Source organism: Altererythrobacter sp. B11 (assembly GCF_003569745.1).
Lineage (GTDB): Bacteria > Pseudomonadota > Alphaproteobacteria > Sphingomonadales > Sphingomonadaceae > Croceibacterium_C.
The window spans coordinates 1,661,662-1,715,430 of record NZ_AP018498.1; the positions used below are offsets into that span (position 1 = coordinate 1,661,662).

66 protein-coding genes and 1 pseudogene (2 of these 67 cut by a window edge) are annotated in these 53,769 nt (G+C 66.2%); 49 read left to right on the forward strand and 18 right to left on the reverse strand.

Annotation, left to right across the window (positions count from 1 at the left end; translation table 11 throughout):
* Positions 1-931, forward strand: the 3' end of a protein-coding gene (ligA, locus tag AEB_RS07975) for an NAD-dependent DNA ligase LigA (protein WP_119082712.1). The gene continues 1,244 nt to the left of window position 1, outside the view; 931 of the gene's 2,175 nt are visible here — the last part of the coding sequence; the start codon falls outside the window, past its left edge; the stop codon is at positions 929-931.
* Positions 932-1,026: 95 nt separating this feature from the next.
* Positions 1,027-1,983, forward strand: coding sequence for a hypothetical protein (locus AEB_RS07980; RefSeq protein WP_145985278.1), 957 nt, complete (start codon positions 1,027-1,029; stop codon positions 1,981-1,983).
* A gap of 72 nt (positions 1,984-2,055) precedes the next feature.
* Here AEB_RS07980 and AEB_RS07985 read toward each other — a convergent pair whose 3' ends face one another.
* The 5 genes and pseudogenes from AEB_RS07985 to AEB_RS08005 form a co-directional block, all read right to left on the reverse strand.
* Entirely contained in the window at positions 2,056-2,376 is a 321-nt protein-coding gene (locus tag AEB_RS07985; protein ID WP_119084532.1) for a YnfA family protein, read from the reverse strand.
* Positions 2,377-2,505: 129 nt separating this feature from the next.
* Positions 2,506-2,934: pseudogene (locus AEB_RS18395) on the reverse strand (DUF2459 domain-containing protein); the annotation flags it as partial.
* 128 nt (positions 2,935-3,062) lie between these two features.
* The gene (locus AEB_RS07995) at positions 3,063-3,968 is read right to left on the reverse strand and encodes a 50S ribosomal protein L11 methyltransferase (protein WP_119082714.1); all 906 of its coding nucleotides are present in this window, start codon (positions 3,966-3,968) and stop codon (positions 3,063-3,065) included.
* A complete protein-coding gene (gene bla, locus AEB_RS08000) occupies positions 3,965-4,900 on the reverse strand; it encodes a subclass B3 metallo-beta-lactamase (RefSeq protein WP_119082715.1) in 936 nt (311 codons plus the stop codon). Before bla ends, AEB_RS07995 begins: the two co-directional genes overlap by 4 nt.
* On the reverse strand, positions 4,890-5,615 hold the full coding sequence (locus tag AEB_RS08005; RefSeq protein ID WP_119082716.1) for an SDR family NAD(P)-dependent oxidoreductase: 726 nt from the start codon (positions 5,613-5,615) through the stop codon (positions 4,890-4,892). Before AEB_RS08005 ends, bla begins: the two co-directional genes overlap by 11 nt.
* Before the next feature lie 112 nt (positions 5,616-5,727).
* Between AEB_RS08005 and sdhC the strand changes: the two genes are divergently transcribed.
* Genes sdhC through sdhA form a run of 3 tightly spaced genes read left to right on the forward strand, consistent with a single transcriptional unit; the run spans position 5,728 to position 8,366 of the window.
* A complete protein-coding gene (gene sdhC / locus AEB_RS08010; protein WP_119082717.1) occupies positions 5,728-6,108 on the forward strand; it encodes a succinate dehydrogenase, cytochrome b556 subunit in 381 nt (126 codons plus the stop codon).
* 12 nt (positions 6,109-6,120) lie between these two features.
* Positions 6,121-6,507, forward strand: coding sequence for a succinate dehydrogenase, hydrophobic membrane anchor protein (sdhD, locus tag AEB_RS08015; protein ID WP_119082718.1), 387 nt, complete (start codon positions 6,121-6,123; stop codon positions 6,505-6,507).
* Positions 6,507-8,366 (forward strand): succinate dehydrogenase flavoprotein subunit, encoded by a 1,860-nt coding sequence (sdhA, locus tag AEB_RS08020; RefSeq protein WP_119082719.1) that lies wholly within the window; start codon positions 6,507-6,509, stop codon positions 8,364-8,366. The genes sdhD and sdhA overlap by 1 nt, the downstream gene beginning before the upstream one ends.
* 45 nt (positions 8,367-8,411) lie before the next feature.
* Here sdhA and AEB_RS08025 read toward each other — a convergent pair whose 3' ends face one another.
* The gene (locus AEB_RS08025; protein WP_119084533.1) at positions 8,412-9,053 is read right to left on the reverse strand and encodes a peptidylprolyl isomerase; all 642 of its coding nucleotides are present in this window, start codon (positions 9,051-9,053) and stop codon (positions 8,412-8,414) included.
* Positions 9,054-9,315: 262 nt separating this feature from the next.
* Between AEB_RS08025 and AEB_RS08030 the strand changes: the two genes are divergently transcribed.
* Positions 9,316-9,756 (forward strand): YidH family protein, encoded by a 441-nt coding sequence (locus AEB_RS08030; protein WP_119082720.1) that lies wholly within the window; start codon positions 9,316-9,318, stop codon positions 9,754-9,756.
* A gap of 6 nt (positions 9,757-9,762) precedes the next feature.
* Here the strand turns inward: AEB_RS08030 and AEB_RS08035 are convergent, their stop codons facing one another.
* Positions 9,763-10,935: an alpha-hydroxy acid oxidase gene (locus AEB_RS08035; RefSeq protein WP_119082721.1), complete on the reverse strand. Its 1,173-nt coding sequence runs from the start codon at positions 10,933-10,935 to the stop codon at positions 9,763-9,765.
* Positions 10,936-11,108: 173 nt separating this feature from the next.
* On the opposite strand from AEB_RS08035, the gene AEB_RS08040 reads away from it, so the two are divergent.
* Both AEB_RS08040 and AEB_RS08045 read left to right on the forward strand, forming a co-directional pair.
* Complete coding sequence (locus AEB_RS08040) at positions 11,109-11,441, forward strand: BlaI/MecI/CopY family transcriptional regulator (RefSeq protein WP_231958980.1); 333 nt, start codon at positions 11,109-11,111, stop codon at positions 11,439-11,441.
* Positions 11,438-13,249, forward strand: coding sequence for a M56 family metallopeptidase (locus tag AEB_RS08045; protein ID WP_119082723.1), 1,812 nt, complete (start codon positions 11,438-11,440; stop codon positions 13,247-13,249). Before AEB_RS08040 ends, AEB_RS08045 begins: the two co-directional genes overlap by 4 nt.
* 88 nt (positions 13,250-13,337) lie before the next feature.
* Here the strand turns inward: AEB_RS08045 and ypfJ are convergent, their stop codons facing one another.
* Positions 13,338-14,207, reverse strand: a complete 870-nt coding sequence (gene ypfJ / locus AEB_RS08050; RefSeq protein ID WP_119082724.1) for a KPN_02809 family neutral zinc metallopeptidase — start codon at positions 14,205-14,207, stop codon at positions 13,338-13,340.
* 111 nt (positions 14,208-14,318) lie between these two features.
* Between ypfJ and AEB_RS08055 the strand changes: the two genes are divergently transcribed.
* From AEB_RS08055 to AEB_RS08070, 4 genes are all read left to right on the forward strand, one after another.
* Entirely contained in the window at positions 14,319-15,077 is a 759-nt protein-coding gene (locus AEB_RS08055; protein ID WP_119082725.1) for a 3-hydroxybutyrate dehydrogenase, read from the forward strand.
* A 125-nt stretch (positions 15,078-15,202) separates the two neighbouring features.
* Positions 15,203-16,654 (forward strand): IMP dehydrogenase, encoded by a 1,452-nt coding sequence (gene guaB / locus AEB_RS08060; protein WP_119082726.1) that lies wholly within the window; start codon positions 15,203-15,205, stop codon positions 16,652-16,654.
* 48 nt (positions 16,655-16,702) lie between these two features.
* Positions 16,703-17,887 carry an RsmB/NOP family class I SAM-dependent RNA methyltransferase gene (locus AEB_RS08065; protein ID WP_119082727.1) on the forward strand — a complete coding sequence of 395 codons (1,185 nt, stop codon included), beginning with the start codon at positions 16,703-16,705 and terminating at the stop codon, positions 17,885-17,887.
* A gap of 62 nt (positions 17,888-17,949) precedes the next feature.
* Positions 17,950-18,456, forward strand: a complete 507-nt coding sequence (locus tag AEB_RS08070) for a tetratricopeptide repeat protein (RefSeq protein WP_172593029.1) — start codon at positions 17,950-17,952, stop codon at positions 18,454-18,456.
* Positions 18,457-18,489: 33 nt separating this feature from the next.
* Here AEB_RS08070 and AEB_RS08075 read toward each other — a convergent pair whose 3' ends face one another.
* On the reverse strand, positions 18,490-18,972 hold the full coding sequence (locus AEB_RS08075; protein WP_119082728.1) for an RNA pyrophosphohydrolase: 483 nt from the start codon (positions 18,970-18,972) through the stop codon (positions 18,490-18,492).
* A gap of 163 nt (positions 18,973-19,135) precedes the next feature.
* Between AEB_RS08075 and AEB_RS08080 the strand changes: the two genes are divergently transcribed.
* From AEB_RS08080 to AEB_RS08090, 3 genes are all read left to right on the forward strand, one after another.
* Positions 19,136-21,154 (forward strand): 2-oxoacid:acceptor oxidoreductase subunit alpha, encoded by a 2,019-nt coding sequence (locus AEB_RS08080; protein WP_119082729.1) that lies wholly within the window; start codon positions 19,136-19,138, stop codon positions 21,152-21,154.
* Complete coding sequence (locus tag AEB_RS08085) at positions 21,151-22,197, forward strand: 2-oxoacid:ferredoxin oxidoreductase subunit beta (RefSeq protein ID WP_119082730.1); 1,047 nt, start codon at positions 21,151-21,153, stop codon at positions 22,195-22,197. The genes AEB_RS08080 and AEB_RS08085 overlap by 4 nt, the downstream gene beginning before the upstream one ends.
* Positions 22,198-22,447: 250 nt before the next feature.
* The gene (locus tag AEB_RS08090; protein WP_119082731.1) at positions 22,448-23,248 is read left to right on the forward strand and encodes a LysR family transcriptional regulator; all 801 of its coding nucleotides are present in this window, start codon (positions 22,448-22,450) and stop codon (positions 23,246-23,248) included.
* Between the two features lie 32 nt (positions 23,249-23,280).
* Here AEB_RS08090 and AEB_RS08095 read toward each other — a convergent pair whose 3' ends face one another.
* From AEB_RS08095 to infA, 3 genes are all read right to left on the reverse strand, one after another.
* Positions 23,281-23,502, reverse strand: a complete 222-nt coding sequence (locus AEB_RS08095) for a hypothetical protein (RefSeq protein WP_119082732.1) — start codon at positions 23,500-23,502, stop codon at positions 23,281-23,283.
* 188 nt (positions 23,503-23,690) lie between these two features.
* Positions 23,691-23,855 (reverse strand): hypothetical protein, encoded by a 165-nt coding sequence (locus AEB_RS18155; protein ID WP_172593030.1) that lies wholly within the window; start codon positions 23,853-23,855, stop codon positions 23,691-23,693.
* 47 nt (positions 23,856-23,902) lie between these two features.
* Complete coding sequence (gene infA, locus AEB_RS08100; RefSeq protein WP_119082733.1) at positions 23,903-24,169, reverse strand: translation initiation factor IF-1; 267 nt, start codon at positions 24,167-24,169, stop codon at positions 23,903-23,905.
* Between the two features lie 577 nt (positions 24,170-24,746).
* Between infA and rpsL the strand changes: the two genes are divergently transcribed.
* The 34 genes from rpsL to AEB_RS08270 all read left to right on the forward strand — a co-directional run bounded on the left by rpsL (position 24,747) and on the right by AEB_RS08270 (position 48,279).
* Positions 24,747-25,118: a 30S ribosomal protein S12 gene (rpsL, locus tag AEB_RS08105; protein WP_119082734.1), complete on the forward strand. Its 372-nt coding sequence runs from the start codon at positions 24,747-24,749 to the stop codon at positions 25,116-25,118.
* 157 nt (positions 25,119-25,275) lie between these two features.
* Complete coding sequence (gene rpsG, locus AEB_RS08110) at positions 25,276-25,746, forward strand: 30S ribosomal protein S7 (protein WP_119082735.1); 471 nt, start codon at positions 25,276-25,278, stop codon at positions 25,744-25,746.
* A gap of 120 nt (positions 25,747-25,866) precedes the next feature.
* On the forward strand, positions 25,867-27,960 hold the full coding sequence (fusA, locus tag AEB_RS08115) for an elongation factor G (RefSeq protein ID WP_119082736.1): 2,094 nt from the start codon (positions 25,867-25,869) through the stop codon (positions 27,958-27,960).
* Between the two features lie 95 nt (positions 27,961-28,055).
* Positions 28,056-29,231 carry an elongation factor Tu gene (tuf, locus tag AEB_RS08120; RefSeq protein ID WP_119082737.1) on the forward strand — a complete coding sequence of 392 codons (1,176 nt, stop codon included), beginning with the start codon at positions 28,056-28,058 and terminating at the stop codon, positions 29,229-29,231.
* A gap of 165 nt (positions 29,232-29,396) precedes the next feature.
* Positions 29,397-29,708 (forward strand): 30S ribosomal protein S10, encoded by a 312-nt coding sequence (gene rpsJ, locus AEB_RS08125; protein WP_010234663.1) that lies wholly within the window; start codon positions 29,397-29,399, stop codon positions 29,706-29,708.
* Between the two features lie 263 nt (positions 29,709-29,971).
* Complete coding sequence (gene rplC / locus AEB_RS08130; RefSeq protein ID WP_119082738.1) at positions 29,972-30,775, forward strand: 50S ribosomal protein L3; 804 nt, start codon at positions 29,972-29,974, stop codon at positions 30,773-30,775.
* A 3-nt stretch (positions 30,776-30,778) separates the two neighbouring features.
* Complete coding sequence (gene rplD / locus AEB_RS08135) at positions 30,779-31,402, forward strand: 50S ribosomal protein L4 (protein WP_119082739.1); 624 nt, start codon at positions 30,779-30,781, stop codon at positions 31,400-31,402.
* Entirely contained in the window at positions 31,395-31,706 is a 312-nt protein-coding gene (locus tag AEB_RS08140; RefSeq protein WP_119082740.1) for a 50S ribosomal protein L23, read from the forward strand. Before rplD ends, AEB_RS08140 begins: the two co-directional genes overlap by 8 nt.
* A 4-nt stretch (positions 31,707-31,710) precedes the next feature.
* Positions 31,711-32,547, forward strand: coding sequence for a 50S ribosomal protein L2 (rplB, locus tag AEB_RS08145; RefSeq protein ID WP_119082741.1), 837 nt, complete (start codon positions 31,711-31,713; stop codon positions 32,545-32,547).
* Between the two features lie 5 nt (positions 32,548-32,552).
* On the forward strand, positions 32,553-32,828 hold the full coding sequence (rpsS, locus tag AEB_RS08150; protein WP_119082742.1) for a 30S ribosomal protein S19: 276 nt from the start codon (positions 32,553-32,555) through the stop codon (positions 32,826-32,828).
* Entirely contained in the window at positions 32,828-33,205 is a 378-nt protein-coding gene (gene rplV, locus AEB_RS08155; RefSeq protein WP_119082743.1) for a 50S ribosomal protein L22, read from the forward strand. Before rpsS ends, rplV begins: the two co-directional genes overlap by 1 nt.
* Before the next feature lie 3 nt (positions 33,206-33,208).
* Positions 33,209-33,904 carry a 30S ribosomal protein S3 gene (rpsC, locus tag AEB_RS08160; RefSeq protein WP_119082744.1) on the forward strand — a complete coding sequence of 232 codons (696 nt, stop codon included), beginning with the start codon at positions 33,209-33,211 and terminating at the stop codon, positions 33,902-33,904.
* A gap of 15 nt (positions 33,905-33,919) precedes the next feature.
* On the forward strand, positions 33,920-34,354 hold the full coding sequence (gene rplP / locus AEB_RS08165) for a 50S ribosomal protein L16 (protein ID WP_119082745.1): 435 nt from the start codon (positions 33,920-33,922) through the stop codon (positions 34,352-34,354).
* Positions 34,354-34,581: a 50S ribosomal protein L29 gene (rpmC, locus tag AEB_RS08170; protein WP_442858054.1), complete on the forward strand. Its 228-nt coding sequence runs from the start codon at positions 34,354-34,356 to the stop codon at positions 34,579-34,581. The genes rplP and rpmC overlap by 1 nt, the downstream gene beginning before the upstream one ends.
* An 11-nt stretch (positions 34,582-34,592) precedes the next feature.
* Positions 34,593-34,883, forward strand: coding sequence for a 30S ribosomal protein S17 (rpsQ, locus tag AEB_RS08175; protein WP_119082747.1), 291 nt, complete (start codon positions 34,593-34,595; stop codon positions 34,881-34,883).
* Positions 34,884-34,968: 85 nt separating this feature from the next.
* Positions 34,969-35,337 (forward strand): 50S ribosomal protein L14, encoded by a 369-nt coding sequence (gene rplN / locus AEB_RS08180; protein WP_119082748.1) that lies wholly within the window; start codon positions 34,969-34,971, stop codon positions 35,335-35,337.
* A complete protein-coding gene (rplX, locus tag AEB_RS08185) occupies positions 35,337-35,657 on the forward strand; it encodes a 50S ribosomal protein L24 (RefSeq protein WP_119082749.1) in 321 nt (106 codons plus the stop codon). The genes rplN and rplX overlap by 1 nt, the downstream gene beginning before the upstream one ends.
* The gene (gene rplE, locus AEB_RS08190) at positions 35,650-36,231 is read left to right on the forward strand and encodes a 50S ribosomal protein L5 (protein ID WP_119082750.1); all 582 of its coding nucleotides are present in this window, start codon (positions 35,650-35,652) and stop codon (positions 36,229-36,231) included. Before rplX ends, rplE begins: the two co-directional genes overlap by 8 nt.
* Positions 36,232-36,273: 42 nt before the next feature.
* Positions 36,274-36,579, forward strand: coding sequence for a 30S ribosomal protein S14 (gene rpsN / locus AEB_RS08195; RefSeq protein WP_119082751.1), 306 nt, complete (start codon positions 36,274-36,276; stop codon positions 36,577-36,579).
* A 10-nt stretch (positions 36,580-36,589) separates the two neighbouring features.
* Positions 36,590-36,985 carry a 30S ribosomal protein S8 gene (rpsH, locus tag AEB_RS08200; RefSeq protein WP_119082752.1) on the forward strand — a complete coding sequence of 132 codons (396 nt, stop codon included), beginning with the start codon at positions 36,590-36,592 and terminating at the stop codon, positions 36,983-36,985.
* Entirely contained in the window at positions 36,985-37,518 is a 534-nt protein-coding gene (rplF, locus tag AEB_RS08205; protein WP_119082753.1) for a 50S ribosomal protein L6, read from the forward strand. The genes rpsH and rplF overlap by 1 nt, the downstream gene beginning before the upstream one ends.
* A 1-nt stretch (position 37,519) precedes the next feature.
* Positions 37,520-37,867: a 50S ribosomal protein L18 gene (gene rplR / locus AEB_RS08210; protein WP_119082754.1), complete on the forward strand. Its 348-nt coding sequence runs from the start codon at positions 37,520-37,522 to the stop codon at positions 37,865-37,867.
* Positions 37,868-37,869: 2 nt separating this feature from the next.
* On the forward strand, positions 37,870-38,613 hold the full coding sequence (gene rpsE, locus AEB_RS08215) for a 30S ribosomal protein S5 (RefSeq protein ID WP_442858055.1): 744 nt from the start codon (positions 37,870-37,872) through the stop codon (positions 38,611-38,613).
* A 6-nt stretch (positions 38,614-38,619) separates the two neighbouring features.
* Positions 38,620-38,799 (forward strand): 50S ribosomal protein L30, encoded by a 180-nt coding sequence (rpmD, locus tag AEB_RS08220; RefSeq protein WP_119082756.1) that lies wholly within the window; start codon positions 38,620-38,622, stop codon positions 38,797-38,799.
* Between the two features lie 188 nt (positions 38,800-38,987).
* Positions 38,988-39,479, forward strand: a complete 492-nt coding sequence (gene rplO, locus AEB_RS08225; RefSeq protein WP_119082757.1) for a 50S ribosomal protein L15 — start codon at positions 38,988-38,990, stop codon at positions 39,477-39,479.
* A 113-nt stretch (positions 39,480-39,592) separates the two neighbouring features.
* A complete protein-coding gene (gene secY / locus AEB_RS08230; protein WP_119082758.1) occupies positions 39,593-40,957 on the forward strand; it encodes a preprotein translocase subunit SecY in 1,365 nt (454 codons plus the stop codon).
* A 31-nt stretch (positions 40,958-40,988) separates the two neighbouring features.
* On the forward strand, positions 40,989-41,639 hold the full coding sequence (locus tag AEB_RS08235; RefSeq protein ID WP_119082759.1) for an adenylate kinase: 651 nt from the start codon (positions 40,989-40,991) through the stop codon (positions 41,637-41,639).
* A 374-nt stretch (positions 41,640-42,013) separates the two neighbouring features.
* A complete protein-coding gene (gene rpsM, locus AEB_RS08240) occupies positions 42,014-42,382 on the forward strand; it encodes a 30S ribosomal protein S13 (protein WP_119082760.1) in 369 nt (122 codons plus the stop codon).
* A gap of 55 nt (positions 42,383-42,437) precedes the next feature.
* Complete coding sequence (gene rpsK, locus AEB_RS08245; protein WP_119082761.1) at positions 42,438-42,827, forward strand: 30S ribosomal protein S11; 390 nt, start codon at positions 42,438-42,440, stop codon at positions 42,825-42,827.
* Between the two features lie 104 nt (positions 42,828-42,931).
* A complete protein-coding gene (locus AEB_RS08250; protein WP_119082762.1) occupies positions 42,932-43,987 on the forward strand; it encodes a DNA-directed RNA polymerase subunit alpha in 1,056 nt (351 codons plus the stop codon).
* A 116-nt stretch (positions 43,988-44,103) separates the two neighbouring features.
* Positions 44,104-44,523: a 50S ribosomal protein L17 gene (gene rplQ, locus AEB_RS08255; RefSeq protein WP_119082763.1), complete on the forward strand. Its 420-nt coding sequence runs from the start codon at positions 44,104-44,106 to the stop codon at positions 44,521-44,523.
* 86 nt (positions 44,524-44,609) lie between these two features.
* On the forward strand, positions 44,610-46,754 hold the full coding sequence (locus AEB_RS08260; protein ID WP_119082764.1) for a prolyl oligopeptidase family serine peptidase: 2,145 nt from the start codon (positions 44,610-44,612) through the stop codon (positions 46,752-46,754).
* A 124-nt stretch (positions 46,755-46,878) separates the two neighbouring features.
* On the forward strand, positions 46,879-47,439 hold the full coding sequence (locus AEB_RS08265; RefSeq protein WP_119082765.1) for a hypothetical protein: 561 nt from the start codon (positions 46,879-46,881) through the stop codon (positions 47,437-47,439).
* A gap of 102 nt (positions 47,440-47,541) precedes the next feature.
* Positions 47,542-48,279 carry a hypothetical protein gene (locus tag AEB_RS08270; protein WP_145985279.1) on the forward strand — a complete coding sequence of 246 codons (738 nt, stop codon included), beginning with the start codon at positions 47,542-47,544 and terminating at the stop codon, positions 48,277-48,279.
* A 1-nt stretch (position 48,280) separates the two neighbouring features.
* Here AEB_RS08270 and AEB_RS08275 read toward each other — a convergent pair whose 3' ends face one another.
* The 6 genes from AEB_RS08275 to AEB_RS08300 form a co-directional block, all read right to left on the reverse strand.
* On the reverse strand, positions 48,281-48,904 hold the full coding sequence (locus AEB_RS08275; protein WP_119082767.1) for a trimeric intracellular cation channel family protein: 624 nt from the start codon (positions 48,902-48,904) through the stop codon (positions 48,281-48,283).
* A gap of 44 nt (positions 48,905-48,948) precedes the next feature.
* Positions 48,949-49,374 (reverse strand): VOC family protein, encoded by a 426-nt coding sequence (locus AEB_RS08280; protein WP_119082768.1) that lies wholly within the window; start codon positions 49,372-49,374, stop codon positions 48,949-48,951.
* The gene (locus tag AEB_RS08285) at positions 49,371-50,186 is read right to left on the reverse strand and encodes a hypothetical protein (RefSeq protein WP_119082769.1); all 816 of its coding nucleotides are present in this window, start codon (positions 50,184-50,186) and stop codon (positions 49,371-49,373) included. The genes AEB_RS08280 and AEB_RS08285 overlap by 4 nt, the downstream gene beginning before the upstream one ends.
* 13 nt (positions 50,187-50,199) lie before the next feature.
* The gene (lpdA, locus tag AEB_RS08290; protein ID WP_119082770.1) at positions 50,200-51,606 is read right to left on the reverse strand and encodes a dihydrolipoyl dehydrogenase; all 1,407 of its coding nucleotides are present in this window, start codon (positions 51,604-51,606) and stop codon (positions 50,200-50,202) included.
* Positions 51,607-51,720: 114 nt separating this feature from the next.
* Positions 51,721-52,974, reverse strand: coding sequence for a 2-oxoglutarate dehydrogenase complex dihydrolipoyllysine-residue succinyltransferase (gene odhB, locus AEB_RS08295; RefSeq protein ID WP_119082771.1), 1,254 nt, complete (start codon positions 52,972-52,974; stop codon positions 51,721-51,723).
* Positions 52,975-52,985: 11 nt separating this feature from the next.
* Positions 52,986-53,769: the end of a 2-oxoglutarate dehydrogenase E1 component gene (locus tag AEB_RS08300; RefSeq protein ID WP_119082772.1), read on the reverse strand. The gene runs 2,060 nt beyond the window's last position; the window shows 784 of its 2,844 coding nt (coding positions 2,061-2,844); its start codon lies off the right edge, out of view — the gene reads right to left on this strand; it ends in the stop codon at positions 52,986-52,988.

A 53,769-nucleotide genomic window follows, 5' to 3' on the forward strand; every position in this document is an offset into this window, starting at 1 on the left:
TCTCACGCGCGAGGCCGATCGCCCGCCCTATGTGTTCCCCGACCACTGCCCCGAATGCGGCAGCGAGGCGGTGGCCGAGGAAGGGGAGGTGGATGTCCGCTGCACCGGCGGGCTGATCTGTCCGGCCCAACGCACCGAGCGGCTCAAGCATTTCGTGAGCCGCGGCGCGCTCGATATTGAAGGACTGGGCGAAAAAACGATCGACCAGTTCTTCGCGCTCGGCTGGCTGGAGAGCCCCGCGGACATCTTCCGCCTGAAGGACCGCCGCGACGACATTCTGGCCCTTGAGGGGTGGCAGGACAAGTCTGTGGACAATCTATTGGCAGCGATCGAGGCCAAGCGTACGCCCGATGCCGCCCGCCTGCTGTTCGGCCTCGGCATCCGCCATGTCGGCGCGGTGACCGCGCGCGATCTGCTCAAGGGGCTGGTGGACATCCACCTGCTTCCCGCAAAGGCGGCCGAGATCCACCGCTATCGCGAAGAGAACCCGCGCGGCGAGGAGGAGAGCGAAGGCAAGTTCAACACGCGCACGGTGGAAGCGATCAAGGCCATCCTGCAGGTGCGGACGGATGGGATCGGCACCGCCGTCGGCAATGCGCTGGCCGATTTCTTCCACGAAGAGCACAATCGCCGCGTGTGGGACGATCTGATGGGGCTGCTCGATCCGCCGCCCTATGAGGTGGAGACGCGGGCCAGCGCGGTCTCGGGCAAGACGGTGGTCTTCACCGGCAAGCTGGAGACGATGAGCCGCGACGAAGCCAAGGCCCAGGCGGAGGCGCTGGGCGCCAAGGCAGCGGGCACGGTCAGTGCTAAGACCGATCTGGTGGTGGCCGGGCCGGGCGCGGGCAGCAAGCTCGGCAAGGCGGCCGAACTGGGTATCGAGGTGATCGACGAGGCAGCCTGGGCGGAGATCGTGAAGGCGGCGGGCTAGGCCGGCGCCCTATCCTTTGCCCTCGTGCGGATGAACGGTCGACAGGCGCGGACACCGACACTATCGGCCAATCATCGCCATGGTTGGGGGCTAGTATGCGTAAGGGTTTGTTTGCCGCGGGTCTGGCGGCCTGCGTGATGTTGGGTGGAGCGACGGCCGCACAGGCGCAGTTTGGCGGCCTGGGAAAGATCCTGAAGGAAGTCGGCGCACCGGCGATCCCCAATATATTCGAGGGCCAGGCGCCGATTTCGACGAGCATCAAGGATGCGACCTACGGCGATCCGACACGCGACGATTTCGTACCGCCCGCAGCGCAGCAACTGACCGCGCTCGAGCGCACGGACAAGGGCGGTTTCCGCCTGCAGCCCGGCTACTACGTCATGGAAGCGCAGAGCTATTGCCTGCACGCCGGCACGCACGGGCCGACGGGCGGCGATGGCTATCTGTATGCGCCGGTGAAGGGCTCCGCGCGCGATGCCGTGATTGCGATCCTGCAGAATTCGAACAATCACCCGGAGATCGAACAGCACGATATCCAGCTGTTGCTGTGGGCGATCGTGGCGCGGGCGAAGTTCGAGGATCTCGACCACAGGCTGCAACTCACCGCCGCGCAATTGCTCACGTCGCGCCAGCTCGCTTCGCTCAACCGCAATGCGCTGTCTGTTCTGACGAGCTCGCAATTGTCGAGCATCACCGGCGGGCTGCCCGGCCCGCTGCGGACGGTCGTCGAGGCCGAGTCCAAGATGCGCGGCCTGCTGACTGCGCCGGGCGGCGTGGATTATTCCCAGATCGAGCAGATCGCGGTGTTGACCGGTGCAGCTCCGATCGGGCCGGGAAGCATGGATGTGCCCACCGAGCGCTGGAGCCTGCACCCCGATGGCTATTGGATTCGCTACCTGCCGAGCGGCTATTCGCACACGACGGTGAACGTCTATGTCGCGCCGGAGAGCCCAGCGGTGGGCAAGGTGTATGATCCGGCACAGGCGATCGCCGTACCCGGCAACACCGCGCGGCAGCGGCTGGCCCAGTCGGGCAGGATCTACGCTAGCTAGGCACCCGCCGGCGTAGCTCGGCATTTAGGTAATCGACGAAGCGGCCTCGGCGGAGATCGTGGAAGCCGCGGGTTAGCTGCGCGGCCCCCACAGGATCAGTGCGGCCCCGCACAGGCATATTGCCGCGCCCGCCACATCCCAGCGATCAGGGCGGGCGCCTTCGACGAGCCACAGCCACAGCAGCGACGAGGCGATATAGATCCCGCCATATGCGGCGTAGGCGCGCCCCGCATTCGTCGCGTCGATCAGGGTCAGGAGCCAGGCGAACAGGCATAGCGACGCGAGCCCGGGAAGCACGAGCAGAGCCGACCGATCGAGCCGCAGCCAGGCCCAGAAGGCAGAGCAGCCGGCGATTTCCGCGGCTGCCGCTCCGATATAGATCAAGAATGCCATCTCGTTGCTCCCCGCTTGCCGTTCCGCGTCAGCCTGCCGCACCGGCACCCACTTCATCACCCCGCCGGCAAAGGGCGTCCACCAGCCGGTGCGCGCACCCGCCTGCGCGAGCATGTTGCTGGTCCACTGGTTGCAGGTGTTGCCGGGCGTGTAGCGGCCTGCGGCGTCGTAGAACACGTCCTGCGGGCCGTAGCCGCGATGGATCACGCGCGGGCGGGGCGGCACGGAGCCTTCGATGGCGGCCACGAGCCGGCGGTATTGCGCCGGGGTGAGGCGCAGCGGGCGGGCCGAGGCGGAGGGGGCAGGGCGCACGTAATGGGCGACATGCAGCACCCCTTTGCCGCCGAGGCCGGCGATCCTGAGCACCGTGCCGGGCGAGAGATCCCACCAGCTGGGCGTGTTGAGAAACACCTCATGCTCGCCCCAGCTGACCGCGACATGGGTGTAGGGTCGCAACGGATCGGCGAGATCGGCGGCGGGAAAATCGCTGCGCCAGTCCTTCTCCGGCGTGACGAGCGGCAGGATCAGCCCGGTGTGGATGCCATTGGTTTCGACCATGATCTCCACCCCGGAGGCGGGTTCCTCCCACCCGGCATTGCGGGGGATCGCGCTGCCGATCCAGCCGGCGAGGGCGAACAGCGCAATACACAGCGCGAGCCCCGCCAGGGCGAGGCCGAGCGCGCGGATCAGCCGACGGGCCGCCGGCGCAGCCACAGTATCGACCAGTCACCATTCACCAGCCGCGCCGCGAGGCGGAAGCCGGCCGTGCGATAGGCGCCGCGCACCGCCGCCTCCTGCGTTTCGAGCAGGCCGGCGAGCAGCAGCGATCCGCCCGGGAGCACCGCCGCTGCGAAATCGCCCGCCAGCGCCACCAGCGGCCCGGCAAGGATATTGGCAATCAGCAGATCATAGGGCGCGCCCGCCTGCAGCACCGGGTGATCCATTCCTTCGGCTGCCAGCATGGTCAGCTGCCCCGCACGATGCCCAAGGGGGATGCCGTTCATCGCCGCATTGCCTTCCACCACCGATCGGCACACCGGATCGATGTCACTTGCCGTGGCGTGGGCAGAGGGCCAGAGATGCATCGCGGCAAAGGCCAGCAGGCCGGTGCCGGTGCCGATATCGGCCAGATTGCGCACCACCACGCCCCGCCGGCGCATTGCGTCCAGCACGGCAAGGCAGCCCGCGGTGGTGGCGTGCTGGCCGGTGCCGAAGGCCTGGCTGGCGGGGATCGTGAAATCGACCACGCCGGGTCCATCCTCGGCGGGGAAATCGGGCGTATGGATGTGGAATCGGCCGGCGCGGATCGGCGTCACCAGCTTCTGGCTTTCCGTCACCCAATCCGTTTCGGGCAGCTTCTCCGCCACCAGTTCCGGCGCCCCTTGCGCGAACAGCGCCGCGACGGCCGCCTTGTCCACCTTGGTCGGGCGGCGCGGCAGATAGGCCACCAGTTGCCAGTCGTCCGGCCTGTCCTCCGCCAGTTCGGAGCCGGTGAGCACGATGTCCGCATCCCAGTCCTCCTGCGCCTCATGCGCGGCGAGGGCCGATTGCACCGCCGGCTTGGGCGCCAGCGCCGTCAGCTTCCAGCTCACCGCGCGGCTTCCTCCGCCAGGCGGGCATCCAGCCGCTTGCCGATGCTTTCGGCATAGGCGCGGCAGGAAGGTTCGCCGAAGGGCGAGCCGAAGGCCAGCCGCTTGCGCATGCCGCTGGCCGAAGGGTGCGGCGTCAGCACGATGGTGCAGCTGAGCTGGCTGAGATGCTGCAGGCCCAGGCGATAGAGCGCGACGTAATCGGGATGATCGCTGAAGCGATAGCTGTCGCTGCTGATCGGCGAGAGGCTGTCGGCATAGACCATGGTGGCGCAGGTGTTGCCCGCGCAGGATCGCCACTGCCAACTAACCGCGCCCGGCGTGTGGCCGGGGGTGAACACGGGCACGAAGGTGAGCGAGCCCAGCTTCACCGGCTTGCCGTCTTCCAGGATGCCATCCACCCGTGCGGGCGCGAAGGAATCGAGAATGCCGTTCTGCGGGTCGAGCTCCGATGGCTCGCCGCTCGCCATCACCGGCGCCGCCGCGGGGGAGGCGAGCAGTTTTGCACCGGTGCGGCGCTGCAATTCCGCAATGCCCCCCACATGGTCGAAATGCTCGTGGCTGGTCAGCAGCAGCTTCACGTCGGACAGCTTGAAACCGAGTTTCTCGATATTGGCCGCGACCACATCGGCGCCCACCCGCGTGCCGCTGTCGATCAGGACATTGCCCTGATCCCCGATCACCAGAATGGCCGTGATGCCGCAGGTGCCGACGTAATAGCTGTTGCCATAGATGCGGAAGGGCGGGCCGGGCTTGTCCCAATCGTCCTGATCCTCGCAAGCGGCCGCCCATTGCTGCTGTTCGGCCCCGTCCCAGCCGGAATCGGCGGGCGTGTCGGGCACCACGGGCGCCGCCGTGGGCTGCGCCTGAGTGGCCGTAGGGAGGAGGGCGGCGGCGGCCACCGCAGCGGCGATGAGGGCGATTCTAGCGGACATAGCTGGCGCCATTGGCATCGATTGTCGCGCCCGTCATGCTCGGCGGCGCGTCCAGTGCGCAGAATGCGGCGATTTGCGCGATCTCGCCCGGCTCGCCCACGCGGCCCAGCGGAATGTCCGCCAGCAGGCCGGGGCCGCCCCGGCTGGCGAGATAATCGCCCGCCATGGCCGTATCCACGAAGCCCGGCGCGATGGCGTAGGACAGGATGCCCTGCCCGGCATAGGCGCGGGCTATCGTCTTGTGCATCGCCAGCATCCCGCCCTTCGCCGCGGCATAATGCCAATGGTCGGGCGAATCCCCGCGATGGCCGGCGCGGCTCGCCACATGGACGATCCGCCCGCGCAGCCCATCGCCCCCCGGCTCCCGCTCCAGCCAGTGGCGCACGGCGAAGCGGCTGAGCTGGGCGGCGGAGGTGAGATTGATGCGCAGCGTATCCTCCCACGCATCCAGCCAGGCGATATCCGACGAATCGAGCGGCGTCGCGCTGAACAGGCCGGCGTTGTTCACCAGCACGTCGATCCGGCCGCCGGCTTGCTCCAGCGCCTGCTGCCACAGCAATTGGGGGGAGGGTGGATCGGAGAGGTCGGCTCCGATCATGCCGGGCTCATGCGCGGTGCTGCCATGGGTCAGCACGGTGGCGCCGCGGCTGCGCAGCAGGTCCGCAATGGCCTTGCCGATGCCGCGGCTCGATCCGGTAATAAGGATAGTGGTCATGCCGTGTTCCTAGACTTTCACGGGGCAGGGGGAAAGGGAAGCACCGCGATCCTTGTCAGAAGCGGCACAATCGCTAAGGGAGCAGGACATTCGCATTCTTCGGGATAACGCCATGGCAAACCGCCCGCTTTCACCGCATCTGCAGATCTGGAAATGGGGACCGCACATGCTCGTCTCCATCCTCCACCGCGTGACCGGCGACGGCATGGCCTTCGTCGCCCTGCCGGTGCTGCTGTGGTGGCTCGGCTCGCTGGCGGCGGGGCCTGAAGCCTATGCGACCTTCGCCTGGGCCGCCACCACGCCGATCGGCTATCTGGTGCTGGTCGGCATTTCCTGGGCCTTCTTCAACCATATGAGCTCGGGCATCCGTCACTTCGTGATGGATATCGGCGCCGGCTTCGAACTGACCACGAACAAGGCGTGGTCGATTGGTTCGACCGCCATCGGCGTGGTGCTCACCGTGGCCTTCTGGGCCGCGATCCTGCTTTCCTGAGGACATATCGCAATGGGCAATGGAACCTCGATCGGTCGTGTGCGCGGGCTCGGCACCGCGCATGAAGGCACGCACAGCTGGCTGCTGCAGCGCTTCACCGCTGTCGGCAATCTGCTGCTGGTGGGCTTCTTCGCGATTTCCCTGATCCTGCTGCCGGATTTCTCCTACGCCACGGTGCGGGGATGGATTTCCTCGCCCGTACCCGCCACGGCGATGGCGCTGCTGGTGATTTCCGTGTTCTGGCATGCGCGCATGGGCCTGAACGAACTGATCGGCGACTATGTTCATGAGGCGGGCAACAAGCTGGCCGCGGTGCTGGCGCTCAATCTCGCGGCCTTCGGCGGGGCGGCCTTCGGCCTGTTCTCGATCGCACGCCTGGCCCTGGGGGGAGCCGCCTGATGGCCAATCCCGCACCCACGACGCCGGACACCACGCCCGGATCGCGCACCGGCACGCAGCCGGCCTATCAGATCATCGACCACACCTATGACGTGGTGGTCGTCGGCGCGGGCGGTTCCGGCCTGCGCGCCACCATGGGCAGCGCCGAAGCCGGACTGAAGACGGCCTGCATCACCAAGGTCTTCCCCACGCGCAGCCACACCGTGGCGGCGCAGGGCGGCATTGCCGCCAGCCTGGGCAACAACACGCCCGATCACTGGCAATGGCACATGTACGACACGGTGAAGGGGTCGGACTGGCTGGGGGACCAGGACGCCATCGAATACATGGTGCGCGAGGCGCCGCATGCGGTGTACGAACTGGAGCACGCCGGCGTGCCCTTCAGCCGCAATGCCGATGGCACGATCTACCAGCGGCCCTTCGGCGGGCACATGCAGAACATGGGCGAAGGCCCGCCGGTGCAGCGCACCTGCGCCGCGGCGGACCGCACCGGCCACGCCATGCTTCACGCGCTCTACCAGCAGAGCCTGAAGTATGATGCCGATTTCTTCATCGAATATTTCGCCATCGATCTGATCATGAGCGGCGGCAAATGCGTGGGCGTGATCGCCATCTGCCTGGATGACGGTTCGATCCACCGCTTCCGCTCGCAGGCCGTGGTGCTGGCGACCGGTGGCTATGGCCGCTGCTATTTCACCGCCACCTCCGCGCACACCTGCACCGGCGATGGCGGCGGCATGGTGCTGCGCGCCGGCCTGCCGCTGCAGGACATGGAATTCGTGCAGTTCCACCCCACCGGCATCTATGGCGCCGGCGTGCTCATCACCGAAGGCGCGCGCGGCGAGGGCGGCTATCTCACCAATTCGGAAGGCGAGCGGTTCATGGAACGCTACGCCCCCTCGGCCAAGGATCTGGCCAGCCGTGACGTGGTCAGCCGCAGCATGGCGCTGGAAATCCGCGAAGGGCGCGGCGTGGGGCCGAACAAGGACCACATCTACCTGCACCTCGATCATATCGATCCCAAGGTGCTGGCGGAGCGGCTGCCCGGCATCACCGAAAGCGGCAAGATCTTTGCCGGGGTTGACCTGACGCGCCAGCCCCTGCCGGTGGTCCCCACGGTGCATTACAACATGGGCGGCATTCCCACCAATTATCACGGCGAAGTCGTGACCATCGGTGCGGACGGCAATCCGGAAACCGTGGTGCCCGGCCTGTTTGCGGTGGGCGAGGCGGCCTGCGTTTCGGTGCATGGCGCCAACCGCCTCGGCTCCAACTCGCTGATCGACCTCGTGGTGTTCGGTCGCGCGACCGGCCACCGGCTGAAGGAGCTGGTGAAGCCCAATGCCGCGCAGGACGAGCTGCCGAAGGACAGCGCCGATCTGGCGCTCACCCGGCTCGATCACTTCCGCAACGCCAGGGGCGGTTCCTCCACCGCCAAGATCCGCACCGACATGCAGCGCGCCATGTCCGCCCACGCCGCCGTGTTCCGCACGGACGAACTGATGGCGGAAGGCAAGCAGCAGCTCGGCCAGATCTACCGCGCGATGGAGGATATCTCCGTCACCGACCGGTCGCTGATCTGGAACTCCGACCTCATCGAGACGCTGGAGCTGGACAATCTGATCGCCCAGGCCACTGTGACGATGCATTCCGCGCATAACCGCAAGGAATCGCGCGGTGCCCATGCGCATGAGGATTATCCCGAGCGCGATGATGCCAACTGGATGAAGCACACCGCGGTGTGGTTCGAAGGCTGGGGCGGCAAGGGCGGCGGCGTGCGGATCGATTACCGCCCGGTGCATGATTTCACCCTCACCAGCGACGCCGAATACATCAAGCCGAAGAAGCGCGTTTACTAATCCACGCCGCGTCCTCCGGCGCCTCGCGGTGCCGGGGGGCGGCTCCTATTCCCCGCCTGCCGCATCCACGCGGTGCGCGCGGATGATCTTCACCGGCTGCGCCAGTATCTGGCCCCTCATCCAGCCTTCGCCTTTCTCCGGATCCACCGGGGAATCGAAAATCGTGCGGACCACCTCCATCCCGTCGGTCACCCGGCCGAACACCGCGTAGCCGAGGCGGAAATTCTCGTCCTCCGACTTCGGATCGGCGTCGAGGCCGGGCTGCGGGCTTACCATGATCGAGAAATCGCCCGTTGCCGTGCCGGGCTCGTTGCGGGCCATCGAGAGTGCACCCACGACATCATGGGTGAGGCCCGTCTCGCTGGTCGGCTCATGCGCGATCGGCGCCATGATCCGCTTCGGATCGTTCTGCGTGCCCCCCTGGAGGAGCCCGTTGGGCTGCTCGCCCCAGTCCAGCCGCATGGCGCGGTAGAAGACGGTGCCGTCGAAGCGGTGGTTGTCCACATAGCGCAGGAAATTGCCCGCGGTGATCGGCGCCCGCTCCACCTCCAGCGCCATGGTGATGTCCCCCTGCTCGGTTTCGAACACCACATCCACCGTGCGCGGCGCGGGCTCTGCCGGCGCATCCTGGGCGAAGGCGGCGGCGGGAAGGATCAGGGCGAGGGGGAGAGCGAATCGTTTCAGCATGGCCGCAGAGTGGAAGGAAGCCGCCCGCAGGGCCAGCCCGATTTGCCGCCCGCGCCCCACTCGGTTCGTCGCAGCTGGAGAACGCTTGGAACGCCGTGGAACAGGGTTCTTTGGCAGAAAAGCGGGCCTGGCACACGAGCCCCCGAAGCGGGAGGCGGGGCGGGATAGAGAGCGCAGCCGGGCATGGCTCGCGCATGGCCGACCGGCGGCGGAGTAGGAAATCCGCCGCGGCACTAGCCCGGCCTTTGTGCGTTAGGCGGGCATGGCACAACAGGGCGAGACGGCGGCGGCGCATGCCCAGCAGAAGCTGGCGAAGAGCGCGGACAAGCTGGTGGAAAGCGCCGACACACAGGAAGACAGTGCCGATCGCCGCACCCAGCTGGCCGCGGACCGTACGCTGCTGGCGGCGGAGCGGACCTATGCCGCCTGGATGCGCACCGGGCTCGCTTCACTGGCGGCGGGCATCGGCGCGAAGGCGCTGCTGGAAGAGCTGGTCCACCCTTGGCTGGTGCTGGCGGCGTCCATCGTCCTGATCCTGTTCGCGGAGTTCTGCTTCCTTGCCGCAGTGTGGCGCGAACTGGCACGCAGCGTGCCGCCGCCCCGACCGGATACCCGGCGCCTGCCGCCCTGGCTGCTGCTGTTGTTCAACAGCTTCCTCCTGGTGCTGGGGCTGGCGGTGCTGATCGGGATCGTCACCCGCTGAGGCGGTTCAGCGCCAGCGCAAATTCTCGCGCGTCAGCTGCTCCACCGAGGTGACGCCCATCAGCTTCATGTCGCGGACGATTTCCGCCTCCAGCAGGCTGAGCGCGCGCTCCACCCCGGCCTGCCCGGCGGCGGCCAGCGCGTAGAGATAGAGGCGCCCGCCGGAAACCGCCTTCGCCCCCAGGCTCAGCGCCTTCAGCACATGGGTGCCGCGTCGCACGCCGCCATCCAGGATCACCTCCACCCGGTCCCCCACCGCGTCGACGATTTCGGCCAGCTGGTCGAAGGGCGCGCGGCTGCCGTCCAGCTGGCGCCCCCCGTGGTTGGAGATCATGATGGCATCCACGCCGATGTCCGCCGCGCGCCGCGCATCGGCCACGGACATGATGCCTTTCAGGCAGAACTTGCCGCCCCAGTCCTGCCGCAGCCGGTCCGCCGCGGCCCAGTCCATCGACTGATCGAGCATGGTGTTGAAATAGTCGGCCACCGAGAGCGCGAAGCTGCTGCCGGCGTCCACATGGTCCTTGAGGTTCGCCAGCTCGAATTTCTCGCGGAACAAATAATCCAGCGCCCAGCGCGGCTTGGCGGCATAGGAGAACACGCTGGCCGGCGTAATGCGCGGCGGGGTGGTGAAGCCGGTGCGCAGGCAGCGTTCGCGATTGCCGCCCACGATCGTATCCACCGTCAGCGTCACCGCATCGAATTGCGCGGCGCGGGCCCGTTCCAGCAGGGCGGCGTTCAGCCCCTTGTCCTTGTGATAGTAATACTGGAGCATCTTGGGGCCGGAGAAGCGGCGGCCGATCTCCTCTATGCTCACGCTGGCGAGGCTGGATATGCCGAACCACAGGCCGAACTTTTCCGCCGCCGCTGCCGTGGCGCGCTCGCCCTGCCAGTGGAACAGCCGCTGCAGCGCGGTGGGGGAGAGCATCAGCGGCAGCGCGGTCTTGCGGCCGAGCACGGTGACGGAGGTATCGACCTCTTCCACGCCCGCGAGCACATTGGGGACGAGATCGACGGCATCGAACGCTTCGGTGTTGCGCCGCTTGGTCGCTTCATCATCCGCCGCGCCATCAATGTAATGGAACACCGGAAAGGGCAGCTTGCGCCGCGCCAGTTCGCGGAAATCGGCGATGTTGTGGCACCTGGCCAGGCTGGTTGCGCGATGCGGCGGTCCGTCCATGTCCGATCCCTAGCCAGCGGCGGCCGCATTGGCAAAACGTTCATCCACGCTTCATGTTTACAAACGTAATCGAATCGCCTACACACGTAATCGTCAGGGAGGACGGTGTGGCGGATTCTACCGATACGATCGAAGGCGGGGCGGAGCGGATCAGCGAGGCCGAACATGCCGTGATGGAGGCGCTGTGGCAGCGCAGCCCGCAGACGGCCGCCGAAGTGTGCGAGGCGGTGTGCGCGGAGCGCGGCTGGTCCATGCCCACGGTGAAGACATTGCTTTCGCGGCTGGTCGCGAAGGGCGCCGTGGACACGGAGCCCGATGGCCGCCGTTTCCTCTATTCGCCCCTGCTGGCACGCGAAGCCTATCTGGGCGGCGAATCGCGCCGGCTGGTGGACCGCCTGTTCGGCGGCCGCGCCGCGCCGCTGTTTGCCTTCCTGGCCGAGAATGAGGCGCTGAGCGACGAGGACATCCGCGAGATCGAGGATCTGCTGCGGGAGATGCGGCAATGAGCGCCTGGCCGCTGGAGATCCTGTTCGATACGCTGCTCTACACGGGGCTGCTGATCGCCGTGGTGCTGTTGCTGCGCCGGCCGGTGGCCCGCCATTTCGGGCCGCAGATCGCCTATTCGCTGTGGGCGCTGCCCTTCCTGCGGCTGATCATGCCGCCGATCGTGCTTCCCGCCAGCTATGCGCCCGAAAGCGAAGCCATGCTGGAGACGGCGCTGGCGGTTCCCGCTGCCCCTTCCACCGGCGTAATGGCCGGCAATGCCGGGGCGGCCATCGCTGCCACGCCTTTCGCCAGCGGGTGGAGCTGGTCCGACGCGGCGCTGCAGCTGGCCGAACAATCGCTCCTGCCGCTGTGGCTGGCGGGGGCGATGGTGTTCCTCGGCTGGCGGATCGTCTCCTATCGCCGGATGCGGGAGGATCTTCTGGCCGAAGCGCGCCCCGTGGGCGACGTGGGCCGCATCCGGCTGGTGGAGACGCCCGCCGTCACCGCGCCGGTGGCCTTCGGCGTGCGGGACAAGGTGATTGCCCTGCCGCAATTCTTCATGGCCCAGCGGGACATCGCCTCGCGCGATCTCGCCATTGCGCACGAGCTGGCGCATCATCGGGGCCGCGATCTGCTTGCCAATTTCGCCGCGCAGGCGGTGCTGGCGCTGCACTGGTTCAACCCGCTCGCCTGGATCGGCTGGCGCGCCATGCGCCGCGATCAGGAAGCGGCCTGCGATGCGCGCGTGCTGTCCGGCCGCGGGCGGGAAGACCGGGTGCGCTACGCCGCCCTGATCGCGAACATAGCTGCGGGGCCTCGCCTTGCACTGGCTGCGCCGATGGCCTGCCCGGTGCTGGGGGAGAAGTCCATCATCCATCGTTTGAGGAGTCTCACCATGACCGAGACGACCCGCCGCCAGCGCCTGCTGGGCCGCAGCCTGGTGGCCGCAGGGGCGCTTGCCCTGCCGCTCACGGCCTCCATTGGCTACGCCGCCGCGGCGCCACTCATGCCGGCGGCGCCCGTGCCGCCAGCACCGCCTGCCGCGCCCGAGCCGCCGGCCGCGCTCTCTGCCCTGCAATTGCCGGAGCCGCCCGCACCGCCGGCTCCCCCTGTGCCCCCGGCCGTCCCGCACTCGGCGCAGATGACCACCTCCGCCGACGGCAAGACGCGCGTGTGGATCTGGCGCGAGAAGGATGCGAACGGCGAGACGCGCACTCGCCGGGTGGAGGCCCATTCGGACGACGGCAATTTCGACGAGGACGAGATGCAGCGCCGCATGGACGAGGCCGAAGCTGCGCGCGACCGGGCTGAGCTGCACCGGGATATGGCGGAAGCCCAGCGCGAACGCGCCGAGGCCCTGCGCGAAGCCGCGCGGGAGCGGCAGCAGGCCTTACGCGAGGCGGGACGGGAGCGGCAGCAGGCGCTGGCCGAAGCGCAGCAGGAGCGCAACCGCGCCTTGCAGGAGATGAGGGCCGAGATGGCGCGCGCCCGCTACGAAGTGAAGCAGCAGCTGGGCGAGGACAGCCCGGTCACCGCGACCGCGCTGCGCCAGCTTGCGGTGGCGGAGAAGGCCGCCACCAGCGCCGCCATGCAGGCAATGAACTTTGCGTTTTCCTGCGATGGGAAAGCCGCGTCTCGCACGGTTGCCGCCAGCGGCACGGGCGCCGTGGCGGTGAACTGCGGCGATTCCGCGATGGCCGTCGCCGTGCAGGGGATGAAGCAGGCGCGCGCCGCCATTGCCGCCAATTCGGCCATTCCCGCGCGGGAACGCGCCGAAGCGTTGCGCGATATGGACGCCAGCCTGGCCGAAATGTCGCAAGAGCTCTGATCGGTCCGAAGCAGTCCCCGGGCCGGTTGGTCATGGCGGCGGAGTTCCGGCAGCGGAGCTCCGCCGCTTTGGCGTGGGCCGCCGGCCGCTAGAGCCCGCGCTCCACGATCCGGTCGCACTGGGTGTCGTCGCCCGACTGCATCCCCAGCCGCAGCGCCTGCATCCGCTGCTCGCTCGATCCATGGGTGAAGTTTTCCGGCACCACTGCACGGCCCGCGCTGCGCATCAGCGTGTCGTCGCCGATGGCGTTGGCCGCGGTCATTCCCTCTTCGAAGTCGCCGGGCTCGATAAGGTCGCGGTTGCGGCCGGCCCAGACGCCGGCATAGCAATCGGCCTGCAGCTCCATCCGCACCTGCAGCTGGTTGGCCTGCGGCGGATTGCTCTGCTGGGCGGAGCGGATTTGCGAGGCCACCCCGGTCAGCTGCTGGATGTGGTGGCCATATTCATGGGCGATCACGTAATAGCGCGCGAAATCGCCGCCCGCGCCCATCTCCTGCGCCATCTGGTCGTAGAAGCTGGTGTCGATATAGATACCTTCGTCCGCCGGGCAGTAGAACGGCCCCATCGCGCTGGAGGCGGCGCCGCAGCCGGACGCCGTGCCCCCGCGATAGAACACCAGTTCGGGCTGTTCGAAGGGGATGCCCGCCTGCTGGAACAGCGGCTGCCAGGTGCGGTTGAGCGAATCGAGCGCGTTGCAGGCTTCCAGCGCATAGTCGTTGGCGGTGCAGAGCTCCTCCGCCCCGCTGCCGGAGGGGGCCTCCTGCCGGGAAGGGCCGGCCTGCTGCAACTGGTCCATGGTGCCGAGCATCTGTGCCGGGTCCACGCCGAACACCAGCGCGCCCACGATCACCACCACCAGCCCGCCGCAGCCGATCTTGCCGCCGCCGCCGCCGGGAAATCCGCCGCCGCCGCCGCTGCGCACGCGGATATTCCCGGGATTGAAACGATCGAGCCGCATGCCTCCTCCTTAAGTATGACTTCCCGCAATTATCGCTGGCGCCGGCGGGTTGCGAGCACCATCTTCAACCGCGTCCCACGGGCATGAAAGCCCAATTTGCAGGAGTTCCTTATGTTCCTCAGCGGCAAGCGTGCACTCGTCACCGGTTCGACTTCGGGCATCGGCCTCGCCATGGCGCGGGCCTTCGCGGCGGAAGGCGCGCAGATCGTCCTCAACGGTTTCGGCGACGAGCAGGAAATCGCGAAGATTCGCGAGGAGCTGGGCGGCGCGGATTATGTGAACGAGGATCTGACCACCGCCGAAGGCGTGGAAGCGCTGATGAAGGGCGCGGGCGAGGTGGACATCCTCGTCAACAATGCCGGCATGCAGCATGTCGCCCCGGTGGAGGAATTCCCGCCGGCGATGTGGGACAAGATTATCGCGCTCAACCTCACGGCGCATTTCCACACCACGCGGCTGGCCGTGCCGGCGATGAAGAAGAAGGGCTGGGGCCGCATCATCGCCACCGCCAGCGCGCATTCGCTGGTCGCGAGCCCGTTCAAGACCGCCTATGTTTCCGCCAAGCACGGCGTGGCGGGCTTCACCAAGACGATCGCGCTGGAGCTGGCGACGCATGGCATTACCGCCAATTGCATCAGCCCCGGCTATGTCTGGACCCCGCTGGTCGAAAACCAGATCCCCGACACGATGAAGAGCCGCGGCATGACGCGCGATCAGGTGATCAACGAGGTGCTGCTGGAACAGCAGCCGACCAAGAAGTTCGTGACGCCCGAACAGGTGGCCGCGATCGCGCTGTTCCTCTGCCGCGACGAAGCCGAGAACATCAACGGCGCGAACTACTCGATCGACGGCGGCTGGACGGCCGAATGATGCGCCGCTGAGGGGGGCACGCTCCGGCTGCTGTGCAGGCAATCGGATGCCCCCCTAGCGGATGGCGCAAACCGCGTTTACATGGGCCGCCACGAATCGTTCCCCCCAGCAGACAAGTGGCACCCATGGAAATCGAAACCGGCCTCACCTTTGACGACGTCCTCCTGAGGCCGGCGGAAAGCGACATCGTGCCGTCGCAGGCCAGCACCCGCACGATGCTGACGCGCGAGATCGCGCTCAACATCCCGATCATCTCTTCGGCCATGGATACGGTGACCGAGGCCGAGATGGCGATCGTGATGGCGCAGCTCGGCGGCATCGGCGTGCTCCACCGCAATCTGACGGTCGAGGAACAATGCGACGCCGTGCGGCGCGTGAAGCGCTTCGAAAGCGGCATGGTGGTGAACCCGATCACGATCACCCCCGATGCCCCGCTGGGCGATGCGCAGGCGCTGATGACGCGCCACAACATCAGCGGCATCCCGGTGGTGACCGAGGCGGGCAAGCTGGTGGGCATCCTGACCAACCGCGACGTGCGCTTCGCCGACAATCCCGCACAGCCGGTGCGCGAGCTGATGACGAGCGACAACCTCGCCACGGTGAGCGAAGGCGTGAGCCAGGAAGAGGCGCGCCGCCTGCTGCACCAGCGGCGGATCGAAAAGCTGCTGGTGGTGGACGATGCCTATAAGTGCATCGGCCTGATCACGGTGAAGGACATCGAAAAGGCGGTGCTCAATCCCGATGCCACCAAGGACGCCAGCGGCCGCCTGCGCGTGGCGGCGGCCACCACGGTGGGCGACAAGGGCTTTGCCCGCACGGAAGCGCTGGTGGATGCGGGCTGCGACGTGATTATCATCGACACCGCCCATGGCCACAACAAGGAAGTGGCCCGCGCGGTGGAACGCGCCAAGCTGCTGTCCAATTCGGTGCAGATCGTGGCCGGCAATGTCGCCACGGCGGAAGCGACTCGCGCGCTGGTCGATGCCGGCGCCGACGCGGTGAAGGTGGGCATCGGCCCCGGCTCCATCTGCACCACCCGCGTGGTCGCGGGCGTGGGCGTGCCGCAGCTGACGGCGGTGATGGAAAGTGCCGCGGCGGCCGGCGGCGTACCGGTGATCGCCGATGGCGGCCTGCGCACATCGGGCGATGCGGCCAAGGCGCTGGCCGCCGGTGCCTCCACCGTGATGGTCGGCAGCCTGCTGGCGGGCACGGAAGAGGCACCGGGCGAAACCTTCCTCTACCAGGGCCGGGCCTACAAATCCTATCGCGGCATGGGCTCGGTGGGGGCGATGGCGCGCGGTTCCGCCGATCGCTATTTCCAGCAGGATATCAAGGATCAGATGAAGCTGGTCCCCGAAGGGATCGAAGGCCAGGTGCCTTACAAGGGGCCGGCGCGCGAAGTGGTTCACCAGCTGGTCGGGGGCGTCAAGGCGGCGATGGGCTACACCGGTTCCGCCACGATCAAGGATCTGCAGCAGCGCGGCAAGTTCATCCGCATCACCAATGCCGGGCTTTCCGAAAGCCATGTGCATGATGTGACGATCACGCGCGAGGCGCCCAATTATCCCACGCGCTGATTTGCCTGTCGCCACCCGCCGCGCGGGGCCGGCGGTGAGGGCACGCCGATGACCCCCGCTGCACGCGTGCAGACCGCGATCGAACTGCTCGATGGCATCATCCGCTCGGCCGAGGGGCTCGGCGCGCCGGCCGACCGGATCGTGGCGGATTGGTTCAAGGCCAATCGCTTTGCCGGGTCGAAGGACCGGCGGGCCATTCGCGAGCTGGTGTTCGGCGCCATCCGCGCCTGCGGGCCGGTGCCCGCCAGCGGCCGTGCGGCCATGCTGCGGCTGGCGGAGGCGGAGCCCGCGCTGGCGCTGGCGCCGCTGTTCGATGGCTCCATCTATGGCCCCGCTCCGATCGCCGAGGGAGAGCGGCCGGCAGCGGGCGGTGTCGCGCCCGGCTGGCTGGAAGAGCGGCTGGCCGCGTCCGACATGGCGGAGGCGGAGGCCGAAGCGCTGCTGGGCCGTGCCCCGCTGGATATACGGGTGAACGCGCTGAAGGCCGATCGTGCCACGCTGATCCTGCCGGAAGCCGGCGAGCCGCTGCCTTCGGCGCAGGGGCTGCGGCTGCCCACGGGCACAGCGGTGGAACAATGGGCAGAGTATCGCGACGGCCTGGTGGAGATCCAGGACGCCGGCAGCCAGCTGGTGTGCGAAGCGCTGGCCGCCCGGGCCGGCGAGGTGGTGGTCGATCTCTGCGCCGGGGCCGGAGGCAAGACGCTGGCGCTGGCGGCGGCCATGGGCAATCGTGGCACGCTGATCGCTGCGGACACCGACCGGGGGCGGCTTTCACGCCTTGCCCCGCGCGCCGACCGTGCGGGCGCGCTGGTCAGCGATGTGGTGCTGCTCGATCCCGGCAAGGAGGAAGCGGCGCTGGCGCAATTGGCGGGCAAGGCGGATGCCGTGCTGATCGACGCGCCCTGTTCCGGCACCGGCACCTGGCGCCGCAACCCGGAGGCGCGCTGGCGCCTGCGCGATGCGGAACTGGCCCGGCTGGTGGCGCTGCAGGCGCGGCTGCTGCGGATCGGCGCGGCGCTGGTGCGCCCGGGCGGCAGGCTGGCCTATGTCACCTGCTCGCTGCTGGACGAGGAAGGGGCGGGGCAGTTCGATGCCTTTCTGGCGGAACACGCGGACTGGGCGGCCCTGCCCGTGGATATTGCCGCCGGCCGCCCGCGCGGCGCGGGCCGCCGGCTCACGCCGCTGCATGATCGGATGGACGGGTTTTTCGTCGCTCTGGCCCGTAAGGCATGATAACCAAGGGATTGATGGCCAACCGTGCCTCCCTCTCCCGCCACCCGTTGAAGGAGTACTTGATGCGCTTCCTGCCTGCCGCCGCCGCCCTTTCGCTTCTCGCGGCGATGACGGCCAGCGCAGGCTATGGCGCGGACCGTGCGCCCGATCCCCGCGCCGCGCAGCTGATCGAAGCCGGGCGCTCCGAACTGGCGCAGGGGCAGGTGGAACAGGCGGTGGACAGCTTCGAAGCCGCGCTGGCGATCGATCCCGGTTACATCCCCCTTTATATCGATCTGGCGGATGCCGCACGCGCCCAGGGCCTGCAGGGCAAGGCGATCCGCTATTACCGCGATGTGCTGGAGCGCGATCCGAAGAACTTCGCCGCGATTTCGGGCGAGGGGAAGGCCATGCTGGAAAAGGGCGCCGTGGAAAAGGCGCGCCGCAATCTCGCCCAGCTGGAATCGCTGTGCGGCAACGGCTGCAGCGAAACCCGCCAGCTGGCCGCCGCGATCGAGAACGGCCCCCCGGCCAACGCGGTGATGACGGCGGAGGCGGCCAAGGCCGATCCGCTCGTCACCCAGAACTGAGCGGCCCGGATTTCAGGTTTCGGGCTTCAGCCTTCAGGCCTTGCCGCGGAACGCCTCCACCACGGCGGCATAGATCTCACGCTTGAAGGGTACGATGATCTCCGGCAGCAATTCCGGATCGACCCACTTCCATTCGCAGAATTCGGGGTGCTTGTGCGCCTCCAGATTCACATCGGCTTCGGTTCCGGTGAAGCGCACGAGATACCAGAACTGCCGCTGGCCGCGATATTTGCCGCCCCACAGCTTGCCCATCAGCTCTTCAGGCAAGTCGTAGTACAGTTCCTGCCCCATCCGATCCACGATCTCCAAATGGCGCGGGGTGATGCCGGTTTCCTCGTTCAGCTCGCGCAGCATGGCGATGTCCAGATCCTCGCCCGGATCGACTCCGCCCTGCGGCATCTGCCAGCGGTCGCCTTCCTTGTTGTCGATACGCTTGCCCACGAAGGCCTGGCCTTCGCCGTTGACGAGCATGACGCCCACGCAGGGGCGATATTCACTGGGTTTGCGGTCGGTCATGCGGCACAGCTAGGCGCAGGAATGCTGCTTTTCCACGCTCATTCGTGCCGGCACAGAAAAACTTGATTGCGGCGCGGGCAGGGGAAACCTAGGTCGCACCGCGATAAGCAGTGTGACAGCCGTCCTTCGGGACGTGCCAGGATTTTGATTCCAGGATTTGACCATGGCTAGCCAGGCGGCCGAACTTCCGGCCCACACCCAGACACCGGATTCAATGGTGGTCCGTTTCGCCGGAGACAGCGGCGACGGCATGCAGCTGACGGGGGGGCAGTTCACCCTGTCCACCGCGCTGGCGGGCAATGATCTTGCCACCTTCCCGGATTTTCCGGCGGAAATCCGCGCGCCGCAGGGCACGCTGTTCGGCGTTTCCGCCTTCCAGATCAACTTCGGCAGCCGCCAGATCAACACTGCCGGCGACGCGCCCGATGTGCTGGTGGCGATGAACCCGGCGGCGCTGAAGGTGAATCTGGCGGCGTTGAAGCCGGGCGGCCTGATCATCGCCGATACGGGGGAGTTCACCAAGCGCAACCTCGAGAAGGCGAAGTATGACAGCAATCCGATAGAGGATGGCAGTCTCGCCAAATGGGATGTGCTGGCCTTCGACATTTCCGCGCTGACGATCGAGGCGGTGAAGGATTACGGCCTTGGCAACAAGGACGCGCTGCGGTGCAAGAACATGTGGACGCTGGGCCTGGCCCTGTGGATGTTCGACCGTGACCGGCAACCGCTGATCGACTGGCTGAACGCCAAGTTCAGGAACAAGCCCGACATTGCCGCCGCCAATGTGGCCGCGCTCAATGCCGGCCACGCCTATGGCGAAACGGCGGAACTGTCCGGCCCGCTCAAGCAGGTCAACATGCCGCCGGTGGAAAGCGAACCCGGCCTCTATCGCACCATCACCGGGGCGGAGAGCGTTTCGCTCGGCCTCGTCGCAGGTGCGCAGCTAGCGGAGCTGCCGCTGTTCTTCGGCGGCTATCCGATCACGCCGGCTTCGGCCATCCTGCACCATCTGGCGCGGCTCAAGGAATTCGGCGTCACCACCTTCCAGGCGGAGGACGAGATCGCGGCCATCTGTGCGGCGATCGGCGCATCCTATGCCGGGCAGCTGGGCATCACCTCCTCCTCCGGCCCCGGCATTGCGCTGAAGGGCGAGGCGATGGGCCTGGCGATCATGGTGGAACTGCCGCTGGTGATCGTGAACAGCCAGCGCGGCGGCCCCTCCACCGGCCTGCCCACCAAGACCGAGCAGAGCGATCTCTATCAGGCGGTCTATGGCCGCAATGGCGATGCACCCATGCCGGTGATCGCCGCGCGCAGCCCGGCCGATGCCTTCGAGGTCGCGATCGAGGCCTGCCGCCTCGCCACGCAATATATGACCCCGGTGATGCTGCTGACCGACGGCTATATCGCCAATGCGGCCGAGCCGTGGAAGGTGCCGGACCCGGCGGTCTACGAACCGTTCCCCGTGACCTTCCTCGAAGAGAAGAACGACGGTGAGACGCTGCTCCCCTACAAGCGCGACGGCAAGGGCGCGCGGCCGTGGATCAAGCCTGGCACGCCCGGCCTGATGCACCGCGTGGGCGGCATCGAGAAGCACGCGCTGACGGGCAATATCGACTATTCGCCCGAGAACCACCAGAAGATGACCGACGCCCGCAAGGCGAAGATCGACGGCATCGCGGTGCCCGATCAGGATGTCGCCGTGGGCGAGGAGACGGGCGAACTGGCGGTGGTCGGCTGGGGCAGCACTTACGGACCGATCCGCCAGGCGGTGCGCCGCTGGCGCGAGAAGGGCAAGAAGGTCAGCCACATCCATGTGCGCCACATCTGGCCGCTGCCCGCCAATCTCGGCGATCTGCTGCGCGGCTTCGACCGCGTGCTGGTGCCCGAAATGAACACCGGCCAGTTCAAGACGGTGCTGCGCGACCAGCTGCTGATCGACGCGGAAAGCCTCACCAAGACGAGCGGCCAGCCGTTCCAGATCGCCGAGCTGGAAGCGGCGATCGGCAAGTTCTTCGATGGCGTGGAAGGCAATGAAGGCGGCGAGGTGGCGCCCAATCGCCAGCAGCTGCCCACTTCGGAATCCGGCCATGACGATGGCACCTATCCCGATGCGCCGTTCCATGGCGACGGCGCCGCAGAACCCGGCGAAGGATCGGACACCAAGGCGGTGAACCAATGAACGACATGACCCCCATCACCACCACGCTGAAGGACTGGGAAACCGACCAGGAGGTCCGCTGGTGCCCCGGTTGCGGCGACTATGCGATCCTGAAGGCGGTGCAGCGCACGCTGCCGCAGCTGGGCAGCGATCCGGCGAACACGGTGTTCGTTTCAGGCATCGGCTGCTCCAGCCGCTTTCCCTATTACATGGAAAGCTACGGCTTCCACACGATCCACGGCCGCGCGCCGGCCTTCGCCACGGGCATCAAGCTCGCCAATCCGGACCTCGGCGTCTGGCTGGTGACGGGCGACGGTGATGGCCTGTCGATCGGCGGCAACCATCTGATGCATGTGCTGCGGCGGAACGTGAACATGCAGATCATGCTGTTCAACAACGAGATCTACGGCCTCACCAAGGGGCAGTATTCCCCCACCAGTCGCGAGAACACGCGCAGCCCGTCGACGCCGCTCGGCTCGGTCGATCACCCGGCCAACCCCTGCGCCTTCGCGTTGGGCGCGGGTGCGCGCTTCGTGGCGCGCGGCTTCGACGTCAGCAAGAACCTGCCCGATGTGCTGAAGGCCGCGCATGCCCACAAGGGCGCTGCCTTCGTGGAGATCTTCCAGAACTGCATCGTCTACAACAAGGACGTCTTCAACGATTTCGCCGCGCCCAAGGGGGCGGAAGATCGCCAGCTGTGGCTGGCCGATGGCGAGCCGATGCTGTTCGGCAGCGAGAAGAGCGGCGGCGTGAAGGGCCTCGCCCTCGATCAGGCGAGCTTCTCGCTCAAGGTGGTCGATGTGGTGGACGGGGACTGGCAGTCCGCGGGCGTGATGGTGCACAATGTGCGCAACCGCACGCTGGCGCATATGCTGGTGGAACTGCCCTTCGGCCCGTTCCCCATGCCGCTGGGCGTGATCTACGACGATCCGGCGCCGACCTTCGAAAGCGCCGTGATCGCGCAGAACCGCGTCGCCAGCGAAGGCAAGGACACCAGCATCGCCAAGCTGCTGGCCAAGGGCCAGACCTGGACCGTGGGAGGCACCGCCGCCGACCCTGTCTGAGCGGCTGACGCTATTTCTGAACAATTCTGTCCGGCCCTTCGCGGGGAAGGGGAAAGGCGCCGCAAGGCGCAGACCTTCTTCATCTGAGGCGTAGCTGGCGGGACACAAGGGGGGCGTGCGTGGGCCTGCCGCCCTTCCGTTTGCGGGGAATCCGGCCGTCCGACGTCATTCGCGTGGCGCGCGCATGCATTCCCTCTGCATCCGCCTTGCGCTTGCCCGGCGGGCGCGGGCGCAATAGAGCGCAGGGGCCATGAAACGCACCCATCTCCCGCTCAACGCCCTGCGCGTGTTCGACGCCGCGGCCCGCCATCTCAGCTTCACCCGCGCGGCGGACGAGCTGGCCGTGACCCCGGCCGCCGTGGGCCAGCAGATCCGCGCGCTGGAAGATGTGCTGGGCGTGGTGCTGTTCCGCCGCACCTCTAAGGGGCTGGAGTTGACCGATGAAGCGGTGGCGGGGCTCGATCCCCTGCGCGAAGGCTTCCTGCGGTTCGAGGAAAGCGTGCAGGCGATGCAGGCGGGGCAGGCCAGTTCCAGCTATACCATCGCTGTGCCGCGCGAATTCTATGCGCAATGGCTTGCCCCGCGGCTCGCCAGCTTCCGCGCGCTCCATCCCGATGTACGCTTCCAGCTGATCGCCGACGAGGAGGCGGACTTCACCGAAGCCAATCTGGATGTCGCCATCAGGCTGGTGGAAGGGCCGGGGGAGCTGGAAGGCGCGCAGCTGGCGCCGGGGCACAAGGTGGCCGTCGCCGCGAGCGAGGGCGGCAGCGACGGATGGATCGCCTGGCCGGGCTTTGCCCTGCCGGATGGGGAGGAGGAGAAGGCGCTGCTGCAGGTCGGCAATGCCGGGCAGGCGCTCAGTTCCGCGATCGCCGGGCTGGGCAAGGCGCTGATGCCGCTGCCGCTGGTGGAAGGCGCGCTGGCCGATGGATCGCTGGTCGCGCTGGGCGAAGTGGAGGAATGCCGCCGGTCATACTGGCTGGTGGCCCCGCGCCCGCAATGGCGGCAGAAGAAGGTGAAGGCGCTGGTGGATCACCTCACCGCCGGATAGGTCCGGCGGAAAGGCGTGTGGGCAGGCGCCGCTTACGCGGGGCTTGCCGCGGCGGCGAGCTGCGTACGGGTGCCGAGCTGCGAAGCACTCCAGGCGCAGGATGCGGCAGCACCCAGCGCAAGCTGATAGCGTTCGATCTGCCCGGCGATGCTGACGGCACAATCGATGTGCCGCTCGCGCTCGCTGCTCAGCGATGCGGCCGAGGCGCGGATCAGGGCTTTCTGGTGGTCGGCGTATTTGCGGTTGAGATCCATGTCATGGCTCCTGGCGTAAGCGGGAGCACTCCGGTCTCTCAGTCACGAGCGCTCACTGGAAGGTTGCTCGCGATGGCGAACAGATACGATGTTTGCCTGCAAAAGGCAACTGCCGCCCGGCCGGCCGCGCCCGGTTGGGCTGGCCGGCAGAACAGCGTCCCGGCGCCTTGCGGCAGCCGGGCAAATGCTTAGTCGACCATGGCGGCGACGATGCGCCGCAGTTCGAACTGGGAAAGAGTGGAAGACAGGATGGCGGGCACATGGCCGCCATCGCGCGCGGATTGCTGCGGCCCGCCGCTGAAGCGAAGGGACAGCGTGTGGCGCCGCGCGGCGCCGGTATTTTCAAGATTCATTCTGGTCCTTGTTCGGCGCGCAAATTCCACGCGCCATGATGGAGATATCAGCGCCTTATGCCGGCGCGCCTGGCCGGGCCAGGGCCTGCGCCGGGAGTCCGCTCACGGAAGGTGATCCGCCCCTTGGTCAGGTCATAGGGCGTCATTTCGACATGCACCCTGTCGCCCGCGACCGAGCGGATGCGAAACTTGCGCATCTTGCCGGCGGTATAGGCGATGATCCTGTGGCCGTTGTCCAGCGTAACGCCGAAGCGACCATCGGGGAGGACTTCGTCGATGAAGCCTTCCAGTGTGAGCAGTTCTTCCTTTGCCAAGGGCAATATCTTCCGTGCTGTTAAAACTGATGCGTCGCGGACTGGCCGCGTGATATGGCCTGCAGCATCGAGGGAAAGGAGAAGCCGGAAAACGGCAGTCAGTTCCGTCGCAGGCGACGTGACGCAGCCGCTAGATGGGCCTTCTGCTGGAAATTGCAAGCGTTGTGCGTTCCGGCCGGTTATGCGACCCGTCGTGCCCCTGCCGCGGTGCAGCCGGCTGGCGGCTTGACCGGCGGGCGGAATCCGACTAGTGGCGCCCGATCCGCAGGCAGGGCAGGTGCAATCCCGGCTCGCCTCGGGCAGATAGAGCTGAACATTGCCGGTATGTCCCGGGGCCTTTCGCGGCCCTTTTCTATTGGACCGGAAGCCCTGGTGCTTCCGATCGGGGCAACCGTCAAAGTAACCCGGTGCCGGTGGGCGCGGGTGGAGTGTCTCAGCCTCGCGCCGATCGGGCCATCTTTCGCTTTGGCGGACGGGTCCGGGTTTCCGCGGCAAGCCACGCTTGCGGCAGGCGGCCGGCGCAAGGCCTGAACCAATCCCCCGATCCCGATGGCACCACCAACCGGTGAAGAGAAGTATGCCGACGATCAACCAGCTGGTCCGCAAGGGCCGAGAGCCCGTCAAGGCCAAGAGCAAGGTGCCCGCGATGGAGCAGAACCCGCAGAAGCGCGGTGTCTGCACGCGTGTTTACACCACGACGCCGAAGAAGCCGAACTCCGCGCTGCGCAAGGTGGCCAAGGTTCGCCTGACCAACGGCCGCGAAGTCATCTCCTACATCCCTGGCGAAGGCCACAACCTGCAGGAACACTCCGTGGTGCTGATCCGCGGCGGCCGTGTGCGCGACCTTCCGGGCGTGCGCTATCACGTGCTGCGCGGCGTGCTCGACACGCAGGGCGTGAAGGACCGCAAGCAGAGCCGTTCCAAGTACGGTGCCAAGCGGCCCAAGTGATGTTCACTGAGGTGAACGTCATCCCGTGCCGGCTGCCCCAGGCAGTCCGATAGGGATCGCTGTCCACCTGGCCGAATAACCGAGGTTAGGAGCCCGACCGCGCAACGAAGCCGGCTTTTGCCAGGCTGGCGGCGGGCCAGAAGAAGGAATTAGCGACATGAGTCGTCGTCGTCGTCCCGAGAAGCGGGAAATCCTGCCCGATCCCAAGTTCGGGGATGTGGTGCTGTCCAAGTTCATGAACAATTTGATGCTGGACGGGAAGAAGTCCACGGCCGAGCGTATCGTCTATGGCGCGCTCGACACGATGGAAACCCGCGCCAAGGCCGATCCGATCGCCATGTTCCATGACGCGCTGAACAATGTGAAGCCGGCCGTGGAAGTGCGCAGCCGCCGCGTCGGCGGTGCGACCTATCAGGTCCCGGTCGAAGTCCGTCCCGAGCGTGCGCAGGCGCTGGCCATCCGCTGGCTGATCTCCGCCGCGCGCGGTCGCGCCGAGACCACCATGGCGGCACGCCTTTCGGGCGAGCTCATGGATGCGGCCAACAACCGCGGCAACGCGGTGAAGAAGCGTGAGGACACGCACCGCATGGCCGATGCCAACCGCGCCTTCAGCCACTATCGCTGGTAAGGTGCGGCGCTGAGATCCGGCTGGAGGGGGTTCTCCTCCGGCCGGGGTCTTCAAGCGGTCATACTTCATATTATATGGGGGCCACTTTCACGCGGCTCCCACACTTTCGAGGAATTTCCCATGGCCCGCAGCCATCCGATCGAACGCTACCGCAATATCGGCATCATGGCGCATATCGACGCCGGCAAGACCACCACGACCGAGCGGATCCTCTACTACACCGGCAAGTCCTACAAGATCGGCGAGGTGCATGATGGCGCCGCGACGATGGACTGGATGGAGCAGGAGCAGGAACGCGGCATCACCATCACTTCGGCTGCGACCACGACCTTCTGGAAGGCCGAGGACGGGCAGGGCGAAGAGCACCGCATCAACATCATCGACACCCCCGGCCACGTGGACTTCACCATCGAGGTGGAACGTTCGCTGCGTGTGCTCGACGGCGCGGTGGCGGTGTTCGACGGCGTGGCCGGCGTGGAGCCGCAGTCCGAGACCGTGTGGCGCCAGGCGGACAAGTACAAGGTTCCGCGGATGTGCTTCATCAACAAGCTCGATCGCACGGGCGCGGATTTCTATTATTGCGTGCAGTCGATCATCGATCGTCTCGGCGCGACCCCGCTGGTGCTCTATCTCCCGATCGGTGCGGAGAGCGACCTCAAGGGCGTCGTCGACCTGGTGAACAACCGGGGCGTCGTGTGGCAGGATGAATCGCTGGGTGCGAAGTTCGACTATGTCGATATCCCCGCCGAGCTGGCCGACAAGGCCGCCGAATATCGCGAGAAGCTGATCGAAACCGCCGTCGAACAGGACGATGCGGTGATGGAAGCCTATCTCGAAGGCGAGGAGCCCGACGCCGAGACGCTCAAGCGCCTCGTGCGCAAGGGCACGCTGAACCAGGCCTTCGTGCCGGTGCTGTGCGGCTCCGCGTTCAAGAACAAGGGCGTGCAGCCGCTGCTCGACGCGGTGGTGGACTACATGCCGAGCCCGATCGACGTTCCCGCCATCCGCGGCGTGAAGCCCGACAGCGAGGAAGAGGACAGCCGTCCGTCGTCCGACGAGGCGCCGTTCTCCGGCCTGGCGTTCAAGATCATGAACGACCCCTTCGTGGGCACGCTCACCTTCACCCGCATCTATTCGGGCAAGCTGGCCAAGGGCCAGGTGCTGAACTCGGTGAAGGACAAGAAGGAAAAGATCGGCCGCATGCTGCTGATGCATTCCAACAACCGCGAGGACATCGAGGAAGCATTCGCGGGCGACATCGTCGCCATCGCCGGCCTCAAGGAAACCACCACGGGTGACACGCTGTGCGCGTCCAATGCGCCGATCATCCTCGAGCGCATGGAATTCCCCGAGCCGGTGATCGAGCTGTCGGTGGAGCCGAAGACCAAGGCCGACCAGGAGAAGATGGGCGTCGCCCTCAACCGCCTGGCTGCCGAGGATCCGTCCTTCCGGGTGTCCACCGACCACGAATCGGGCCAGACGATCATCAAGGGCATGGGCGAGCTTCACCTCGACATCCTCGTCGATCGCATGCGTCGCGAATTCAAGGTGGAGGCCAATGTCGGTGCGCCGCAGGTGGCCTATCGTGAATCGCTCGCCCGCGAGGTCGAGGTCGATTACACCCACAAGAAGCAGTCGGGCGGCTCCGGCCAGTTCGGCCGCGCGAAGGTGGTGGTGAGCCCGGGCGAACGCGGCCAGGGCATCATCTTCGAAGACCAGGTGAAGGGCGGAAACATCCCCCGCGAGTACATCCCTTCGGTCGAGAAGGGCATGCGCGAGCAGGCGGAGAGCGGCTATCTGGTCGGCTTCCCGATCATCGACTTCACCATCAAGCTGGTGGACGGCGCCTATCACGACGTCGACTCGAGCACGGTGGCCTTCGAGATCACCGGCCGCGGCGCCATGCGCGAAGCGGCGGAAAAGGCCGGCATCAAGCTGCTTGAGCCGATCATGAAGGTCGAAGTTGTGACTCCCGAGGAGTTCATGGGCGACGTGATCGGCGACCTCAACTCCCGCCGCGGGCAGATCCAGGGCACCGACAGCCGTGGCAACGCCCAGGTCGTGGAAGCGAACGTGCCGCTCGCCAACATGTTCGGCTATGTGAACGAACTGCGTTCCTTCACCCAGGGGCGCGCGCAGTACACCATGCAGTTCTCGCATTACGACGAAGTGCCGGCGAACGTCGCACAGGAGGTCAAGGAGAAGCTTGCCTAAGGCAGGCCGACCGTCTAGGGGCGGGCGCCTGATTCACCGGGTGCCCTGCCTTATCCCCGTGAAACGCATTCTGAAGAACAGAGGTTATAGGAACAATGGCTAAGGAAAAATTCCAGCGGAACAAGCCGCACTGCAACATCGGCACCATTGGTCACGTTGACCATGGCAAGACGACGCTGACCGCGGCCATCACCAAGGTGCAGGGCGCACCGATCGATTTCGCGAACATCGACAAGGCTCCCGAAGAGCGCGAGCGCGGCATCACCATCTCGACCGCCCACGTCGAGTATGAAACCGATGCGCGCCACTATGCGCACGTCGATTGCCCCGGCCACGCCGACTATGTGAAGAACATGATCACCGGTGCGGCGCAGATGGACGGCGCCATCCTGGTGGTGAACGCTGCCGACGGCCCCATGCCGCAGACCCGCGAGCACATCCTGCTCGCCCGTCAGGTCGGCGTGCCGGCGCTCGTCGTGTATCTGAACAAGGTCGACCAGGTTGACGACGAGGAAATCCTCGAGCTCGTCGAACTGGAAGTGCGCGAGCTGCTGAGCTCGTACGATTTCGACGGCGACAACATTCCGATTGTCAAGGGTTCGGCTCTGGCCGCGCTCGAAGGCCGCGATCCGGAAATCGGCGAGAACTCCATCAAGGAACTGATGAAGGCCGTCGACGAGTTCATCCCGCAGCCGGAACGTCCGGTTGACCGTCCGTTCCTCATGCCGATCGAAGACGTGTTCTCGATCTCCGGCCGCGGCACCGTGGTGACCGGCCGTGTCGAGACCGGCATCGTGAAGGTTGGCGACGAAGTCGAAATCATCGGCATCCGCGACACGCAGAAGACCACCGTGACGGGCGTGGAAATGTTCCGCAAGCTGCTCGACAGCGGTGAAGCCGGCGACAACATCGGCGCCCTGCTGCGTGGCACCGGCCGTGACGACGTGGAGCGTGGCCAGGTTCTCGCCAAGCCGGGTTCCGTGACCCCGCACACCGAGTTCAGCGCCGAAGTGTACGTGCTGTCGAAGGATGAAGGTGGCCGTCACACGCCGTTCTTCGCCAACTATCGTCCGCAGTTCTACTTCCGCACCACGGACGTCACCGGCGAGGTCATCCTCCCCGAGGGCACCGAGATGGTGATGCCGGGCGACAATGTGACGATCGGCGTGAAGCTGATCGCTCCGATCGCGATGGATGAGGGTCTCCGTTTCGCTATTCGCGAAGGCGGCCGCACCGTCGGTTCGGGGGTTGTCAGCTCGATCTCGAAGTAATATAGACGCGCCACCGGCCGGGTCGCGAGATTCGGCCGGTTGCAGTTTCAAGGGGGCCGCCCCTTCCCGGAGCTTCGGATGAAGCGCGGTGAGGCGGGGCGGTCTCTTGTTTTTTGGAAGGCTCCCAGTGGGGCTTTCTTGGCTCTTTCGCATCGGTAGTAGGACATGGACGCTCAGAATATCCGTATTCGCCTCAAGGCCTTCGATCACCGCGTGCTCGACCAGGCAACTGGCGAGATCGCGGACACCGCCCGCCGCACGGGCGCGCTTATCCGGGGTCCCATTCCTCTTCCGACGCGCATTGAGAAGTTCACCGTGAACCGCGGCCCGCACATCGACAAGAAGTCGCGCGAGCAGTTCGAGGTGCGCACCTACAAGCGGCTGCTCGACATCGTGCAGCCCAACGCCCAGACGGTCGACGCGCTGATGAAGCTCGACCTCGCTGCCGGCGTGAATGTCGAGATCAAGCTGGCCTGAGCTGGTTCTCGCAGGCTCCCGCAAGCGGGGGCTGGTCCTCCCGGTCGGACCTTAAACGACCGGACGTGATTGGGCTCCATATGGCCCCGCCGTCTCGCAAGAGCGGCAAGACATAGGGATACCGCCGGGCAACGGCCCGGGCTGCGTCCCCCGTCTCGTCTTCCTTTCGGGGAAGGCACTCAGCCCGGACGGGGCGACGCATGAATCATTGGGCTGACAAGCACCTGGAATGGGTCCGGGTGCCTCTGTGAGGAGAATGGATCATGCGCACAGGCGTGATCGCCAAGAAAGTCGGGATGACCCGCCTCTTCCAGGAGGATGGCCGCCACGTGCCGGTCACCGTTCTGGCGCTTGAGGATTGTCAGGTCGTTTCCCACCGCACTCTGGACCGCGACGGCTATGTCGCGCTGCAGCTCGGTGCGGGTGAGGCGAAGCAGAAGAACGTGGCCAAGCCGCAGCGCGAGCATTTCGCGAAGGCTGAAGTGCCGCTGAAGAAGAAGGTCGCGGAATTCCGCCTCGAAACCGAGGATGGCCTGCTTCCGGTCGGCGCCACGATCAGTGCCGAGCATTTCATTGCCGGCCAGAAGGTGGACATCACCGGCCACACGCAGGGCAAGGGCTTTGCCGGCGCGATGAAGCGCTGGGGCTTCGGAGGCCTGCGCGCCACCCACGGCGTTTCGCTCAGCCACCGTTCGCATGGTTCCACCGGCAACCGCCAGGATCCGGGCAAGGTCTTCAAGAACAAGAAGATGGCCGGCCACATGGGCGACCGCCAGCGCACCCAGCAGAACCTGGAAATCGTGCGCACCGACGCCGATCGCGGCCTGCTGTTCGTGAAGGGCTCCGTGCCTGGCGCGAACAACTCCTGGCTGCTCGTTCGCGACGCGGTGAAGCTGCCGATGCCGGCGGAAGCGCCGTTCCCGGGTGCCGTGCTTCAGAAGAATGCGCCGCAGCCGGAGCAGGATGAGCCGAAGCTGGCCGATCAGGCCGCGGCTGCCGACACCGCTGCCGAGGAAACCAACACCGTCGAGGCCGAAGCGACCTCCGACGAAGGCAAGGAGGGCTGATCCGTGAAGGTGAAGGTCCAGAATATCGACGGCAAGGCGTCGGGCGATATCGAGCTCAATGATGCCGTGTTCGGCGTCGAGCCGCGCGCGGACATCCTGCATCGCGTCGTCACCTGGCAGCTCGAGAACCGTCGCGGTACGGCCCGTCCGACGCGCGAGCGTTCCGAGGTTGCCCGCACCGGCAAGAAGTGGGGCCGCCAGAAGGGTGGCGGCACGGCTCGCCACGGCGATCGTGCTGCGCCGATCTTCATCGGCGGCGGCAAGGCCCATGGTGCGCGCAAGCGCGATTTCGAGCAGTCGCTGAACAAGAAGATCCGCGCTCTCGGCCTGCGCATGGCGCTCTCCGCCAAGGCGAAGGACGGCCTGGTGGTCGTCGACAGCCTCGAGCTGACGGATGCCAAGACCAAGGCACTTGCGGCGACCTTCGGCAAGAACGGCTGGAGCGGCAAGGTGCTGGTGATCGACGGCGACAGCGTGGATGGCGGCTTCAAGCGTGCGGCCGGCAATCTGCCGGGCGTGAACGTGATGCCCGCCGTGGGCGCCAATGTTTACGACATCCTGAAGCATGACACGCTGGTGCTGACCAAGGCCGCTGTCGAAAAGCTGGAGGCGCGCTTCAATGGCTAAGAAGCAGCAAATCGATGCGCGTCATTACGACGTGATCCTTGCCCCGCACATCACCGAGAAGGCGACGCTGCTCTCCGAGCACAATGCGATCGTGTTCAAGGTGGCGAATGACGCGACGAAGCCGCAGATCAAGGAAGCGGTTGAGGCGATCTACGACAAGAAGGTCGTGGGCGTGAACGTCATCGTCCAGAAGGGCAAGGTGAAGCGCTGGAAGGGCAGGCCCTACAAGCGCTCCGATGTGAAGAAGGCGGTTGTCACGCTGGCCGAAGGCGAGATGATCGACATCACCGAAGGCGTGAGCTGATCCCATGGCACTGAAGAACTACAAACCGACCAGTCCCGCCCGCCGCGGCCTGATCCTCGTCGACAAGTCGGCGCTCTACAAGGGCAAGCCCGTCAAGGCGCTGACCGAAGGCAAGCACAAGACCGGCGGCCGCAACAACAAGGGCCATGTGACCTCGCGCGGCAAGGGCGGCGGTCACAAGCAGAAGTATCGCTTCATCGACTTCAAGCGTCGCAAGTGGGACGTGGCTGCCACCGTGGAGCGGATCGAATACGATCCCAACCGCACGGCGTTCATCGCGCTCCTCAAGTATGAGGACGGCGAGCTGGCCTATATCCTGGCTCCGAACCGGCTCGCGCCGGGCGACCAGGTGATCGCCGGTGAGCGCACCGACACGAAGCCGGGCAACGCCATGCTGCTGGGCCAGATGCCGGTCGGCACCATCTGCCACAATGTGGAGATGAAGCCGGGCAAGGGCGGCCAGATCGCCCGCTCGGCCGGCACCTATGTGCAGCTCGTCGGTCGTGACCGCGGCATGGTGATCGTTCGCCTGAACTCGGGCGAGCAGCGTTACCTGCGGGCCGATTGCATGGGCACGGTCGGTTCGGTGTCGAACCCCGACAACTCGAACCAGAACCTCGCCAAGGCCGGCCGCAACCGCTGGATGGGCAAGCGTCCGCTGACCCGCGGTGTCGCCAAGAACCCGGTCGACCACCCGCATGGTGGTGGTGAAGGCCGCACCTCGGGTGGCCGTCATCCGGTCACGCCGTGGGGCAAGCCGACCAAGGGCGCCCGCACCCGCCACAACAAGCAGACGGACAAGATGATTATCCGTTCGCGTCACGCGAAGAAGAAGAGGTAAGCGCAATGGCTCGTTCCGTCTGGAAAGGTCCCTTCGTCGACCTGCACCTGCTGAAGAAGGCAGAAGACGCGCAGGAAAGCGGTGGCCGCGCCCCGATCAAGACCTGGTCGCGCCGCAGCACCGTGCTGCCGCAATTCGTCGGCCTGACGTTCAACGTCTACAACGGCCAGAAGTTCGTTCCGGTGTCCGTGAGTGAGGACATGGTCGGCCACAAGCTCGGCGAGTTCGCGCCCACGCGCAGCTTCCCGGGCCACGCCGCCGACAAGAAGGGCAAGCGATAATGGGCAAGCAGAAGGCTCCCCGCCGCGTCGCGGATAACGAGGCGCTGGCTGTCGGCACGACCATCCGTGGTTCGGCGCAGAAGCTGAACCTCGTTGCCGGTCTGATCCGCGGCAAGAAGGCCGAAGAGGCGCTGAACATCCTCACCTTCTCCAAGAAGGCGATGGCTGTTGAGGCGAAGAAGGTTCTGGCCAGCGCGATCGCCAATGCCGAGAACAACCACGACCTCGACGTCGACGCGCTCGTCGTTGCCGAGGCCAGCGTCGGCAGGTCGATCACCATGAAGCGTTTCCACACGCGCGGCCGTGGCAAGTCCACGCGCATCCTCAAGCCGTTCAGCCGGCTGCGCATCGTGGTCCGCGAAGTCGAGGAGGCCTGATCCATGGGTCATAAAAGCAATCCCATTGGCCTGCGCCTGCAGATCAACCGTACCTGGGACAGCCGCTGGTATGCCGAAGGCGGCAATTACGCGCAGCTGCTCAAGGAAGACATCCGGATCCGCAAGTTCATCGTCGAGAGCCTGCCGCAGGCAGCGATCTCGAAGGTGGTGATCGAGCGTCCGGCCAAGCTGTGCCGCATTTCGATCTATGCTGCCCGTCCCGGTGTGATCATCGGCAAGAAGGGCGCGGACATCGAGAAACTGCGCAGCAAGCTGTCGACCATGACCGAGAGCGAAGTGAAGCTGAACATCGTCGAGATCCGCAAGCCGGAAATCGACGCCAAGCTCGTCGCCCAGGGCATTGCCGACCAGCTGGTCCGCCGCGTGGCGTTCCGCCGGGCGATGAAGCGCGCGATGCAGTCTGCCATGCGTCTGGGTGCCGAAGGCATCAAGATCATGTGCGGCGGCCGTCTCGGCGGCGCGGAAATCGCGCGGGTCGAGCAGTATCGTGAAGGCCGCGTGCCGCTGCACACGCTGCGCGCCAACGTCGATTATGCCGAAGCCGAGGCGCTGACCGCCTATGGCATCATCGGCATCAAGGTCTGGGTCTTCAAGGGTGAGATCCTGGGCCACGATCCGATGGCGCAGGACCGGCTGATGATGGAGGCACAGACCTCCGGCGTCCGTCCGGCGCGTTGAGGGTAGGGTAAGGCAATGCTGCAACCGAAGAAAACCAAGTTTCGCAAGGCCTTCAAGGGCCGCATCAAGGGCGACGCCAAGGGCGGCACCGCGCTGAACTTCGGCTCCTATGGCCTCAAGGCGATGGAACCGGAGCGGATCACCGCGCGCCAGATCGAAGCGGCTCGCCGTGCGATCACGCGCCACATCAAGCGCCAGGGGCGCCTGTGGATCCGCGTGTTCCCCGATGTGCCGGTGTCGAAGAAGCCTGCCGAAGTCCGCCAGGGCAAGGGCAAGGGTTCGGTCGAATACTGGGCTGCCCGCGTGAAGCCGGGCCGCATCCTGTTCGAGCTCGACGGCGTTCCCGGTCCGCTGGCGGCCGAGGCGTTCGAGCGCGCCGCGATGAAGCTGCCGATCAAGACCAAGGTCGTTGCCCGTCTCGGCGACACCTCGCACCTGGGAGGCGAATGATGGCCCAGAACCGTAACACGGCTGAAGACCTCCGCCAGAAGACCGACGATCAGCTTTCCGAAGCGCTCGTCGATCTGAAGCGCGAGCAGTTCAACCTCCGCTTCCAGGCTGCGACCAACCAGCTGGAGCGTCCCGCCCGGATCAAGGAGATCCGCCGCGAGATCGCCCGCATCAAGACCCTGCAGACGGAGCGCCACCAGGCGGCCGGCGCAGCGGCGCAGGCTTAAGGAGCGAAACGATGCCGAAGCGTATTCTGATCGGGACCGTCGTTTCCGACAAGACCGACAAGACCGTGACCGTGAAGGTCGAGCGCAAGGTGAAGCACCCCCTCTACGGGAAGATCATCCGCCGCTCGAAGAAGTATCACGCCCATGACGAGGCGAACGAGTTCAAGGCCGGCGACACCGTCCGTATCGAGGAGACGCGTCCGATCTCCAAGACGAAGACGTGGAAGGTGCTGGATCGCGTTCAGGCCGGCAAGGGCATCGCCGTCGAGGCGAACCTCGAGGTCGAAGGCGCGAGCAACTGAGGCGCCTCGCCCGCTGAGGGCGCAGGCAAGTTTTTAGGAACTGCCGGACTGGTTCCGGCAAGCCGAGTGAGAAGGAACCGGATCGATGATCCAGATGCAGTCAACGCTCGACGTCGCGGACAACAGCGGCGCCAAGCGCGTCCAGTGCATCAAGGTGCTGGGCGGATCGAAGCGCCGCACCGCGGGCGTGGGCGATGTCATCGTCGTCTCCGTGAAGGAGGCGCAGCCGCGCGCTCGCGTGAAGAAGGGTGACGTTCACCGCGCGGTGATCGTGCGCACCAAGAAGGATGTGCGCCGCGCCGATGGCAGCGTGATCCGCTTCGACAGCAACGCCGCGGTGCTCGTGAACAAGAGCGAGGAGCCGATCGGCACCCGTATCTTCGGCCCGGTCGTGCGCGAACTGCGCGGCAAGGGCTTCATGAAGATCATCTCGCTTGCGCCGGAGGTGCTGTAATGGCTGCCGCGAAGATCAAGAAGGGCGATCAGGTTGTCGTTCTTTCGGGTAAGGACAAGGGGCGCACCGGCACGGTGGCCAAGGTCCTGCCGAAGGAAGGCAAGGTCGTGGTTGACGGCGTGAATGTCGCCGCCCGCCACCGCAAGCCCACCCAGACCAACCCGCAGGGCGGCATCGACCGCTCGCCGGCACCCATGGCGATCTCCAAGGTTGCCGTTGCCGATCCCAAGGATGGCAAGCCGACCCGCGTCCGCTTCGAAGAGCGCGACGGGAAGAAGGTCCGCGTTGCCGTCAAGTCCGGGGAGACGATTGATGGCTGAGAACTACACCCCGCGCCTGCGCAAGGCGTATGACGAAACCATCGTCAAGGCGATGATCGAGAAGTTCGGTTACGAGAACCGCTTCGCCGTGCCGAAGCTGGAGAAGATCACGCTCAACATGGGCGTGGGCGAAGCCAGCCAGGACAAGAAGAAGGTCCAAACGGCCGCCGAGGAAATGGAACTGATTGCCGGCCAGAAGCCGGTGATCACCAAGGCGAAGAAGTCCATCGCGCAGTTCAAGCTGCGTGAAGGCATGCCGATCGGCTGCAAGGTGACCCTGCGCCGCGAGCGCATGTATGAGTTCCTCGACCGCCTGGTGACCATTGCCATGCCGCGCATCCGCGACTTCCGGGGCCTGAATCCCCGTTCGTTCGACGGTCACGGCAATTATGCGATGGGCCTGAAGGAGCAGATCATCTTCCCGGAGATCAGCTACGACCGCATCGAGAAGGTGCGCGGGATGGACATCATCGTCACCACCACCGCCAAGACCGACGAGGAAGCGCGCGAGCTGCTGCGCCTGTTCGGTTTTCCGTTCCCGGCCGAGCAGGCCGAAGAGAAGGCGGCGGCGTGAGCCGCCCCCTCGATTTGAACACGCGAAAGTGAGCTTAAGTCCATGGCGAAACTGAGTTCGATCAACAAGAACGAGCGTCGCAAGAAGCTTGTGAAGAAGTATGCGGGCAAATACGCCCGGCTGAAGGCGATTGCCGATGACGAGTCTCTCGACGAGAGCGAGCGTCTGATTGCGCGCCTGAAGCTGGCGGAAATCCCCCGCAACGGGAATCCCACCCGCGTGCGCAACCGCTGCACGACCACCGGCCGCCCGCGCGGCTATTACCGCAAGTTCGGCCTCAACCGGATCGAACTGCGGGATCTGGCCAACAAGGGCCTGATCCCGGGCGTGACCAAGTCGAGCTGGTGAGGACCACGAGATGGCAATGACCGATCCCCTGGGTGATATGCTCACCCGCATCCGCAACGGGCAGCAGGCGAAGAAGGATTCCGTCCTTTCGCCGGCCTCGAAGCTGCGCGCCAACGTGCTCGAAGTGCTCCAGCGCGAAGGCTACATCCGCGGCTACAGCGAAGAAGCTACCGGCCGCCACAAGGCGCTGCGGATCGAACTGAAGTATTTCGAGGGCGAGCCTGCGATCAAGCACGTCGCCCGCGTGTCCAAGCCGGGCCGGCGCATCTATTCGGGCAGCCGCGAGCTCCCGACCGTGCGCAACGGCCTTGGCATCACCATCGTCTCGACGCCGCGGGGCGTGCTTTCGGATGCCGAAGCACGCAACCAGAACGTCGGCGGCGAAGTGCTGGCGGAGGTGTTCTGATGAGCCGCATCGGCAAACGGCCGGTGGCGATCCCGAGCGGCGTCACGGCGAACATTGATAACGGCACGCTCAGCGTGAAGGGCCCCAAGGGCACCCTCGCGATGGGGCTGATGGACGATATCGACTATAAGCTGGAAGATGGCGGGATCTCCGTCACTCCGGCGAACGACACCAAGCGCGCCCGGTCCTTCTGGGGCATGCAGCGCACGCTGGTGTCGAACCTGGTCGAAGGCGTGACGGAAGGCTTCAGCAAGACGCTGGAGATCACCGGCGTCGGCTATCGTGCGCAGGCCCAGGGCCGCAAGCTCAAGCTGCAGCTCGGCTACAGCCATGATGTCGAACTCGATGTGCCGGAAGGCGTCGAGGTGAAGACCCCGGACCAGACCACGGTCGAAGTCAGCGGGATCGACAAGCAGGCGGTCGGCCAGTTCGCGGCCGAGATCCGCCGCTGGCGCAAGCCCGAGCCTTACAAGGGCAAGGGCATCAAGTACCGGGGCGAGTATATCTTCCGCAAGGAAGGGAAGAAGAAGTAAGATGGCCAAGCTTTCTCAGTTTGAACGCCGCCGCCGCCGTGTGCGGACCGCGCTTCGCAAGCACGCGGGCGATCGCCTGCGCCTGTCGATCCACCGGACCGGCCGGCACATCTATGCCCAGGTCATCGACGATGCGGCGGGCCGCACCGTCGCCGCCGCGTCCACGCTCGGCACGAAGGGCTCCTCCGGCGCCAATGTCGATGCCGCTGTGCAGGTGGGCAAGGATATCGCGGCGGCCGCCAAGAAGGCGGGTGTGACCGCTGTCGTGTTCGACCGCGGCGGCTTCCTGTTCCATGGCCGCGTCAAGGCGCTGGCCGATGCCGCGCGCGAAGGCGGGCTGGAGTTCTGATGATGGCAGACGAGAACAAGATCGAAGAGACCACCGTGGTCGAAACCAGCGAAGCCGCGGCGACCCAGTCGGCCGATCGTGGTGCGCCGACGCCCCAGCGCGAAGAGCGCAGCGGCCGTGGCGGCCGTGGCGGTCGTGACCGTGATGGCGGCCGTGGCCGTGGTGGCCGGGGCCGCGATCGCGACGATCGCCGCCAGCGCGAGGATGAAGGTGAGGAGCTGATCGAGAAGCTCGTGCACATCAACCGCGTGTCGAAGACGGTGAAGGGCGGCAAGCGCTTCGGCTTTGCGGCGCTGGTCGTGGTGGGTGACGGCAAGGGTCGCGTTGGCTTCGGCCACGGCAAGGCCCGTGAAGTGCCGGAAGCCATCACCAAGGCGACCGCTGCAGCCAAGAAGAAGATGATCCGCGTGCCGCTGAAGGAAGGCCGCACGCTGCACCATGATGGCAAGGGTCACTTCGGCGCCGGCAAGGTGAATGTCCGTTCGGCTCCGGCCGGTACCGGCATCATCGCGGGCGGCCCGATGCGTGCGGTGTTCGAAAGCCTGGGCGTGGCCGACGTGGTCACCAAGTCCATCGGCACCTCGAACCCCTACAACATGATCCGCGCCACCTTCGACGCGCTGGGCGAGCAGACCTCGCCGAAGTCCGTCGCGCAGCGCCGGGGCAAGAAGGTCGCCGACCTGCTCGGCCGCGGCGGTGCGAGCGAAGCGGAGGCGGAAGCCGCCGCCGAAGCGATCGTGGAGTAAGCTGACATGGCAAAGATCAAGATCAAGCAGATCGGCAGCCCGATCCGTCGCCCGGCCCGGCAGGAACAGATCCTGGTAGGCCTCGGCCTCGGCAAGATGCACCGCGTGGTGGAAGTGGAAGACACTCCCGAAGTGCGCGGCGCCATCGCCAAGCTGCCGCATATGGTGGAGGTGGTGGAGGGCTAAGCCCTTCCTTCACCAGCGATGTTAGGCGAAAGAGGGGGCGATCCCCTCTTTCGTTTTTATGGCGAAGGCGCTAACGGCGCCTTCCGCACCGCGGCCGGGGAGACCGGCCGGCTATGAGGGAGAGTGACCGCGGTCAGTCCCTTCGGTGCACGATTTTGGCGCGAACACAGCGAAAGCGAGTGCAAACTATGAAACTGAATGACATCCGTGACAATGCCGGCGCCCGCAAGGGTCGCATGCGCGTGGGCCGTGGCATCGGCTCCGGCAAGGGCAAGACCGGCGGCCGTGGCCAGAAGGGCCAGAAGAGCCGCTCCGGCGTCGCCGTGAAGGGCTTCGAAGGCGGCCAGATGCCGCTGCACATGCGTCTGCCGAAGCGCGGCTTCAACAACCCGTTCGGCAAGGATTATGCCGAAGTGAACCTGGGCGCGGTGCAGAAGCTGGTGGATGCCGGCAAGCTCGACGCCAAGGCGGTGATCGACCACGCCGCGCTGAAGGCTGCCGGTGTCGCCCGTGGCGGCAAGGATGGCGTGCGCCTGCTCGGCAAGGGCGAGTACACCGCGAAGCTCAGCTTCAAGGTCGCTGGCGCCTCCAAGGGTGCCGTGGCGGCGGTCGAGAAGGCCGGCGGTTCGGTCGAAGTGGCCGCGCCGAAGAAGGCCGCGGCGGACGAAGGCGCCGAATAATTCAGGCGGATTATCCGGGCGGGGTTCTTGTATCCCCGCCCGGCCCCTATATGGGCTGACCTGAAGAGGGGGCGCGCTTCTGCCGCCCATGCAGGCAAGGCAAATTTCCAGACATGGCATCACGCGCCGACAACATCGCGAGCAATCTGAACCTCGCCAATTTCTCCAAGGCGACGGAGCTCAAGCAGCGCATCTGGTTTACGATCGGTGCGCTGATCGTGTTCCGCTTCCTCAGCTTCGTGCCCCTGCCGGGCGTGAACCCGCTGATCCTGTCCACGCTCTATGACCAGACGCGCGGCGGCATCCTCGATCTGTTCAACACCTTCTCGGGCGGCAGCCTGGAGCGCATGAGCCTCATCGCGCTCGGCGTCATGCCCTATATCACCGCCTCCATCGTGGTTCAGCTGGCCGCTTCGCTCCATCCCTCGCTGATGGCGCTGAAGAAGGAAGGCGAGGCCGGCCGCAAGAAGCTCAACCAATACACGCGCTATGGCGCCGTGCTGCTGTGCGCGGTGCAGGGCTGGTTCCTCGCTTCCGGGCTCGAGGCCTATGGCGCGCAGAGCGGGCTGCAGGCAGTGGTCAACCCCGGCCTCATGTTCCGCGTCGGCGCGGTCATCAGCCTGGTGGGCGGCACGATGTTCCTGCTGTGGCTGGGCGAGCAGATCACCAGCCGCGGCATCGGCAACGGCGTGTCGCTGATCATCATGGCCGGCATCGTCGCGCAGTTCCCGACCTTCACCGCCAATATGTTCGAAGGCGGCCGCACCGGCTCGATCGGGCCGGCGGTCATCATCGGTTTCATCGCCATGGTGGTGGGGCTGGTGCTGTTCATCTGCTTCATGGAACGGGCGCAGCGTCGCTTGCTGATCCAGTATCCCAAGCGCGCCAGCCAGCGCGGCATGATGCAGGCAGACCGTTCGCACCTGCCGCTCAAGATCAACACCGCGGGCGTGATCCCGCCGATCTTTGCCAGCTCGCTGCTGCTGCTGCCGCTGACGATCAGCCAGTTCGCCGGCAATTCCGTGGCGACCGACAGCGCGACCTATGGCGTGATCCAGACACTCAACCAGTATCTGCAGCACGGCCAGCCGCTGTATCTTTCGCTCTATGCGATCGGCATCATCTTCTTCTGCTTCTTCTACACTGCCGTGGTGTTCAACCCGGAGGAGACGGCGGAAAATTTGAAGAAGAACGGCGGCTTCATCCCCGGCATCCGCCCGGGCAAGCGCACTGCCGATTATCTGGATTATGTGCTGACGCGCATCACCGTGATCGGTGCGATTTACCTCACGCTGGTCTGCGTGCTGCCGGAATATATGATCGCGCAGACGGGTGTCCCGCTGTTCCTGGGCGGCACGAGCCTGCTGATCGTGGTGAACGTCACCGTGGATACGATCAGCCAGATCCAGTCGCACCTGCTGGCGCACCAGTATGGTGACCTGATAAAGAAGGCAAAACTGAAAGGCCGCCTGCGCTGACGGCGCAGGACGAGCGGGGTAGGGGCACGCGATGAATATCATCCTTCTGGGCCCTCCGGGCGCGGGCAAGGGCACGCAGGCGACCAGGCTGGTGGAGCATCACGGAATGCGCCAGCTGTCGACCGGCGACATGCTGCGCGCGGCGGTGAAGGCGCAAACGCCGGTAGGCCTCAAGGCGAAGGCGATCATGGATCGGGGCGAGCTGGTCTCCGACGAGGTCGTCTCCGCGCTGATCGATGCGGAACTGACCGCGATGGGCGATCACGTGGGCGCCATCTTCGACGGCTATCCGCGCACCGCCCCCCAGGCTGGCCAGCTGGATGAGATCCTTGCCGGGCACGGCCGCAAGCTGGATCATGTGATCGAGCTGGAAGTGGACGAGGATGCGCTGGTTGATCGCATCACCGGCCGCTTCACCTGCGCCAATTGCGGCGAGGGCTATCATGATCGCTACAAGCTGCCCGCGGTGGAGGGTGTGTGCGATCGCTGCGGCAGCACCGAGTTCAAGCGCCGGCCCGACGACAATGAGGAAACCGTGCGCACGCGCATGGCCGAATACCGCGCCAAGACGGCGCCGATCCTGCCGATCTACGAAGCGCGCGGCATCGTATCGCGCGTCGATGGCATGGCGCCCATTGGCGAGGTGACGGCGGCGATCGAGGGAATCCTGGCAAAGCGATGAGCGGCGCGGCCGATGGGCGGAGTGCGAGTTGACCGCGCTCCCGTCGCGCGCGTTCGTCTTTGTCCTACAGGGAATTTACCAGCTTTTGACGCGGCGCCGCAGTTGCGCTATATAATGTGCAGGATCGCATCGCCGCTCATAAGCGGGCAACGGGTTTACTCGTTTGCCTGCTTTCGCGTGTTGACGTGGCGCACGAATCGTCTTAAGCGCGCAGTTCATTCGTTCAATCGGGTATCAGTCCGGCAGGCGGCAGCCTTGGATGCGCGCCGTCCGGCCTATTGCCGTTTTATCGCGGCATTCCCATCTGGGCGGATCGAAGTCGCGATGAGATAGGGCGCCGCCGCGCGTGGCCCCTGTGGAGCATGGAGAACTAAGTGGCTCGTATTGCCGGGGTAAACATCCCCACCAACAAGCGCGTGATTATCGCGCTCACCTATATTCACGGAATTGGTCCCGCCACCGCCAAGCAGATTGCGGACAAGCTGGGCATCGATCACTCCCGCCGCGTGCAGGATCTGAGCGACGCCGAAGTGCTGCAGATTCGCGAAGCCATCGATGCGGACCTGACCGTGGAAGGCGATCTTCGTCGTGAAACCGCGATGAACATCAAGCGCCTGATGGACCTGGCCTGCTATCGCGGCCTGCGTCACCGCAAGGGCCTGCCGGTCCGCGGTCAGCGCACTCACACCAATGCGCGGACCCGCAAGGGCAAGGCGAAACCGATCGCGGGCAAGAAGAAGTAAGCTGCCGGCCAGGCATTAGCTTCTTCTTCGACAGATTCAGGACAGGATACGAACCATGGCACGCGAACCCCAGCGCCTTCGTAGGCGGGAACGCAAGAACATCTCGAGCGGCGTCGCGCATGTGAACGCCAGCTTCAACAACACCATGATCACCATCACCGACGCGCAGGGCAATGCGATCAGCTGGTCCAGCGCGGGCATGATGGGCTTCAAGGGCAGCCGTAAGTCCACCCCCTATGCTGCGCAGGTGGCGGCGGACGATGCCGGCAAGAAGGCCGCCGAACACGGCGTCCGCACGCTTGAAGTGGAAATCAAGGGCCCGGGTTCGGGCCGCGAGAGCGCGCTGCGCGCGCTGCAGGCGGTGGGCTTCACCATCACCTCCATCCGCGACGTGACCCCGATCCCGCACAATGGCGTGAGGCCGTCCAAGCGGCGTCGCGTCTGATCGAACCTGCCGTGGCCTTCGGGCCACCCAGCAATTCGCATCGGCCGCGGCGCTTCAGCGCTTTGCGGCCGATGTCGCCAGAAACTGACCTTTAGGGGAAGCCCATGTCCGTCAATATGAAGAACTGGCAGGAACTGAAGAAGCCCACCGCGCTGGACGTCAAGGCAGGCGGCGACAAGAGCCGCAAGGCCACTTTCGTCGCCGAACCGCTCGAGCGTGGCTTTGGCCTTACTCTCGGCAACGCGCTGCGTCGCGTGCTCCTGTCCAGCCTTCAGGGTGCGGCCGTCACCTCGATCAAGATCGAGAACGTGCTGCATGAATTCTCCAGCCTCGCCGGTGTGCGCGAGGATGTGACCGATATCGTCCTGAACGTGAAGCAGATCGCGCTGAAGATGGAAGGCGAAGGCCCCAAGCGGCTGCAGCTTTCCGCCACCGGCCCGGCCGAAGTGAAGGCAGGCGATATCGCGGTGACGGGCGATATCGAGGTGATGAACAAGAGCCTCGTGATCTGCCACCTGGACGAAGGCGCGACGCTCAACATGGAGCTGATCGTGGACACGGGTAAGGGCTATGTGCCCGCGGTGCAGAACCGCCCGGTGGACGCGCCGATCGGCCTCATCCCCGTGGACTCGCTTTACTCGCCGGTCCGCCAGGTCAGCTATAAGGTCGAGAACGCCCGCGTTGGCCAGGAACTGGACTATGACAAGCTGTCCATCACGGTGGAAACCGATGGCACGGTGACGCCGGAAGACGCGGTGGCCTATGCCGCCCGCATCCTGCAGGACCAGCTGACCCTGTTCGTCCACTTCGAGGATGGCATTCCGCAGCCGACCAGCGCCATGATCGGCGTTGCTGCTCAGCCGGAAGAGAGCGACGCCAACCAGCTCAACCGCTACCTGCTCAAGAAGGTGGACGAGCTGGAGCTGTCGGTCCGTTCGGCCAACTGCCTCAAGAACGACAACATCATCTATATCGGCGATCTGGTCCAGAAGACCGAGGCCGAGATGCTGCGCACCCCGAACTTCGGCCGCAAGTCCCTGAACGAGATCAAGGAAGTGCTGTCCAGCATGGGCCTGCGCCTCGGCATGGATATTCCTGGCTGGCCGCCGGAGAATATCGAGGAAATGGCCAAGAAGCTCGAACAGGAGCTGCTGGGCTAAGCGATTGCGTCGCCCGGCTTCGGCCGGGCTGACGAACCAGGGTGGAAGGCGGCGACCCAGACTGCCGCCGGGATCGGGCTACCTCATACGGGCCCCCTACGAACGGAGTAACAGAAATGCGTCATGGTCTTTCCGGCCGCAAGCTGCAGCGCAAGTCCGGCCACCGCGCCGCCCTGCTGCGCAACCTAGCCGCCGCGCTGATCAAGCACGAGCAGATCACCACCACCACGCCCAAGGCGAAGGAACTGCGCCCCTATGTCGAAAAGCTGATCACGCTGGCCAAGCGTGGCGGCCTTTCCAACCGTCGCCTGGCGCACAGCCGGCTGATGGACGACGCGCAGGAGAAGAAGCTGTTCGAAGCGCTGGCCGAGCGTTACGCTGGCCGCGAGGGCGGTTATACGCGCATCATCAAGGCCGGCTACCGCGCTTCTGACGCTGCCCCCATGGCGGTGATCGAGCTGGTCGACCGCGATGTGGAAGCCAAGGGCCAGGACAGCGGCCCGGTGATGAACGCGGACGAATACGAAGAGGCCTGAGCCTCCCGGTTTTCCGGTCTCCGGCAATTGAAAAGGCGGTTGCGATCGTTACAGTCGCAACCGCCTTTTTCTTGTGCGGAGTTCCCATGCGCCTGACCCTTGCCGCTGCGCTCGCAGCCACTATCGCCACACCCATGCACATTCAGGCCCAGGACATGAACGCACCCGCCTATCCCGAAACCCGCCGCGGTGACGTGGTGGAAACGCAGTTCGGCGAAGCCATCGCCGATCCCTATCGCTGGCTGGAAGAGGATGTTCGCAACAGCCCCGAAGTTGCGGACTGGGTGAAGCGCGAGAACGCCGTGACCGACGCCTATCTGGCGAAGCTGCCCGCGCGCGCGTGGTTCCGCGAGCGGATCGGTGAGCTGTTCGATTTCGAGCGCTTCTCCACCCCGGTGAAGAAGGGCGCGCGCTATTTCTACACGCGCAATTCCGGGCTGCAGAACCAGAGCCCGCTCTATGTTCGCGACGGACTGACCGGTGCGGAGCGGCTGCTGCTCGATCCCAACGGATGGGCTGCGGACGGAGCGACCGCGCTTTCCGGATGGACCCCGTCGCCCGATGGCAGCAAGCTGCTCTACAGCGTGCAGGATGGCGGCAGCGACTGGCGCATCCTGCGCGTGCTGGACGTCACCACCGGGGAGCCGCTGGCGGATGAGATCCGCTGGGCCAAGTTCACCGGCCTTGCCTGGGTGGGGGAGGAGGGCTTCCTCTATTCGCGCTTCCCGGAGCCGGAGGAAGGGCAGGACTTCCAGGCGCTGAATTACAACCAGGCCGTGTATTTCCATCGCATCGGCACGCCGCAGAGCGCGGACGAGCTCGTCTATGCGACGCCGGATCATGCCGATTACATGCATGGGGCGGGCGTCACCAGCGACGGCCGCTGGGCGATCATCACCAGCTCGATCGGCACCGATGCGCGCTATGAAGTGCATGTGATCGATCTCGCAGCGCGCGGCGAGCGCGGGTGGGCGGCGCGGCCGCTCATCACCGGCTTCGACAATGCCTGGAGCGTGGTAGACGGGATCGGTGGCCGGCTGTTCGTCGTCACCAATCAGGATGCGCCGCGCTATCGCGTGCTTTCGACCGATCTCGATGCGGCCGAGCCCGAGTGGAAGGTGATCGTGCCCGAGAAGGAGCAGCCGATCGACGGCGCCTCCATCGTCGGAAACGAGCTGATCGTCAGCTATCTCAAGGATGCGAGCTCGCTCGCGCGCGTGTTCGACCTGTCCGGGCAGGAGAAGGCGCCGATCGAGCTCGGCGGCATCGGCAGCGTTGGCGGCTTCACCGGCGAGCCCGGCGATCCGGAAACCTTCTACAGCTTCTCCAGCTTCAATCGCCCGCCGACGATCTATCGCCTCGACACGGCGAGCGGAGAGCGGACGGTGTTTGCGGAGCCGCAGCTGGCCTTCAATCCCGATGATTTCGTGGTCGAGCAGCGCTTCTACCAGTCGAAGGATGGCACGCGGGTGCCGATGTTCCTGATGCGGCGCAAGGATGTGGCGGCCAGCGGCAAGCCCGTGCCCACGCTGCTCTATGCCTATGGCGGATTCGACATTTCGCTGACGCCCAGCTTCTCTGCCGGGCGCATGGCCTGGGTGCAGGCGGGCGGCGCCTTCGCGCTCGCCAACATTCGCGGCGGCGGCGAATATGGCAAGGCGTGGCACGATGCCGGCCGCCTCGCCAACAAGCAGAACGTGTTCGACGATTTCGTCGCCGCCGGCGAGTATCTCAAGAAGGAGGGGATTACCCCGCAGGATGGGCTGGCGATCCAGGGCGGCTCCAACGGCGGGCTGCTGATCGGTGCCGTGTCCAATCAGCGGCCCGACCTGTTCGCTGCCGGCAATGCCGCCGTGGGCGTGATGGACATGCTGCGCTTCGATCGCTGGACCGCCGGCCGCTATTGGGTGGACGATTACGGCTATCCTTCGAAGGAGGCCGATTTCAAAGTGCTGCGCGCCTATTCGCCCTACCACAACATCAAGCAGGGGACGCCGTACCCCGCGCTGCTGGTGACCACCGCCGACACGGATGACCGGGTGGTGCCGGGCCACAGCTTCAAATACACCGCCGCGCTGCAGGCCGCCGATCTCGGCCCCAAGCCGCAGCTGATCCGCATCGAAACCCGCGCCGGCCACGGATCGGGCAAGCCGACCGACAAGGCGATCGAGGAAGCGGCGGATATCGAGGCCTTCCTGGCCTATTGGACCGGCCTCACGCCGAAGGACTGAATGTTCATAAATGTCGCTGTTTTGCTGAATATCGGCTGACATCCCAGTTCAGCCTCCCGGTATGCCGCGCCGCCTATTTTCCTTCTGCCGGGCACGATTTGCCCGCCCGGCGAAGGAGGTAGCGATGAACAGGATTTCCAGAGGGCTGATCGGCACAGTGGCGGCGGGGGCGGTGGCCATCACCTCTGCCAGCCCGGCATTCGCCCGCGAGCGGCGCTATGACCATGACGACGGCATCGACGCGGGCGACGTGATCGCGGGCGCGCTGATTATCGGCGGCATTGCCGCGGTGGCGGCGGCAGCCAGCAACAATCGCGACCGGCGCGATTATCGGGATTACCGCGATGGCCGCGGCTATCGCGACAGCCCGCGCAGCGCGGTGGAGCAGTGCGTCTATGCGGCGGAGCGGACCGCCAGCCGCTATTCCTATGGCGGACGCGCGAAAGTGACCGACATCCGTGACATCGACCGCCGGCGCGATGGCTATCGCGTGAAAGGCCGCATCGCGGTGAACACCCACGGCCGCGACTGGCGCGTGGGAGACAACCGCTATGGCCGGGGCTGGAACAATGATTATCGCGGATGGAACGATCGCTATCGCGGCTATGATGCCGGCAGTTTCACCTGCCGCGTCGAATATGGCAGGGTGGTCGATATCGATTACAGCGGTATCCGCGGATTATGACCCGGCGCGGGCCGGAGAAGGCAAGGCAGGGCGGGGCCGGTTCAGCGGCCGGCAACCCTCCAATGCCTATTCTCCGGCCCCTTCATGCTAGGATTTTGGCGAATGGCTTTGAAAGATAGCCGCCTGTGCGCCGCCAGTGCCGTGGCCGCCGCCATCTCGCTGGTGGCAACGCCGGCGGCAGCGGTGGATCTGCGCCATGGCTTCGCGCACGCCGCGGTTCGGCCTTACGATCCCGATGCCGGCAATGTGGCGCACCGTGGCTATCGCCGCCATCACGATGGCGGCGGGATCGATGGCGGCGATATCGTGGCGGGCATACTGGCCATCGGCGGAATCGCGCTGCTGGCAAGCGCGGCGAGCAACGACCGGGATCGCCGCGCGGAGCCGCCGCCGCCGCCACCTCGCATGCGCTATCCGCAGGGCGAAGCCTATCCCGCGCCCGGCGCCTATCGCAGCGTGGGGGGCGGCACCGGTGCGATGGACCGGGCAGTGAGCGCCTGCCTCGGCGAGATGGACCGGCGCGGCGAGGCGGTGGATGCCGTGGAAAACGCCTCGCGCACGCCGGAAGGCTGGAACGTGGCCGGCACGCTGCGGAACGGCAGCGATTTCTCCTGCTGGCTGGACGATCAGGGGAGGATCGCCGACGTCTCGCTGGGCGAACCCACCGATCACGGCGGCTATGCACCCGCCGCTCCCGCGCGCGGCGAAGACAACCAGTGGAGCGACGATTACTACAACCGGGCGCGCGCCAATCTGCGCTATTCCACGCCCGATGTCGGCGGCCCGGCGGATGGAAATGTGGATGGCGACCTTGCCCCGGAAGGCGGCAGCGCTTGGTAGCCTAGCGTTCGCGCGAATAGGCGGGCAGTTCGATGGTCCAGATCATCGCCGCGCCGCGCAGGGCGAAGCCCGCCAGCGCGGCGACGCCCCACACTGGGGCCAGCGGTAGCCCCGCGGCGGTTCCCGCCACGCAGACCATGGCCGACAGCGCGGCGGCGGTGACATAGATTTCCGGCCGCATCAGGATGGAGGGCACGCCCGCGACCACGTCGCGGATCACCCCGCCCGCGCAGCCGGTAATCACGCCCAGCACCGCCGCGGGCAGCGGAGCCACGCCGAAGGCCAGCGCCTTGGCCGTGCCCAGCACTGCGAACACCGCCAGGCCGGCTGCATCGGCCCATTCCAGCAACTGGCCTTCCCACCAGCGGCGCGGTGTGAACCAGGCGACCAGCGCGGCGGAAAAGATCACCAGCGCCACCCAGCCATCGCGCAGCCAGAAGGCCGGCACCCCGACCAGCAGATCCCGGATGCTGCCGCCGCCCACGCCGGTGATCAGCGCGAAGAAGGCCATGGTGACGAAGGTCTGCCGCAGCCGCGCCGCTACCAGCGCGCCGCTCAGCGCGAATACGGCGGTGCCGCCAAGGTCGAGCAGCGGGGGCAGGGCGGGGGCGGCGGCAGGAAACATGATCCGCGCGCCATAATCTCAAGCGCGGCGGCTTTCCACCGCGATCAGTCTGTGGCGAACAACTGCCCCAGATCGGCGAAGGCCTTCATCTCGATCGCATTGCCGCTGGGATCGCGGAAGAACATGGTCGCCTGTTCGCCCGGCTGCCCGGCAAAGCGGACATGCGGCTCAATCGCGAAATCCAAGCCCGCCGCGCGCAGCCGGTCCGCCAGTGCCTGCCAATCCTCCATGGTGAGGACGATGCCGAAATGGGGCACCGGCACGTCATGCCCGTCCACCGGATTGGATGCGGCATCGCCCGCGCCCTCCGCCAGATGGGCCACGATCTGGTGGCCGTAGAAATCGAAATCGATCCATTCGGCGCTGCTGCGCCCTTCGGGGCAACCCATCACTTCGCCCCAGAAGGCGCGTGCCTCTGCCAGGTCGCGCACCGGAAAGGCGAGGTGGAAGGGGCGGAGGCTGCTGGTCATCGCGAGGAACCCTTGGCGGCGAGGATGCGGATGGCGAGGCCATAGCCGAGTATGGCGGAGGCGCCATAGCCGATCAGGGGCGCGGGATAGGGCCCGATCAGCGAGGCGAGGGCAAAGCCCGCCACGCAGCCGGAAAAGGCCAGCGCCGGCCCGCTCTGGCGGAAGCTGGCGAGGGGCTGGAGAATGGCGGCGAGCAGTGCCGCGCCCAGCAGGGCGGCCATGGCCGGCTCGCGCCGCCAGGCATCGCCCAGCACCTGTTCAACGAAGCGCACCGGCGCCAGCCAGCCGGCCTGCTGCCATGTGGCAGCGAGACCCGCCGCCGCCACCAGTCCGGCAATGATCGCCGGCGGCTTCCGGTCGCGCAGCAGCACGGCCGCGGCGGCGCCGAACAGCGCCAGCGCGGAGGCAAGATCGGGCTGCAGCAGGGCAACCAGAGCTGCGAAGGCGGTGGCTGCGGGCCAGGCGAAGCCGGACTGGCGCTGCGCCGCCGCCAGCAGCGCGGGAAGCGCGAGCATGCCGGCGTGGAGCGTGACGGGGCCAAGGGCGATCCAGCGCCGCACCGGCTCCGTCGCCGGCTCCATCAGCAGCGGCAGGGCAAACAGGGCAGCGAACAGCAGGATCGCCATCGGCCATCCGCCGGGCACGGCGCGGCGAAGGCGGACAGCGGCGAACACCGCCGCCAGCAGCAGCGCGCCGCCGTTGACGAGGAGATAGGATCCCGGTGCGCCGCCCATCGCCATGAAGGCGATGCCGGCCGCCACCGCGGCGGCGCATCCGGCAAGGGGCAGCAGGGCTCGGCCGGATGCGGACACGCTTGTCAGGCGATCAGATGTGGATCGGCTTGCCCTGCACGGCCATCGCCGCTTCCTTCAGCGCTTCGGCATGGGTGGGATGCGCGTGGCAAGTGTAGGCGATATCCTCGCTGGTGGCGCCGAATTCCATCGCCTGCGCAGCCTGGGCGATCATCGTGCCCGCTACGCTGGCGATCATCCATACGCCCAGAACGCGATCGGTGTTGGCATCGGCGATCACCTTCACGAAGCCGTCCGGCTCGTGATTGGTCTTCGCGCGGCTGTTCGCCAGCATGGGGAACTTGCCGGCCTTGATCGCATAGCCCTTTTCCTTGGCGGCTTCCTCGGTCAGGCCGACGCCGGCGATTTCGGGCATGGTATAGACGACGCTGGGGATCACATTGTGGTTCACGATGCCCGTCTGCCCGGCGATGTTCTCCGCCACGGCGATGCCTTCGTCTTCCGCCTTGTGCGCCAGCATGGGGCCGGGGATCACGTCGCCGATGGCCCACACGCCGTCCACGGCGGTGCGGAAATCCTCGCCCGTTTCGATCTGGCCGCGCTGGTTGGTTTCCAGCCCGATATTTTCCAGCCCCAGCCCTTCGGTGTTGGGGCGCCGGCCGATGGAGACCAGCACGCAATCGGCCTCCAGCGTCTCCGCATCGCCGCCCGCGGCCGGCTCCAGCGTCAGGGTGGCCTTCTTGCCCTTCACGCTGACGCCGGTCACCTTCGTGCCCAGCTTCAGCTCCATGCCCTGCTTCTTGAAGATCTTGGCCGCTTCCTTGCGGACATCGCCGTCCATGCCGGGCAGCAGCTGATCGAGATATTCCACCACGATGACTTCGGCGCCCAGCCGGCGCCACACGCTGCCGAGCTCCAGCCCGATCACGCCGCCGCCGATCACCACCATCTTCTTCGGCACGGCGGGCAATTCCAGCGCGCCGGTGGAATCGACCACCACGCCCTTGGCATTGTCCACTTCCACGCCCGGAAGCGGGGTGACCGAAGAGCCGGTGGCGATGACCACGTTCTTCGCCGTCACCGTTTCGCCGCCCACCTTCACGGTGTGCGCATCCACGAAGCTGGCGCGATCCTTGAGCCAGGTGACCTTGTTCTTCTTGAACAGGAACTCCACCCCGCCGGTGAGCTGCTTCACCGCATCGCGGCGCTGGCCGTGCATCGTATCCAGATCGAGCTCGGGGCTGACCTTGATGCCCAGCTTGGCCATCATGCCGCCCGCCGCCGCCTCGAAATATTCGGATGCGTGGAGCATGGCCTTGGAAGGAATGCAGCCGACATTGAGGCAGGTGCCGCCCAGCGTCTCGCGACTTTCGGCGCAGGCCGTCTTCAGCCCCAGCTGCGCGGCGCGGATCGCGGCGACATAGCCGCCGGGCCCGGCGCCGATGATGAGGACGTCATAGTCGTAGGTCTGGTCAGCCATAGTTCTCTTCCGTCGCGCCCGTGCTTCGACAGGTTCAGCACGGGCGGGCTTGCATTATCGAAGCCAGGACCCGCTCATCCTGAGCCTGTCGAAGGATGTGGCACACACTTCCACTTACAGATCGATCAGCATCCGCATCGGATCCTCGATCGCTTCCTTGATGATCTTCAGCGCCGTCACCGCCTCGCGCCCGTCGATGATGCGATGGTCATAGCTGAGCGCGAGATACATCATCGGGCGCACCACCACCTGGCCATCGCGGACCACCGGGCGATCCTCGATCCGGTGCAGGCCCAGCACGGCGCTCTGCGGCGGATTGATGATCGGCGTGGACATCAGCGATCCGAACACGCCGCCGTTGGAAATGGTGAAGGTGCCACCGGCCATGTCGGCCATGGTCAGCGTGCCGTCCTTGGCCTTCTGGCCGAAGCCGGCGATCGCCTGCTCCACTTCGGCGAAGCTCATCTGGTCCACGCTGCGGACCACCGGCACCACCAGCCCGTTGGGGGCGCTGACGGCGACCGAGAGATCGAGGTAATCGTGATAGACGATCTCGTCGCCCTCGATCTTGGCGTTCACCGCCGGCACGTCCTTCAGTGCCAGGCAGGCGGCCTTGGCGAAGAAGCTCATGAAGCCCAGCTTGATGCCGTGCTTCTTGGCGAACACGTCCTTATAGTGTTCGCGCGCTTCGATCACCGCGCTCATGTCGCAATCGTTGAAGGTGGTCAGCAGCGCCGCTTCTTCCTGCGCGCCCTTCAGCCGCTTGGCGATGGTCTGGCGCAGGCGCGTCATCTTCACGCGCTCTTCGCGGCGCTCGCCTTTGGCGGACGGGGCGGGAGCGGGCGAGGGGGCCGGGGCGCTGGCGGCGGGCGCGGGGCTCGCCTGCTTGGCCTTGGCGGCGACCAGCACGTCTTCCTTCGTCAGGCGGCCGTCCTTGCCGGTGCCCTTGATCGTGGTCGGATCGACCCCGTGTTCCAGCACCGCGCGGCGCACCGCGGGGGAGAGGGTGGAGGCGGCATCCTCGGTCGCGGCCTCAGGTTCCGCGGGGGCTGGGGTGGGAGCCGGGGCCGGAGCAGGGGAGGGCGCGGGCGTTTCGCGCACTCGCGTGCCTTCGGGGCCGGCGCTCGGCTGGCCGTCCTCGATGGAGGCGATCACCGCGCCCACTTCCACCGTATCGCCCACCTGCACCCGGTATTCACCCATGGTGCCGGCGATCGGCGCGGGGACTTCCACCGCCACCTTGTCGGTTTCGAGGCTGGCGATCGGCTCGTCCAGCGCCACGGGGTCGCCCGGCTTCTTCAGCCATTCACCGATCGTCGCTTCGGTAACCGATTCCCCGAGGACGGGGACTTTTACTTCACTGGCCATGTCTCGTTCCTTCAGGCCTTGCCCTGCTTGTTCCTGCTGTTGCGCTGTGCCGCGCCGCCATCGGCGAGGCCCAGCGCGATATCCACCAGCGCCTGCTGCTGCACCGCATGCCGGCTGGCGAGCCCGGTGGCGGGCGAGGCCGCCACTTCGCGTCCGGCATAGAACGGCCGCATGCCCTGGTGCCCGGCGGCGATCAGCGCATCTTCTATCTTGCTTTCGACGAAGAACCACGCGCCGTTGTTCTTCGGCTCTTCCTGGCACCAGATCACCTGTTCCAGGTTCTTCATGCGCTTGAGGCGCACGGCCAGCGGTTCGCCGGGGAAGGGATAGAGCTGTTCGATGCGGACGATGGAGGTGTCCTCCAGCTTTTCCGCGTCGCGCTTCTCGATCAGATCATAGGCGACCTTGCCCGAACACAGCACCAGCCGGCGGACCTTCTCGTCCGCGATGTCGCTGGTGTCGGACATGATGCGCTTGAAATGGCTGTCGCCCAGGAACTCGCCCGCTTCGGACTTCGCCATTGGATGGCGCAGCAGGCTCTTGGGCGTCATGATGATCAGCGGCTTGCGGAACGGCCGCAGCATCTGCCTGCGCAGCAGGTGGAAGTAATTGGCCGGAACGGTGATGTTGCACACCTGGATGTTGTCGTTCGCGCACAGCTGCAGGAAGCGTTCGAGCCGGGCGGAGCTGTGCTCCGGCCCCTGGCCTTCATAGCCATGCGGCAGCATCAGCACGAGGCCGTTGGCCCGCAGCCACTTCACCTCGCCCGCGGCGATGTACTGGTCGATGATGATC

Coding starts and splice junctions, on each gene's coding strand:
- sdhC (WP_119082717.1), top strand. CDS start 5,728: ATGGCAAACCGCCCGCTTTCACCGCATCTGCAGATCTGGAAATGGGGA.
- rpmC (WP_442858054.1), top strand. CDS start 34,354: ATGGCCCAGAACCGTAACACGGCTGAAGACCTCCGCCAGAAGACCGAC.
- guaB (WP_119082726.1), top strand. CDS start 15,203: ATGGAAATCGAAACCGGCCTCACCTTTGACGACGTCCTCCTGAGGCCG.
- rpsS (WP_119082742.1), top strand. CDS start 32,553: ATGGCTCGTTCCGTCTGGAAAGGTCCCTTCGTCGACCTGCACCTGCTG.
- AEB_RS08235 (WP_119082759.1), top strand. CDS start 40,989: ATGAATATCATCCTTCTGGGCCCTCCGGGCGCGGGCAAGGGCACGCAG.
- rpsL (WP_119082734.1), top strand. CDS start 24,747: ATGCCGACGATCAACCAGCTGGTCCGCAAGGGCCGAGAGCCCGTCAAG.
- odhB (WP_119082771.1), bottom strand. CDS start 52,974: ATGGCCAGTGAAGTAAAAGTCCCCGTCCTCGGGGAATCGGTTACCGAA.
- AEB_RS08025 (WP_119084533.1), bottom strand. CDS start 9,053: ATGCTGAAACGATTCGCTCTCCCCCTCGCCCTGATCCTTCCCGCCGCC.
- rpsG (WP_119082735.1), top strand. CDS start 25,276: ATGAGTCGTCGTCGTCGTCCCGAGAAGCGGGAAATCCTGCCCGATCCC.
- AEB_RS08260 (WP_119082764.1), top strand. CDS start 44,610: ATGCGCCTGACCCTTGCCGCTGCGCTCGCAGCCACTATCGCCACACCC.
- rplV (WP_119082743.1), top strand. CDS start 32,828: ATGGGCAAGCAGAAGGCTCCCCGCCGCGTCGCGGATAACGAGGCGCTG.
- rpsC (WP_119082744.1), top strand. CDS start 33,209: ATGGGTCATAAAAGCAATCCCATTGGCCTGCGCCTGCAGATCAACCGT.
- rplB (WP_119082741.1), top strand. CDS start 31,711: ATGGCACTGAAGAACTACAAACCGACCAGTCCCGCCCGCCGCGGCCTG.
- AEB_RS08030 (WP_119082720.1), top strand. CDS start 9,316: ATGGCACAACAGGGCGAGACGGCGGCGGCGCATGCCCAGCAGAAGCTG.
- rpsQ (WP_119082747.1), top strand. CDS start 34,593: ATGCCGAAGCGTATTCTGATCGGGACCGTCGTTTCCGACAAGACCGAC.
- rplC (WP_119082738.1), top strand. CDS start 29,972: ATGCGCACAGGCGTGATCGCCAAGAAAGTCGGGATGACCCGCCTCTTC.
- bla (WP_119082715.1), bottom strand. CDS start 4,900: ATGTCCGCTAGAATCGCCCTCATCGCCGCTGCGGTGGCCGCCGCCGCC.
- tuf (WP_119082737.1), top strand. CDS start 28,056: ATGGCTAAGGAAAAATTCCAGCGGAACAAGCCGCACTGCAACATCGGC.
- AEB_RS08265 (WP_119082765.1), top strand. CDS start 46,879: ATGAACAGGATTTCCAGAGGGCTGATCGGCACAGTGGCGGCGGGGGCG.
- sdhD (WP_119082718.1), top strand. CDS start 6,121: ATGGGCAATGGAACCTCGATCGGTCGTGTGCGCGGGCTCGGCACCGCG.
- rpsE (WP_442858055.1), top strand. CDS start 37,870: ATGGCAGACGAGAACAAGATCGAAGAGACCACCGTGGTCGAAACCAGC.
- AEB_RS08085 (WP_119082730.1), top strand. CDS start 21,151: ATGAACGACATGACCCCCATCACCACCACGCTGAAGGACTGGGAAACC.
- rplR (WP_119082754.1), top strand. CDS start 37,520: ATGGCCAAGCTTTCTCAGTTTGAACGCCGCCGCCGCCGTGTGCGGACC.
- rplP (WP_119082745.1), top strand. CDS start 33,920: ATGCTGCAACCGAAGAAAACCAAGTTTCGCAAGGCCTTCAAGGGCCGC.
- secY (WP_119082758.1), top strand. CDS start 39,593: ATGGCATCACGCGCCGACAACATCGCGAGCAATCTGAACCTCGCCAAT.
- lpdA (WP_119082770.1), bottom strand. CDS start 51,606: ATGGCTGACCAGACCTACGACTATGACGTCCTCATCATCGGCGCCGGG.
- rpsN (WP_119082751.1), top strand. CDS start 36,274: ATGGCGAAACTGAGTTCGATCAACAAGAACGAGCGTCGCAAGAAGCTT.
- rpsJ (WP_010234663.1), top strand. CDS start 29,397: ATGGACGCTCAGAATATCCGTATTCGCCTCAAGGCCTTCGATCACCGC.
- rplX (WP_119082749.1), top strand. CDS start 35,337: ATGGCTGCCGCGAAGATCAAGAAGGGCGATCAGGTTGTCGTTCTTTCG.
- AEB_RS08250 (WP_119082762.1), top strand. CDS start 42,932: ATGTCCGTCAATATGAAGAACTGGCAGGAACTGAAGAAGCCCACCGCG.
- rpmD (WP_119082756.1), top strand. CDS start 38,620: ATGGCAAAGATCAAGATCAAGCAGATCGGCAGCCCGATCCGTCGCCCG.
- AEB_RS08005 (WP_119082716.1), bottom strand. CDS start 5,615: ATGACCACTATCCTTATTACCGGATCGAGCCGCGGCATCGGCAAGGCC.
- AEB_RS08045 (WP_119082723.1), top strand. CDS start 11,438: ATGAGCGCCTGGCCGCTGGAGATCCTGTTCGATACGCTGCTCTACACG.
- AEB_RS08070 (WP_172593029.1), top strand. CDS start 17,950: ATGCGCTTCCTGCCTGCCGCCGCCGCCCTTTCGCTTCTCGCGGCGATG.
- sdhA (WP_119082719.1), top strand. CDS start 6,507: ATGGCCAATCCCGCACCCACGACGCCGGACACCACGCCCGGATCGCGC.
- AEB_RS07980 (WP_145985278.1), top strand. CDS start 1,027: ATGCGTAAGGGTTTGTTTGCCGCGGGTCTGGCGGCCTGCGTGATGTTG.
- rplF (WP_119082753.1), top strand. CDS start 36,985: ATGAGCCGCATCGGCAAACGGCCGGTGGCGATCCCGAGCGGCGTCACG.
- AEB_RS07985 (WP_119084532.1), bottom strand. CDS start 2,376: ATGGCATTCTTGATCTATATCGGAGCGGCAGCCGCGGAAATCGCCGGC.
- ypfJ (WP_119082724.1), bottom strand. CDS start 14,207: ATGCGGCTCGATCGTTTCAATCCCGGGAATATCCGCGTGCGCAGCGGC.
- AEB_RS08090 (WP_119082731.1), top strand. CDS start 22,448: ATGAAACGCACCCATCTCCCGCTCAACGCCCTGCGCGTGTTCGACGCC.
- AEB_RS08040 (WP_231958980.1), top strand. CDS start 11,109: ATGGAGGCGCTGTGGCAGCGCAGCCCGCAGACGGCCGCCGAAGTGTGC.
- rplO (WP_119082757.1), top strand. CDS start 38,988: ATGAAACTGAATGACATCCGTGACAATGCCGGCGCCCGCAAGGGTCGC.
- AEB_RS08140 (WP_119082740.1), top strand. CDS start 31,395: ATGGCTAAGAAGCAGCAAATCGATGCGCGTCATTACGACGTGATCCTT.
- AEB_RS08075 (WP_119082728.1), bottom strand. CDS start 18,972: ATGACCGACCGCAAACCCAGTGAATATCGCCCCTGCGTGGGCGTCATG.
- AEB_RS08055 (WP_119082725.1), top strand. CDS start 14,319: ATGTTCCTCAGCGGCAAGCGTGCACTCGTCACCGGTTCGACTTCGGGC.
- AEB_RS08080 (WP_119082729.1), top strand. CDS start 19,136: ATGGCTAGCCAGGCGGCCGAACTTCCGGCCCACACCCAGACACCGGAT.
- fusA (WP_119082736.1), top strand. CDS start 25,867: ATGGCCCGCAGCCATCCGATCGAACGCTACCGCAATATCGGCATCATG.
- AEB_RS08035 (WP_119082721.1), bottom strand. CDS start 10,935: ATGGACGGACCGCCGCATCGCGCAACCAGCCTGGCCAGGTGCCACAAC.
- rpsK (WP_119082761.1), top strand. CDS start 42,438: ATGGCACGCGAACCCCAGCGCCTTCGTAGGCGGGAACGCAAGAACATC.
- AEB_RS08275 (WP_119082767.1), bottom strand. CDS start 48,904: ATGTTTCCTGCCGCCGCCCCCGCCCTGCCCCCGCTGCTCGACCTTGGC.
- rplQ (WP_119082763.1), top strand. CDS start 44,104: ATGCGTCATGGTCTTTCCGGCCGCAAGCTGCAGCGCAAGTCCGGCCAC.
- rpsH (WP_119082752.1), top strand. CDS start 36,590: ATGGCAATGACCGATCCCCTGGGTGATATGCTCACCCGCATCCGCAAC.
- rplE (WP_119082750.1), top strand. CDS start 35,650: ATGGCTGAGAACTACACCCCGCGCCTGCGCAAGGCGTATGACGAAACC.
- AEB_RS08280 (WP_119082768.1), bottom strand. CDS start 49,374: ATGACCAGCAGCCTCCGCCCCTTCCACCTCGCCTTTCCGGTGCGCGAC.
- AEB_RS08095 (WP_119082732.1), bottom strand. CDS start 23,502: ATGGATCTCAACCGCAAATACGCCGACCACCAGAAAGCCCTGATCCGC.
- AEB_RS18155 (WP_172593030.1), bottom strand. CDS start 23,855: ATGAATCTTGAAAATACCGGCGCCGCGCGGCGCCACACGCTGTCCCTT.
- AEB_RS08065 (WP_119082727.1), top strand. CDS start 16,703: ATGACCCCCGCTGCACGCGTGCAGACCGCGATCGAACTGCTCGATGGC.
- AEB_RS08270 (WP_145985279.1), top strand. CDS start 47,542: ATGGCTTTGAAAGATAGCCGCCTGTGCGCCGCCAGTGCCGTGGCCGCC.
- rplN (WP_119082748.1), top strand. CDS start 34,969: ATGATCCAGATGCAGTCAACGCTCGACGTCGCGGACAACAGCGGCGCC.